Below are 57,671 nucleotides of genomic sequence, written 5' to 3'. Positions count from 1 at the left end.
TCTCGAGATCAAGATCCTGGAGCTGCGCGAGATCACCGACTGGGAAAAGCCGATCTATGTCAAGGTCGGTGGCGCTCGCCCCTATTACGATACCGCCCTTGCGGTGAAGGCCGGCGCCGACGTCGTGGTTCTTGACGGCATGCAGGGCGGCACCGCCGCCACGCAGGAAGTGTTCATCGAGCATGTCGGCCAGCCGACGCTTGCCTGCATCAGGCCGGCGGTGCAGGCGCTGCAGGATCTCGGCATGCACCGCAAGGTGCAGCTGATCGTTTCCGGCGGCATCCGCAACGGCGCCGACGTCGCCAAGGCGCTGGCGCTCGGTGTCGACGCGGTCTCGATCGGCACGGCGGCGCTGGTCGCGCTCGGCGACAACGATCCGCGCTGGGAGGCGGATTACAACGCGCTCGGCACCACCGCCGGCGCCTATGACGACTGGCATGAAGGCAAGGACCCGGCGGGCATCACCACGCAGGACCCCGAGCTGATGAAGCGGGTCGACCCGATCGTGGCCGGACGGCGGCTCGCAAACTACTTGAAGGTGATGACGCTGGAGGCGCAGACCATCGCCCGCGCCTGCGGCAAAAATCACCTGCACAATCTCGAGCCGGAAGATCTCTGTTCGCTTTCGATCGAGGCGGCAGCCATGGCCGGCGTGCCGCTCGCTGGGACGAATTGGGTACCAGGGCAGGGTGGCTTCTAAAACCAGAAGAATGGGAGCAGTAGACAATGAATAAGGCCTTTGAAGCCAAAATCGATCAGTCTGAGGGGGCTGATCTCCAAGAGTTCGCAAGGGTTCGCAACGTCAAGTATTTCATGGTCTCGTATACGGATCTGTTCGGCGGCCAGCGCGCAAAGCTGGTGCCGGCGCAGGCCATCGGGGACATGCAGAAGGAGGGCGCAGGCTTCGCCGGCTTCGCCACCTGGCTTGACCTGACGCCGGCGCACCCCGACATGCTGGCGGTGCCGGATGCTTCTTCGGTGATCCAACTGCCGTGGAAGCCGGAAGTCGCCTGGCTTGCTTCCGACTGCCTGATGGAGGGCAAGGGTGTCGGCCAGGCGCCGCGCAACACCCTGAAGCGGCTCGTTGCCGAAGCCGCCAAGGAAGGCATGCGCGTGAAGACCGGCGTCGAGCCGGAATTCTTCCTTGTCACGCCCGACGGCAAGCAGATCAGCGACGAGTACGATACGGCGTCGAAATCCTGCTACGACCAGCAGGCGGTGATGCGCCGCTACGATGTGATCGCCGAAATCTGCGATGCCATGCTCGACCTTGGCTGGCAGCCCTATCAGAATGACCATGAGGATGCGAATGGCCAGTTCGAGATGAACTGGCAATTCGACGATGTCCTGGCCACAGCCGACAAGCATTCCTTCTTCAAGTTCATGGTCAAGTCCATTGCGGAGAAACATGGTCTCCGCGCGACTTTCATGCCGAAACCCTTCCAGGGCCTCACGGGCAGTGGTTGCCATGCCCATATCTCGGTATGGGATCTCACCGGCAAGACCAATGCTTTCGCCGACAAGGAAATGGAGTTGGGTCTGTCGGAAAAGGGCAGGCACTTCCTGGGCGGCATCATGAAGCATGCCTCGGCACTGGCGGCGATCACCAACCCGACGGTCAATTCCTACAAGCGCATCAATGCGCCGCGCACCATCTCGGGCGCGACCTGGGCGCCGAACACGGTGACCTGGACCGGCAACAACCGCACCCACATGGTGCGCGTGCCTGGCCCCGGCCGCTTCGAGCTGCGTCTGCCAGATGGCGCCGCCAACCCCTACCTGATGCAGGCAGCCATCATCGCCGCCGGCCTCAGCGGCATCCGCACCAAGGCTGATCCAGGCCAACGCAGCGACATCGACATGTACAAGGACGGGCACACCGTCACGCATGGCGCCAAGCTGCCGCTCAATCTGCTCGACGCGCTTCGCGCCTATGACGATGACGCCGAGTTGAAAGCAGCGATGGGTGAGGAATTTTCCGCCGCCTACATCAAGCTCAAGACCCAGGAGTGGAACTCCTACGCTTCGCACTTCACGCAGTGGGAGCGCGACCACACGCTGGACGTCTGAGTCCGCGTAGAAAATCGCTCCGCCGCTCGCCCCTTACTCCCGGCGGAGCGATTTTCGAACGACCAGCGAGGTCGCTCCAAGACTAAACGGCGGAATTTGACGCGATGAAATACTCGATCTTCTCCCTGGCGCGTGCCGCACTGTCCGGCCACAAGGGTTGGACGCGGGCATGGCGCGATCCGGCACCCAAGAGCCGCTATGATGTCGTCATCATCGGCGGCGGCGGCCACGGACTGGCGACGGCCTATTTCCTCGCCCACGAATACGGCATCCGCAATGTCGCGGTGCTGGAGAAGGGCTGGATCGGCTCCGGCAATGCCGGCCGCAACACCACTATCATCCGCTCCAATTACGGCCTGCCCGGCAACACCGGCTTCTACGAATTGTCGATGAAGCTGTGGGAGCGCATGGAGCAGGACCTCAACTACAATACGATGGTCAGCCAGCGCGGCATCATCAACCTTTATCACTCCGACGCCCAGCGCGATGCCTTCGCCCGGCGCGGCAACACCATGCGCATCAACGGCATCGACGCCGAACTCCTCAACGCAGTGCAGATCCGCAAGGAACTGCCGTTCCTGAACTACGACAACGCCCGCTTCCCAATCATGGGTGGCCTCTTGCAGCGCCGCGCAGGCACCGCCCGCCACGATGCGGTCATCTGGGGCTATGCGCGCGCTGCCAGTGAAGGCGGCGTCGACATCATCCAGAACTGCGAGGTCACCGGCTTTGTGCGCGACGCCAACGGCAAGGTGACCGGTGTCGAGACTACCCGCGGCCGTATCGGCGCCGGCAAGGTCGGCATGGCAGTCGCCGGCTCTTCGTCGCGCGTCGCGGCGATGGCGGGACTGCGGCTGCCGATCGAAAGCCATGTGCTGCAGGCCTTCGTGTCCGAAGCGATCAAGCCCCTGATCCCGGGCGTCATCACTTTCGGCGCCGGCCACTTCTACGTCAGCCAGTCCGACAAGGGCGGGCTGGTCTTTGGCGGCGATCTCGACGGCTACAACTCCTACGCCCAGCGCGGCAACATGCCGGTCATGGAGGATGTCTGCGAGGGCGGCATGGCCATCATGCCGATGATCGGCCGCGTGCGCATGCTGCGGCAATGGGGCGGTATCATGGACATGTCGATGGACGGCTCGCCGATCATCGACAAGAGCCCGATCGACGGCCTCTACCTCAACGCCGGCTGGTGCTATGGCGGCTTCAAGGCGACGCCGGCATCGGGTCTCGTCTTCGCCCATCTGCTGGCGCGCGACGAGGCGCATCCCGAGGCCGCGCTGTTCCGGCTTGACCGGTTTCGCCGCGGCGCGATGATCGATGAAAAGGGCCAAGGTGCCCAGCCGAACCTTCACTGAAAAGCGAGACTGGCGGAATGCGAATTGCATGTCCCTTCTGCGGCGAACGCGAAAACGGCGAGTTCACCTATCTTGGCGATGCTTCGCCCGAGCGGCCCAACTTCGCCGTCGATGGCCGTGAAAGCCCCGACCGTGTCGAGGATGCGTTCTACGACTACGTCTACTTGCGCGACAACGTAGCGGGTGTGATGCGCGAATATTGGTACCACGGCGGCGGCTGCCGTTCCTGGCTGGTGGCCGAGCGCAACACCGTCACTCATGAGTTTATTTCCGTGACGGCGGCTCCGGGTGCGGGCGCTGCCTCGGCGGTGCGGGCAGGAGAATGACGATGTCGGGCTATTCGCAATCCGAACCGCTCGCCAGGACAGCGCCGATGGAAGCCAATGCCCGCGCAGGCGTCACGCCCGCCAGCCAGTCGCACCGGCTGCCTAGCGACGGCATCATCGACCGCCGGTCGCCGCTCCAGTTTTCATTCGACGGCAAGACCATGACCGGGTTTGCCGGGGACACGCTGGCTTCCGCGCTCGTCGCCAACGGCGTCAAGCTCGTGGGGCGGTCGTTCAAGTATCACCGCCCGCGCGGCATCGTCACCGCCGGCTCGGAGGAGCCGAGCGCGCTCGTCGAGATGCGCTCCGGTGCCAGGCGCGAGCCGAACACGCGCGCGACCACGCAGGAACTCTATGACGGATTGATCGCGAACAGCCAGAACCGCTGGCCGTCGCTGCGTCGCGACTTCCTGTCGGTCAACCAGTTGTTCGCCCCGATCTTCGTCGCCGGCTTCTACTACAAGACCTTCATGTGGCCGGCGAAGTTCTGGGAGTCCATCTACGAGCCGATGATCCGCCGCGCTGCAGGCCTCGGCAAGAGCGCCGAATTGCCGGACCCAGACCACTACGACAAGGCTTGGGCCCATTGTGACGTGCTCGTGGTCGGTGCCGGTCCCGCCGGCCTGTCGGCGGCGCTCGCCGCCGGCCGCGCCGGGTCGCGCGTCATTCTCGTTGAAGAAGATACCCTGATTGGCGGCCGTCTGCTTAGTGACGGCGGCGAGATCGATGGCCTGGATGCCAGGGAATGGCTGCGCGGCGCGACTCGCGAACTCGTTTCTTTGCCCAATGTCCGTGTCATGACCAGGACTGCCCTGTTCGGCGTCTATGATGGTGGCACCTACGCCGCGCTCGAGCGCGTCAGCGACAACGTCGCTATGCCGGATCGTCATCAGGTGCGGCAGCGGATTTGGCGCATCGTTGCCAAGCGGTCGGTGGTGACCGCCGGCGCGATTGAGCGGCCGATCGTTTTTTCTGGCAATGATCGGCCAGGCGTGATGATGGCATCCGCCGTCCGGACCTATGTCAATCGTTTTGCGGCTCTGCCAGGTAAGCGTGTGGCGTTGTTTACCAACAATGATGATGGCTGGCGCACGGTCGAGACCATCGAGCGGGCCGGTGCCCACGTCGTGGCGGTAATCGACCCCCGCAATGAGGTGCCGGCGCAATACCAGAGACTTGTCGATACTTACGATCTGCGCGTGCTCGCCGGGGTCGTATCCGACGTCAAGGGCGGCGTTGACGGTGTGCGCAGCATCGTCGTGACCAACGACAAGAATGGCCTAACGCAGCGTATCGATACGGACTGCCTCGCTGTTTCGGGGGGATGGAACCCAAATGTCGGTCTGTCTTGCTTCCATCGTGGCAAGCCGACCTGGCGCGAGGATATCGCGGCATTCGTGCCGGGCAACGCGCCGAAGGGGATGGCCACGGCCGGTGCCGCCAATGGCGAGCTCTCGCTCGGCGCCTGCCTTCGCGAAGGCCATCGCGCGGGAGCCGAGGCGGCCGCCGAATGCGGTGCTGCCGGCAAGCCGGGAGAGGCATCTAAGGCGGACGATGAGGTCTATGCGATCGCGCCGCTCTGGCATGTTAAAGGCAAGGGCAAGGCCTTCGTCGACTTCCAGCACGACGTTACCGCATCGGACGTGACGCTGGCGCAGCGGGAAGGCTTCGAGAGCGTCGAGCATCTGAAGCGCTACACGACACTCGGCATGGCTACCGACCAGGGCAAGACGTCCAATATCAACGGCCTCGCCATCATGGCGGAAGCAAGCGGTCGCACCATTCCCGAGACCGGCACGACGATCTACCGTCCGCCATACGCGCCCGTCGCTATTGGTGCCTTCGCCGGTCACCACCGCGGCGAGAATTTCCATGCCACCCGGCTCACGCCATCGCATCGTTGGGCCGCTAAACAGGGTGCAGTGTTTGTCGACACGGGCCTCTGGAAGCGCGCGCAATGGTATCCGCGCGCCGGCGAGAAAGACTGGTTGGAATCGGTCACCCGTGAAGTGCTGGCCGTGCGCAACGGTGTTGGCTTCTGCGACGTCTCCACGCTCGGTAAGGTTGACGTCCGCGGCGCCGACGCAGGCGTGTTCCTCGATCGCGTCTATATCAATGCCTTTTCCTCGCTCGCGGTGGGCAAGGCGCGCTATGGTCTGATGCTGCGCGAAGACGGCATCGTCATGGACGATGGGACGACGTCGCGTCTGGCCGAAGACCATTACTTTCTGACCACGACCACGGCCAAGGCCGGGCCGGTGATGCAGCATCTCGAATTCTGCCGCCAGGTGCTGTTCCCGGAGCTCGATGTGCAGCTGACCAGCGCCACCGACCAGTGGGCGCAGTTCTCTATCGCCGGTCCGAACACCCGCAAACTGCTGCAGGCTCTGGCCGATCCGTCGGAGGATCTCACCAACGAGGGCTTCCCGTTCATGGGCGCCCGGGAGGTCAAGCTGCGCGGAGGTGTGACCGCTCGCCTGTTCCGCATCTCGTTCTCAGGCGAAATGGCCTTCGAGATCTCGGTGCCGGCGCGCTACGGCGCGGCGATGGCCGAGAACCTGATGATCGCCGGCAGACCCTACGGCGTGACGCCCTACGGAACCGAAGCGCTCGGCGTCATGCGCATCGAGAAGGGGCATGTCGCCGGCCCCGAGCTCAACGGCACAACCACGGCCGATGATCTCGGCCTTGGCAAGATGATGTCCAAGAAGAAGGACTTTATCGGGCGCGTCATGGCTGGCCGCGAGGCGTTGACGGCTCCGAACCGCCAGGTTGTCGTCGGCATAAAGCCGCTCGACCGGGCACGCCGCCTGCGTTCTGGCGCACACGTCATACCCAAAGGGGCGAGCCCAGGTCCGCAAACGGACCAGGGCTACGTCACATCGGTCTGCTTCTCGCCGATGCTTGACCAATGGATCGGCCTTGGTCTGGTCGAACGCGGGCGCGAGCGAATTGGTGAGATCGTCCGCATCCATGATCCCATGCGGAGCGAGGATTACGAAGCCGAGATCTGCAGCCCCGTCTTCTACGATCCAGAAGGAGTACGTCAGCGTGGCTGAATTTTCCTGGAACACCCAATCGCCGCTGGAGAGCGCGCTCGTCCCTGGTCACCACGGCGTGACCGGTACGCAAGTGGGCGTTACGCTGGAGGAGGTGCGCGACATCAGCCTGGTTCAGGTCATGACGCGGCGTGGCAGAGCGGCCGGGACCGCGAAGGCAGCCAAGAAGGTGTTCGGCATTGAGCCTCCGACCTCTCCCAGTGCCGCAATGGGTCGGCACGCTACGCTGATCTGGTCAGGCCCGGACCAGTTCATCGCCGTTTCTGCGCAATCGGCAGAGGATCAATTTGCCAAACTGTCAGAGGCCTTCGCCGGCGCCGCGTCTCTCTCCGACCAGTCAGATGGGCGCTGCCTGATCCGGATTGGCGGGCCCCGCGTCCGTCAGGCGCTGGCGAAGTTTTGCTCGTTGGATCTGGATGACAGGGCGTTCCCTCCGGGCGCCGCGGCGACAACCTCGATCGACCACACGGCGATGAATATATGGCGCGGGGCGGATAGCACGGACGGGCACGCTATCTTCAACATGCTTGTCTTAACCAGCTTCGCCGACAGCCTTTGGCATACGATTCTGGACTCCGCCCTTGAATACGGGGTTCAGGCGTCGTTGGCTCACGCCGCATAATCCTGCCGAGCCGATCGAACCTTTACCGAGGAAAACCGTTTCGGCGTGGCGTTCGCCGTTGCGCATTGACCGCGCAGCGGCGCTGTCACTGCTTGCCTCAATGCATATCGCGCAAAACTGCGCAGCGGTTTTGCGAAAACGACAGCATAAAAACAAGCTTAAGGCGCGTCGCCTGAACCCGTTTCAGCGTGACGCGCTTTGGAGCAATTCCAGGAAAAGTGTGTAACGGTTTTCCGTCCGGAATTGCGTGAAAACAAATAGTTAGAGCAGTTCAGCGTTTCCGTGAAACGATGAACTGATCTAGACTAGCGGACATCCTGGCAAAAAAGAAAGTCTTGGCACGATGTGCCAAGACTTGAAGGGCGCTCCGTGGTCTAGCGTCTTGGGGAGTACGGATTTCAGAACAGGCCTTCGATCTGGCCCTGCTCGTTGAGGAAGATCTTTTCCGAGGACGGTGCCTTGGGCAGGCCCGGCATGGTCATGATCTCGCCGCAGATGATGACGACGAAGCCGGCGCCGGCCGAAAGCCTGACCTCGCGCACCGGCACGGTGTGGCCGGTCGGCGCGCCGCGCAGGTTCGGGTCGGTCGAAAACGAATACTGGGTCTTGGCCATGCAGACCGGTAGGTGGCCGTAGCCGGCGTGCTCCCAGGCATGTAGCTGGTCGCGGATCGACTTGTCGGCGATCGCCTCGTCGCCGCGGTAGATGCGCTTGACGATGGTGTTGACCTTCTCGAACAGCGGCATCTCGTCGGGATAGAGCGGCGAGAATTGCGAGGCACCGGATTCGGCAAGCTTGACCACCTTGCGGGCGAGGTCCTCGATGCCGGCGGAGCCTTGCGCCCAGTGCTTGCACAGGATCGCATCCGCACCCATCGAGGCGACGAAATCCTTCAGCGCCCTGATCTCGGCGTCGGTGTCGGTGGTGAAGTGATTGATCGCCACCACCGCCGGCACGCCGAACTGCTTCACGTTCTCGATGTGGCGGCCGAGGTTGAGGCAGCCCTTCCTGACCGCCTCGATGTTCTCCTTGCCGAGGTCTTCCTTCTTGACGCCGCCATTCATCTTCATGGCGCGCACGGTGGCGACGATGACGGCCGCCGCCGGGTGGAGCCCGGCCTTGCGGCACTTGATGTCGAAGAATTTCTCAGCGCCGAGGTCGGCGCCGAAGCCGGCTTCGGTGACGACGTAGTCGGCGAGCTTCAGCGCCGTCGTGGTGGCGACGACCGAGTTGCAGCCATGCGCGATGTTGGCGAACGGGCCGCCATGCACGAAGGCCGGGTTGTTCTCCAGCGTCTGCACCAGATTGGGCTGGATGGCGTCCTTCAAGAGCACGGCCATGGCGCCGTCGGCCTTGAGGTCGCGGGCATAGACCGGCGACTTGTCGCGACGGTAGGCGACGATGATGTCGCCGAGGCGCTTCTCGAGGTCCTTGAGGTCGGTGGCCAAGCACAGGATCGCCATCACTTCGGAGGCGACGGTGATGTCGAAGCCGGCCTCGCGCGGGAAGCCGTTGGCGACGCCGCCCAGCGAGCAGATGATCTCGCGCAGCGCCCGGTCGTTCATGTCCATGACGCGGCGCCAGGCCACGCGGCGGATGTCGATGCCGAGCTCGTTGCCCCAGTAGATGTGGTTGTCGATCAGCGCCGAAAGCAGATTGTGCGCCGTGGTGATGGCGTGGAAGTCGCCGGTGAAATGGAGGTTCATGTCATCCATCGGCACCACCTGGGCCAGACCGCCGCCGGCCGCACCGCCCTTCATGCCGAAATTCGGGCCGAGCGAGGCTTCGCGGATGCACACGACCGCCTTCTTGCCGATGCGGTTCAGGCCGTCGCCGAGGCCGACCGTGGTGGTCGTCTTGCCTTCACCGGCCGGCGTCGGGTTGATGGCGGTGACCAGGATGAGCTTGCCGTCCTTGTTGCCCTTCACCGACTTGATGAACTCGGCCGAGACCTTCGCCTTGTCGTGGCCGTAAGGCAAAAGGTGCTCGTACGGGATGCCGATCTTGGCGCCGATCTCCTGGATCGGTTTCTTCCTGGCGGCGCGCGCGATCTCGATGTCGGTTTTGAATTCGGCCATGGTCATTTGCCTCGAAGATTGGGTTGTCGGAAATGCATGCTGCGGTTCTAGAACTGTGGCCTCGGCAGGTTGCTGGCGAGGTAGGCTGAGGTCAGAGTATTGGCCATCAGAAGCGCGATCGTCATTGGACCGACGCCGCCGGGCACGGGTGTGATCGCGCCGGCATGGTCCGCCGCCTCGGCGTAGGCGACGTCGCCGACCAGGCGGTTCTTGCCATTGCCCTTCTCCGGCGCGGCGACGCGGTTGATACCCACATCGATCACAGTGGTGCCTGGCTTCACCCACTCACCCCTGATCATTTCCGGCCGGCCCACCGCCGCGACGAGGATGTCAGCGCCACGACAAAGCTCGGGCAGATTCTTCGTCCGGCTATGGGCAACGGTGACGGTGGCGTTCGCGGCAAGCAGAAGGGTGGCCATCGGCTTGCCAACGATATTGGAGCGGCCGACGACGACTGCATTGAGACCGGAAAGATCCTTGCCATGCACGTGCTCGATCAGCAGCATCGAGCCCGCCGGTGTGCAGGGTACGAAAGCCGTATCGAGCTCGCCGGTGCCAAGCTTGCCGACATTGACAAAGTGGAAGCCGTCGACGTCCTTCTCTGGCGCAATCGCCTGGATGACCTTGCCCGCATCGATGTGATCCGGAAGCGGCAGCTGCACCAGAATGCCATGGATCGTACGGTCATGATTCATAATGTCGATAAGGTCGATCAGGTGGGCTTCGCTGGTGTCCGTGGGCAGCGTATGTTGCAGCGAATTGAAGCCGCATTCCTTCGCTGTACGCGACTTCGCGGCCACATAGACCTGGCTTGCCGGATCCTCCCCGACGATGATGACCGCAAGACCAGGCGTTACATTCTTCGAAGCGGCCAGGACGCTGCTCGCGCTTGTGACCTTTGCGATCACATCGGCGGCAACAGCCTTGCCATCGATCACCTCAGCCATCGCCTCGCTCCTAGAGAATGAAATACGGCATCGCTTTGCCGTCGAACGTCGCAAATCAAGTTGCGAAACCTTGCAATTATTTGGGCTGAAAGTCAACTATAAGGAAAAAAAAATTCATATGAAGAAAAAGAGATTTTCGCCTAGTCTGCCTCGATCAGTTGGCGGGCGGCTACGCCGGGCCTTCCACGGATCCAAAAAGAAGTCACCGCCCGGCCTTGCAGGCGGTGACTAAGCAACCGCGGTTCAACGCGGCCGGGAGGAGGGAACGTTTCCCGGTTCGAAGATGATCGGGCTGTCGCCGATCACAGTACGAAGATCCGGTTGGCGATCAGCACCACGATAACGCCAGCCACCAGCGTCGCGTAAGGCAAGATTCCGGCCTTCTTGGCTCTGAGATCGGTGGCCTTCATGCCGAGATCGTCCAGCATGTGATCGGGGAACTTGCCGCCGTCCTGGATGTAATGCCGGAAGCAGAATACCGGGAGGATCAGTGCCGCGGTTATCAGGCCGGCCCACAGCGCCATCGGATTCCAGACCTTGGCACCGGCACCCATGAAGATGGCGTTGACATAGGCGAATATCGCCCCGATCCCCAGCAACCAGGTCGGTGCCTTCCAGGGCCGCTCGATATGGCCGTTGTCGATCCGGTGGATCCAGCCGGCGTTGAGGTTGAGGAAGTTGAAGATGATATAGCCGCAGTTCGACACCGCGAGGATGAAGAAGAAGCTGGTCGCGTCGGCCGAGGCGATTGCCAGCACGATCAGGTTGAAGATCAAGTCGGTCCACATCGCCCGTGTCGGCGCGCCGTGCTCGTTGACGTGGCTTAGATAACGCGGCAGCCAGCCGTCGACCGAGCCCTGGTAGAGCGTGCGCGAGGAGCCGGCCATCGCCGTCATGATGCAGAGCACCAGCGCCAGGATCATCAGCATGACAAGCAGGCTGTGGATCAGGTTACCGCCGCCGACCATGCCGGCCAACGCGTCGGCGACGCCCGAGCCATCCACGATTGGCGTTGCCAGCATGCCGTTGAGGCCAAGCACGCCCTGGAAGGTGAAAGGCACCAGGATGAACAGAAGCATGCAGAGCAGGCCGGAATAGAAGATCGCCTTGAAGGTGTCGGTGCCGGGGTTCTTGAACTCCGACGTGTAGCAGACGGCAGTCTCGAAGCCGTAGGTCGACCATGCCGCGATGAACATGCCGCCGAGCGCCAGCGTCCATCCGGCGATGTTCCATGAGCCTGGGTCGGGCGCGTAGGCGGCGGCCAGCGGGACCAGAGGCGAGAAATTCGCCCAGTCGATCTGGCCGGTGAAGATCGGCACGACACCGACGATCAGCATCGGGATGATGACGAGCAGGCCGATATACTTCTGCACGCTGGCGGTGCCCAGGATGCCGCGATGCTGGATGGCGAAGATGATCAGCATCAGCAGCGCGCCGATGAAGAAGGTCGCGTTCAATGAGAAACTGACAGGCCCAAGCGTGTGGCTGAAGAGCGACCAGGTGCGGATCGCAGGCGTTGCGGCAGCCGTCACTGCCGTGATGGCGTCGGCGGGCGCCGTTCCGGCATGCGCCGCGATGTAGGCGGCCACCTCCGGCGAGGTCTCGGAGAAGACCGGGATCGGCGCCAGCGCATTGAGGATGTAGGCGGCTGCGATGGAACAGCCGAGCGACAGCACCGGCGACCAGGCGAACCAGTTGCACCACACCGACAATGGCGCGATGAACTTCGAATAACGCAGCCAGGCGGTGGCGCCATAAACCGAAGCGCCGCCGGACTTGTTGGGAAACAGACCGGCGATTTCGGCGTATGTGAACGACTGCAGGAAACCCATGATCATGGACACGGTCCAGATCAGAAAGGCCAGCTTGCCAGTCGTTCCAGCGATACCGCCGATCGAGAACAGAACGAGGGCGGGGACGCCGCTTGCCACCCAGAAGGCGCCTCGCCAGTCAATACTTCTATGTAACTGTCCCGCGGCTGCCTCCGCGTAGGTGTCCGAAAAAGCGCTCATAGCTTTTCATCCCATTGTTTGAGGTTGAGTGTTCCTGCGGTCCGGCTTCGCTTTGCCGGTTATTTTCTTTCCTGTCAGTCTTGTTTTGTTCACTTCAATAAAGACTGCCGACGACCTCCATGTCGTCAAGCGCTTCCCACCCCCCATTCCCCGAGATCATTGATCAGCGTCAGTGCGACGCGGCGGAATGCCAGGCGCATCTTGTCTACATGCGGGCCTGAAAGCCGCATTTCGGTCATGGCTCGATCCATGAGAGCCAGCCAGTCTTCGGCGTCGCCCGCCGAGATCGGCACATGCGCGTGCATGAGACGAACGTCCACGTGCCCGTGCTTTTCCAGATAGTGACGACGCCCGCCGAGAAAGCCGCACAGAAAGTTGAACTGTTCCTCGCGGGCGTGGTTGACGCCGTGTCCGCGAAAATGCAGTCGCAGCAACGGCTCTCCGCGGGGATCGGTCTCGATCAGGTCGTAGAAGCAGTCGACCAGACCGCGCAAAGCCGTTTCGCCGCCGATCTGCGCAAGAAGAGTTTCCTTGGCTGCTACTGGTTCCATATGCGTCAGGACTGCGGACGGGTTTTCTTGGGATCATAGTGCGATAGCGGGACGATCGTGGCCGGCAGCCGCTTCTGGTGGCCGTCGAGCTTGCCGATCTCGACCTGCGTGCCGACATCGGCATGGGCCACGTCGATGCGCGCCAACGCAATGTTCTTGCCGAGGATTGGCGAACGCGTTGACGATGTGACCTCGCCGATCTGCGCGCGCCCAAGGTGGATGCAGTCGCCATGGCCGACCGCGACGGCCCCTTCGATGTCAAGCCCGACCATCTTGCGCGATGGATGCTCCTTGCGCCGGATCAGCGCGTCGCGCCCGATGAAATCGTCGGGCTTGGACTTGAGCGGCACGGTGAAGCCGATGCCCGCCTCGAACGGGTCGGTCTGATCAGAGAAGTCATAGCCGGCGAAGATCAATCCGGCCTCGATTCGAACCATATCGAGGGCGGCCAGGCCCATGGGCGTCAATCCGTGTGCCGGCCCCTCGGCCCAGATCGCGTCGAAGACCTCGCCCGCGTGCTTGGGATGGCACCAGACCTCGTAGCCCAGCTCGCCCGTGTAGCCGGTACGCGACAGCACGACAGGTAGGCCCTGGTCATCCCCGATGCGGCCAACGGTGAAACGGAACCAGCCGAGTTCGGCGATCGACGGCTGATGCGGCGGCGTCCAGATTATCTTCTTCAGCAACTCGCGGCTCTCCGGCCCCTGCACGGCAATGTTGTGCAATTGGTCGGTGGAACTGCGGACCAGGACGTTGAGACCGAGCTTCTCCGCCTGTTCGCGCAGCCATATGCCCGAATACTCGTCGCCGCCGACCCACCGGAAATTGTCCTGACCGAGCCGGAACAACGTGCCGTCGTCAATCATGCCGCCATGCTCGTAGCACATGGCGGTATAAACGATCTGGCCGACCGCCAGCTTCTTCACGTCACGCGTCAGCGTGTACTGAAGCAGCGCTTCCGAATCCGGTCCCGTCACCTCGAACTTGCGCAGGGCGGAAAGGTCCATCAGCACCGACTTCTGCCGGCAAGCCCAGTATTCCTCGATCGGCCCGGCTTCTGCGTAGCTGTTGGCCAGCCAGTAGCCGCGATACTCCACGAAGTTGCGGGTCAGCTTGGACAGGCGGTCGTGAAACCCTGTTTCCTTGGTCATCTTTGGCTCCGAATCGGGAGTGGGGCGGATCGCCACGGCGCGTTGGAATTTCTCGGCCCCTGAATAGGTGCGCACATGGATGTCGGTCGGATTCCAGCCATTGGCCGCCGTCGTGTCGTCAGGGCATGCGGAGTTGACGCAGACGAGGTCGGTCAGCGCCCGCAAGAGTACGTAGTCGCCTGGCCGCGACCACGGTTCGTCGGCATACATGACGCCGTGCGCGTCGACCCCGGTATTGAAGAAGAAGTTGGCCGCCATCCAGCCGCCGCGCGGACCGACGCCGTATGAGCCGAGCGCCTTGTTGAAGTTTTCCGTGCAGTTGATATGGCCTGGATAGCCGATATCGTCATAATATTTCGCATAGCATGCCAGCGAGAAGGCGTCGTGGCGACCGCAAGTGTCCTGCACGACCTCGACCAGCGGCAGGAAATCCTGATCGTAGTACTTCGAATGCAGACCGGGCAACGGATAGGCATGCCCCATCGCGCTGCGCGTGGCGGTGACGTCGAGCGCATGCTCCTTTCCCTTGTCCAATTTGCGCGCTGAGAAGCACTGGAAATCGGTGCACTGGCGTCCGTCGACATCGACGATCTGAATATAGTCCCCGGCCTTGACGAAATAGGCCTCTGCCGTCGAGGAGTGCACGCGAAGATCGAGAACCGGATCGGCAAGCGGATCGGGCAAATCCCGGGAGGTTTCACGCAAGCGCACCGTCGCGCGCCGCACGTGGACGATCAGCGGCGTCGCAGTCTCTTGGCCGTCCGGCGCCATGTCGGTTCCTGGCGCGGCGATGACGAGCCAGCCGCCGCGCTTGACAGTCAGCTCGACATTGGTCTTCGGCGGCGTTGTCGCGTCGAAGAAACGAAGCCCGCCCGCCGCGGCGAGGTCGATACCACGGATCTCCAGTGCCTTGCGCAGCCGTTGCAGGCTGCCGTCCTGACTGGTTAGCAGCGCCTTCAAACCAGCAGCATCCGAGTTCGGACCATGGCCGACGATGCCGGCGTCAATGCTGCCCGACGCGTCGGCCACGACGACCTCGCAGATTTGGCCGCCCTCATCATTCGTTACGGTGATGCTGTCGCCTGCCTCAATGTCGATCAGCATCGCTCCGGCGCCGCCAACGATGTAGCGCTCGGTGCCGGCGGGCAGGGTCAATCCCCCGCGACGGATGATGCGGCTCGCCTGCGGCGGTCCACCGCGGACGGGAGGGTAGATCGTGTTCAGCATCGTTACCTCCTCACTGAGGCTGGCCTCAGCTGCTTCGTCGGCTACGCCGTCATCGACAACCTGTGTTGGGGTACTTCGGTGCAGTCCAATCCCAGCAGCGCCGGATCCATCAGATCGACACGCCCGTCCGCACGGGCAGCCAATCGTGTCTGATGCGGAGCGCATCCGTAGGCTTCGCGATAGACTTTGGAAAAGTGCGACGGCGAGATAAAACCGCAAGCCACGGCAACCTCCACGACCGGCAAGTTTGTGCTCACAAGAAGCAACTGCGCGCGCTCTAGGCGCAGTTCCATGTAGTATCGGTTCGGAGAGCGTCCCAACTCTCTGTCGAAAAGCCTTTCCATCTGCCGTCGCGATATTCCGCTCAACGCCACAAGATCGTCGACCGGCATAGGATCATCCAAGCTTGCCTCCATCAGGCCAATGACCTTCATCACTGCCTTGTGGTTGAGCTTGACCCGAGAATGAAGGGGCAGGCGCTGTCGCTCTCCCGCCGAACGCATTCGGTAAGCGATGGCTTTTTCGCAGATGCGATTGACGATGGCTGAACCATGGTCACGTTCAACCAGGTGGAGAAACATGTCGAAAGATGCATCCCCACCCGAGCAGGTATGCAGATCTCCATCATGTTCAAAGGCCGTCTGAGTGGACTCTATGCCCGGAAACTGCTCGCAAAAGAGCGGAAGCTGTTCCCAGTGAACGGCGCACCGGCGCCCGTCCGCCAGTCCGGCCCGCGCAACGACGATGGTGCCGCTGCCGATGCAAATGAGGGGAATGCGACGCATGCGGCATTCCCTTAGCCAGGCATCGAGTTGCCTGTTTGGGCGCGGGACGGCGCTGCCGCCGCAAATCACGGCGGCTGACGTGAAGTTTGACTTTTGGGTCCTCTCGCGTTCAGTTCTCAACGAGGAGTCAATGCCGACGGTCATTCGGCAACTCGACATTGTCGGTTGCCCGTCCTCCGATATGACTTGCCAGCTGTAGACGTTCCTGCCGATCGCCTCATTGGCCAACCGCAATACTTCCACTGCGCAAGAGAAAGCTTGAAGCGAGAAGTTGGGTAAGAGGTAGAAACTAAACGACCTGTGTGCGGTCTGAGCAGTCAGCATGCCGGCTCCCTCCTCATCAGCTGCCATTCTCTTCTTGGCGAACAACGGAGCGGGTGTTCTTCTCCTCTGCCCGGAACCTCACTGAACACGGCACGGAAGTGACCGTCAGCGGGGCTCCGGACAAGTCGCTGCGCAACGTAAGTTCAGTTGCGCAGATAGCTCTGCATCGTATCGTCCAGCGCGTCTTTCCACGGCGTGTGATGCTTCGGCGCCATGGAACTGGTCATCACGGACTTGTAGCTATTGTCCCGGAACCCCATGATGTCCTTGATCTTGTGCTTCTTCCACTGGAAGAACGCCTCGTTGGCGCCGTCAACGTCAAAACTTGGATAGTCGGTCTCGGCGATCAATTCCTTGACGTAGTCGCCCTGGTAGCGGATGGCGTCATAGCTATCCTCCCCAGCGTCTTCGGCCGCGACCCGCTTTTCGACATCGGCGATCAGTTCGTTCTTCGAGGCAGGCACCTTGATCCTGCCGAGGATTGCGTCACGCACCCACCATGCCTGCGCATCGAACATATTGAAGGTGTACCACTGGTCCTGCATGCCGAGATAAAACAGCGTCGGATTGTGGACGTAGACCACGCCTTTGTAGAGGTCAGCCGTGGCCAGCCTGTTCGCAGTGCGCAGTCGCAAATCGTCGGGCATGAACGGGAAATGGTGCTTGTAGCCGGTACAGAGGATGATCGCGTTCACGGTCGCGGTCGAGCCGTCCTTGAAGGTTGCGATGTTACCCTCGACCTTGGTCAGCAGCGGCACCTCTTTCCAGTTGGGCGGCCACTTGAAGCCCATCGGCTCGGTGCGATGGCTGACCGTGACCGACTTGCAACCGTACTTCCAGCACTGCGAACCGATATCCTCGGCTGAGTAGCTGGTTCCGACAATCAGTATGTCCTGACCGATAAACTCGCGTGCGTCGCGGAAGTCGTGCGCATGGAGAATGCGACCGTTGAATGTGTCAAAGCCGGGGAATTCGGGAACGTTCGGTGTCGAAAAATGGCCCGACGCGACGACGACGTGGTCGAACTCTTCCGAGTAGGATCGATCCTTGGGAAGATCGTGCACACGCACGGTGAACTTGCGGGTCTCCGGGCTCCAGGTCACATACCTGACAACGGTGGAAAATCGGATCCACGGGCGGACACCGGCCTTCTTCACGCGCCCTTCAATGTAGTCGAACAGCACGGCCCTGGGCGGATAGGACGCGATCTGTTTGCCAAAATGCTCCTCGAAGGAGTAGTCGGCGAATTCCAGACCTTCCTTGGGGCCGTTAGTCCAGAGATAGCGATACATCGAGCCGTGAACGGGTTCGCCAAATTCGTCCAGACCCGTGCGCCAGGTGTAGTTCCACAACCCTCCCCAATCCTTCTGCTTTTCGAAGCAGACTATCTCGGGAATCTCTGCGCCTTTCTGTGCCGCGGACGCGAAGGCGCGCAGCTGAGCCAAGCCGGACGGACCAGCACCGATAACGGCAATGCGTTTCTTCATTATGATTCTCCCATTGGTCTGAACCGGTTTTTGATAGATTGGTTCTTTTGGTTCAAACCAGTTATGATCGAAACGGCTAGCTTGTCAACTAATATTCATGGAAGGAAAATCAATTTGCGCCGGGATTGGCCTCGGTTTATGGACGGACGGTCGGTAGGGAGCGCATCATGAACGCCAGCAGCCTAGTGCAACGACTTGCAGTGAACGCCCAGGTCAAACGGCTTGGCGTCAGTGCACAACGTGTGGTCAAAGTAGGCTTTCTTGGGCCGCTCAGCGGGCCTGTTCGCTCTTGGGGGCTACCAGGGTTGAACGGCTGCCGCATCTGGGTGGATTGGATTAATCGCACCGGCGGAATGCTCATCGGCGGGACGCGGCACAACGTCCAACTGTTGGCCGAGGACTGCGGCTATGTTCCCGATCGGGCGGCGGAAGGGGCTCGGCGCCTCGTGCAGGATCATGGGGTAGGGCTGCTGATGATGCACGGAGGCGACACGTTCCGTCCGATCCAGGACTATCTCATGTCGCGCAAGATTCTGACCTCGACGCTGCTGCCGAGCGATCTTTCGCCCGACACACCGTACCTGATCGCGCCCAGCGAGATCCATCCCCTCTACAACGTCACAGCCGTCGAATGGCTTGCACGTAACCGCCCCGACCTGCGCCGCGTGGCGATGTGCAGCCAGACGGATGCGCTGGGCCTGCCTTCGCTGGCTACCTATCGGGCTGCCTTTGCGGCTGAGGGGATCGCGTCGGTGGGCGAGATCCGCTACGCGCCGGAGGCTACGAACGCCGACGAAATACTGCGTGCAATGCTGGCTGGCAGTCCCGACATTTTGTGTTGGTGCACGAGCTATGAGCCAATGGTTCACGCGCTGACCGAGGCTGCTTTCCGGTCGGGATTTCGGGGGCAGATCATTTCTTGTACCGCCGACTATTATCGGCGGCTGGTCGACCGGACATCGATCGATTTCATGGAGGGCTTTTTGTTCCAGTTCCCGGACTTCGACGATCCAGAGCTCCGCGACAAGGCCTTCTTCTTCAATCGCCCAGCCGAGTTCTACGCGGAGTACAATCGGCGTTTCCCGGACAGCTGGAGCGCGGTTTCCTGGGAATACGTTGCCACGCTCGATCTCTGGCATGCAGCGGTCGAGAAAGCTGGAACGGCAGCGCCTGTCTCGGTTCTAGCAGCGATGAAGCATGGCGGGCTCGGCGAACATGCGTTCGGGATAGCGAGATGGGCGGGCTCGGATCTGTTCGGGAATGACAACGCCCTGATCGGCGACTGGCCCGTCGTACGCATTACGAATGGCCAAGCACGTATTGTAGCCTTTGGGTCGGTTCCGGCTTGGCTGCAGAGGCACGGCGCCCGGTTGCGCGACGAAATGCGCGCGCTTGGGCTGATGTGGGATCAGCGCCATTCCAGTGTCTCCGGAGAGCTCAGCATCGCCGTCGGATCGGACTGACCCCGAATCGGATTGGCCGAGGCTCAATCTTCCTGCAGAAGCAGCTTTTGTTCCTCAATCAGCAGCAGCTTGGTGAATTCAACCGCACTCTCGATATCCCGGGCGATGATCGCGTTGAGCAGCGTGTTGTAACGGCGCTGGTAGTCCTGTATCCGCCTGGGTGTCAGATGCCGCCGGTTGAGCGCGGCGCGGAAGCTCTGGCGGCGAGCCTGGATCAACAGATCGTAGCATGACGTTAGCAGCGGATTTCCCGCGCCGCGAGCTACCTGACGGTGGAATTCATCCTCGAGCCGGGCGAACTCCGCCGCGTCGGTTTGAACCCCTTCCATGGCCGACAAGGTCTCGCTCAGTCCTTCAATGGCGCGCGGCGACATGTTGATGATGGCGAGCCGCATCATGTCGGGTTCGATGATTCCGCGCATCACCAAGAGGTCGAGCGGGCTCGTCTCGGCGGCAACACCTCCTGTCGCGTCATCGAGGACTGCCTGACCCTTCACGAAGCTGCCGCTCCCGGCACGCCGGCGAATGAAGCCATGTTTCTCAAGTATGTCCAGGGCTTCGCGAACCGTGTTCCGGGCGACGCCAAGTTCACCGGCCAACGTTCGTTCCGAGGGCAGTCGTTCGTCGGTGGTGTATTGCTGAGAGGTTATTCGCGCCAACAGCGTGTCCACCACGACACGAACCGTGGCAGTGATTGAATGATCCGCAATGAGTGCCAAGGCAGCCTCGTGTTTCGATGACATCAACGACGTTCCTTTCGACATCCGAAAGTTCGCGTCCATTTGCGATGGTTCTGGTTGGCCACGCAAGCCGCTGCCGATGACCGCGGCCTTTTGGCGGTCAGCTGATCGCGATTGCCAATTTGGCGTTTTGCGCACGTGTCCTGCTGTCCATTTCTGTTGGCCTTTCGCTCTTGCCTGCCTGGGTGCTTGATCAGTCATTTTCGCCCTAAGGCAAAAAATTTTAACAGGAGTATTGATTTCAACAACCATTTCCCACAAACTGGTTCAATAATTGGTTCAATAATTGGTATAAAAAAGGGGAATGCAATGACCAATTCCTGGAGATTCTCCACGCTCGCCGATCGCCATCGCGCGCTTGGTTCGAAGCTCGAAGACTGGAGCGGCATGGGCACCGCCTGGCAGTATTCGGGCGACCCGGAGCGCGAATATCTGGCGATCCGCACCAAGGCCGGCCTCATGGACGTTTCCGGCTTGAAGAAGGTGCATTTGAACGGCCCCGCGGCCAGCCACACCATCGACCGCGCCACGACCCGCAACGCCGAGAAGATCATGCCCGGCCGCTCAGTATACGCGACCATGCTGAACGACGCCGGCAAGTTCATCGACGACTGCGTGATCTATCGCATGGGGCCGAACAGCTGGATGGTCGTGCACGGCTCGGGCGGCGCCCATGAACAGCTCACGATGGCGGCTACCGGGCGCGACGTTGCCATCCGCTTTGATGACAATCTCCACGACCTTTCGCTGCAGGGGCCGCTCGCCGTCGACTACCTGAACAAGCATGTGGAAGGTATCCGGAACCTCAACTATTTTAGCCATATGCACACCTCGCTTTTTGGTCTGCCGGTGACGATCTCGCGCACTGGCTACACCGGCGAGCGAGGCTATGAAATCTTCTGCCGCGGCCAGGATGCTCCTGCGATCTGGGACCGGATCCTGGAGGAGGGCGCGGGCATGGGCATCATCCCTTGCCGGTTCACGACGCTCGATCTGCTGAGGGCCGAAAGCTACTTGCTGTTCTTCCCTTACGACAATTCGGAGAAGTATCCGTTCGAGAACGAAGGTCCTGGCGACACGCTGTGGGAGCTCGGGCTCGACTTCACCGTCTCGCCCGGCAAGGTGGGCTTCCGCGGCGCCGAGGAGCATTATCGGCTGAAGGGCAAGGAGCGCTTCAAGATCTATGGCGTCAAGCTCGAAGGCACGACGCCGGCCGAAGAGGGCGCGCCCTTGCTCAAGGATGGCAAGAAGGTCGGCGTGGTGACGATCGGCATGTACTCCAGCCTCAACAAGCACAACATCGGCATTGCCCGCATGCCGGTCGACTGCGCGGTCGACGGCGTGAAGATGACCGTTCGGAATTCGAGCGGTGAAATCCCCTGCGTCGCCCACTCAATGCCATTCTTTGATGCGGAAAAGAAGCGCCGCACCGCCAGGGGATAGGTCGCGGTGAGATATCGCAAGCAGGGTTCAAACCTGCAAACCAACCAAAACGGAGCCGAGGGTCAAAGTCAGTGTTAGAAGGCTCGATTCCAAGCCGCCCCGTCTATGGCGAGCTGGAGATACGGCCGGGGCGGCTGCATTTGATGGTCGCCGACGCCGAAGGTGCCGAGGCGATCCTCGATTTGGCCGCCTCCGCGCCCTCCGATTTTTTCGCCAGGGCCCACATCATATACATTCCCAAAACGACGGGGGACAAGTTCGTCGCCAGGCTGGAGCAACTAGCCCCCGCCCAACTCTATGTCGGCCCCAGCTACGAGGCCGCGCTTCCCCGGCTAAGGAGGGTCCTGGCGGCGGCGCATATGGGCCTCCAAGTCTATCTGGCAGGGACCGAGGGGCTGATCGGACGAGCGATGCTCGAGGCCACGCAGGTGGGTATCCCGCATTCCGCGATCCAGACGGAGCACCGCGGCTCCACTGTGCGCCGCGTGCAGTGCGTGCATTGCAAGGGTATCACTGAGGACGTGACGCACGATCCTTTCCAATGCGCTCATTGCGGGCTGCATCTGTTCGTGCGCGATCACTACTCCCGCCGCATAGCGGCCTTCCAGGGCGTGCGCGTGGACGCGGAAGATCCCGGCAACATTCCCGAATCGGTGGAGCGGTTCAGATGAGCGCAGGAGCTGCAAAGATACCCGTCAAAGTGGCCGAGGTCACGCCGGTCAACGAGCTTGTCACACGATTCAAGTTCGTGCGCCGTGATGGCGGTCCGATGCCTACTTTCTCGGGCGGTGCGCACACGGTCGTGGAGATGAACGACCACGATCGCGTGCGTCGCAATCCCTACTCGATCATGAGCGATCCCGCCGACAGGGAGGGCTATTCGATCTCGATCCGCCGCGATGACAATGGAAGAGGCGGTTCATTGTTCATGCACCGGCAGGTGAGGCCGGGGATGGAAATGGTCATCTCCAACCCGGTCAATCTCTTCGCGCTGGATTTGCGGGCGCGAAAGCACCTGTTGCTTGCCGGAGGCATCGGCATCACGCCGTTCCTGGCGCAGATCAAGCAACTTGCCGCCATGAATGGCAACTTCGAACTGCACTACTCTATTCGGACGGCATCCCTTGGCTCCTACACCGACGAGCTTGTGGCCAACTATCGCTCGCGTGTGCACCTTTACCATGACGACAGGGGCGAACTGATCGACCTGCCGGCCTTGCTCGACGGGCAGCCCCTCGGCACCCATGTCTATGTTTGCGGGCCCAAGGGCATGATCGCCTGGGTGCGCAAGACCGCGACGGCGCTCGGGTGGCCGCGCGAGGCGGTGCATCACGAAGAATTCCTTGCTCCTGCCTCAGGCAAGCCCTTCGAGGTGGTGCTGGCGCGGTCGAACAAGATGATCCATGTCGGCGAACATCAAAGCCTGCTTGAGTCGATCGAAGCAGCCGGCGTCGAGGCGCCATATCTCTGCCGCGGCGGTGCTTGTGGCCAGTGCGAGACGGACGTTCTCGAATATGAAGGAACGTTCATCCACAAGGACCATTGGCTGACACCGGCGCAATGTGCCAGCGGCACCAAGGTCATGCCTTGTGTATCACGCTTCGAAGGCAAAGCGCTGGTGTTGGATCGATAGAGTAATTCCAGGAAAAGTGTGAAACGGTTTTCCGTCCGGAATTGCGCAAAACGATGAACCGCTCTGGCGAGGAGGACGCTGCGATGACTATTATCTTCAAGGAAGAAACGTTCTACGACGACTTCACCTTCCGCAACTCGCCGGAGGCGGTCAAGCGCTTCCCCTTCCCGTTTCCCGAGGACAGCTACATGTACTCGGTGAACCTGGAGCCGCATAAGTCATACCGTCCGGGCAGCGTTTTCGAGCGGACGTTCGACGTCGATGAGCACTACGTCTCCGAGATGCGCGATCGTGCCCGCGTCCTTGCCGAAGATCCGTTGCGTTGTCAGTCGCTGCCGCACATGACCCTGGCCGGTTGGGATCTGCTCGAGCTGATCATGACCTCGAAAGCAGAAGAGTATCCCGAGCTTTTCGAGCTGCACCGCGACGGCGCCAAATGGCACTGGATCAACCGCCCGCTGGGCATCGAGCAGAAATTCACCTTCCTCGATGAGACCACATTGCCCTATGGCCCGATGGAGTACATTACGCGGCAGACCCAGGGCGACTTTGCGGTACTTGACCAACGCGACGACAACCTGTGGATGGACGCCGGCATGGTGACCACACAGGCCGACTGGAGCCTTGATTTCGACATCGGCATGAACTTCTTCGAGTGGCACGCCCCGGTGCCGAAAGCGCACGAGATGGGTATCTTCCAGCGGGCGTTGAAGTTCCTCCTGAACGTGCAGCAGGGTTCGCCGGCGCGCCGTCTAAACTGGACGATGACAGTCAATCCTCTGCTCGACACAAGCCCCGAGAACTATCACAAATGGGGCGTGATGAAGAAAGACCTGAGGCTGGAGAACGTGGGGCAAATGATGCATTTGCGCGTCGAGCTCCAGACCTTCTTCCGTCTTCCTCGCTCGAATGCCCTGGTGTTTCCGATCCGCTGCTACCTCATCAAGCTCGACGAACTGGTGACGGTGCCGAAATGGGCGAGGCGCTTCCATCGCGTCATCCGCGACCTGCCGGCGGAACTGGCGACCTACAAGGGCTTCATCTGCAATCGGCCCAAGATCGTGGAATGGCTGTCAAAATATGATGACGGTGCCCCGACATCGCCAGGCATTTGGCCGGACTGATCCGTACGGGCTCCCGACTGCGAACGCAGGCATCGGAATGGTCGCGTTGCTACGAGATGCCGCGCGACGGGCGCTGGAGTCTGGCGTCCCGGAGCGCGCGTCACGATCGAGCCGCTGCGCGATCCGGTATGGCCATAACCGTCTTTCGAACTTAAGTAGCGCATTCGTGGCGGTCCCCGCTCCCCTGAACGGTGGCGTGTCGAGCGGGGGGCTGGGTTTCCACCTATCTCGTTACAAGATCGCGGACGACGGCAAGGCGCTTGACAGCGATGGTGGCAAGCGCCTGCGCCCTGTCCCGAGCGGCTGCGAAAGCAGGTGTTCGCCCGCGCCGATGTAGTAGTCGGCCAGCTCCTCGCAGAGCGCATCCAAGGATCGCGGTGGCGGCCGCCCGACAGGCGCGCGGCTCTAAAGAGGATCCGATGCGAGATCGAGAGAGACCTTGCGGGCTTCGAGGGCAAGATCCCGGTATGTATTCTTGTTCCCTTTCATGTCGGCATATCCCTCAAGGCGCATGCAGACCTCCATCTCCAGACTGGACAGATCGTAGGGCTTCTGGATTGCCGGCCCCAGATGCCGATCTTTGAAAAAGGCTTTCCGGCGCTCTCGCCGCAGCGTCTTTGCGTGCTCCAGTTCCGCGCGTGCCATCCGTTCGGCGGCTTCCCGGATTTCCGGCGACGCCCCGTGGGCTGCTACATAGGACCAGAATGCGAAGGCGCGCTCCTCATTGCGGACGGCGATGGCCAGGGAGCGATACGCGTCAACCAATTCGGGGGAGACGAGCCAGATGCCTTCCTCGTCGAAACCGTCCTGCGGCACGGCATCGGCCGGCCGAATTTCGGGCGGTTTATGGGTGACCTGACGCGACCAGCCGGAGACCATGTCGGTATGGCCAGTCTCCTCGCGCACAAGACGATCGAACACGTCGGCTAGTTCTCGCCGACCGGCGCCGCGCATGCGCCTGGCCAAATCCGCATATCTGTCGGCAGATTCCTTCTCCATCGCCAGCGCGACGGCGAGAAGCTCCCCATCGACCGGATGCCGTTGGTTCAGATGCCAGCCGGTACATCGGATGTTCTTCCCCCAGGTTTGGCTGTCGACCATACTGGTTCTCTCAACGCCTTGAGCTTGGCGAAGGCCATTTCGATCGGGTTGAGATCGGGGCTGTAGGGTCGCAGGAAGTGCAGCCATGCGCCTCTTGCCCGGATGGCTGCCTCGGCGGCCGGACTCTTGTGGGCTGCGACATTGTCGAGAATGACGACATCGCCCTTTGCCAGCGTCGGATTCTAGTCCCTTTCTTGATCTTTAGGTTCGCCAGACCATACGAGAGAATACGAAGGAAATGGATTGGCGAACAGCCGCTAACATATTGTTTTTGTATAGAAAATAGTGACCCTCCGGGCCTACCATTGTCGTTATTTATCAATGCTTTATAGGGTGGTTCGCCACGAGGTTCGCCAAGCATCGGCTTGCGCGTTACGACGCGTACGACTCGATCCATCCCCTGCACAGCCAGCCGAACCTGCGATGCCTCTCGCGAATAAAGCTCTGCATGATCGATATCGTCATGACCGAGCACGTCCATAAGCTGCCTAGTCGAGGCCTCGGCTTCGGCGAGATCCGTTCATGCCGCACGAATTCGAAAAGTCTGGCAGAAGAATTGACGGAGATCAAAGCGCGATGCGGGCATACAATGCAAACTTTGTCTTTTGTTAATGTCCGATGACGGAGGGAACAGCCAATGGGCAAACGCCTCCTCCAAGTGATCGCTGCCATTGCGGTCGTCTTCGTTGCGGCGCAACTCGTTCGTCCCGACCGCACGAATCCGCCGACTGACGTTAGCCGCACCATTCAGGCGCATGCCGGGATAACCAGCGAGCTCGTGGCTGTTCTGGATCGCTCGTGCGGCGATTGTCATTCAAACGCGACCGTGTGGCCGTGGTACTCGAACATCGTCCCCTTCTCCTGGCTTATGGCGTACGGCGTCAACGAAGGGCGAAAGGCGGTCAACTTCTCAGAATGGGCCGGATACTCGCCGGAGCAACAACGGAAGCTGCTGGCCGAGTCTTGCCACGATGCAACGTCGGGCAAGATGCCCGGCTCGTATACCGCACTGCGTCCCGAGACTCGGCTCTCGTATCAGGACATCGATATGATCTGTGTGGCCGCGCAGAAAGCGGAAGTGGATGCGGGCCATGTGCAGTGAAGCGATGCAATCAGCCTTTCCGCGGCTCAGCAGCGTTCGCACAGGATCGCAGCCCTGTCGGTGGGACATCTTCGCTCTGGCATGGTTCGCCTTCAATTCGACCGTTGTGAGTTGGCGACGGGACGCATCTGCTGGCGGTCGCCACCGCGTGATAGATCGCCACGTTCCCTTTCCGCGCCTATCCAGCTCGCGAAGGGCCGTAGCAATCGCGAGCACTGAGCACGCGGGAGCGCTCGGCACCTCGGGCTGTTTGTAGTTCCTTCTTGGCCGTGACACGTATGAGATGGAGGACGAGCTATGAGTTACCTTGAATTGAGCGCGCACTTCACGGTCCGCCCGGGCTGCCTCGACGGATTCAATAAGCAGGCGGCCGAGTTGATTCGGATCACACGGGAAAAGGACACAGGAACACTCCGCTACGACTGGTTCCTCAGTAGCGATGGCACCGAGTGCGAGGTTCGTGAGACGTACACCGGCCCGGAAGCCTTGATCGAGCACAACAGGCATATCCTGCAAGCTCGTACCAAGTTATTCAACGAGTATGCCGACAATCACTTCATGATTTTCTACTCAGAACCTTCGCAATCGCTGCTCGATTTGCTGAAGGCTCACCAAGTCGGATTTAAGTGGTTCTCCTTCGTTCGAGGTTTGGAGTCTACGCCGTCCCGCATTCCTGGAACGGACCACGACGTCAAGCACGCGTTGTAAGCCGGATTGGGAGGCGCCGATGACTCCAACAAATCTTGAAGCCAAGGTTTCCGACTTCCTTACGCAAAGGCGGATCGCCGTTGCAGGCGTGTCGCGCAACAACAGCCATCATCCGGCCGGCAACCTTATCTATCGGCGGTTGAAGAAGACGGGGCATGAGGTCTTCGCGGTAAACCCGAACTTGCAGACCTTCGATGGCGATCCCTGCTTCCGCGACCTGCGATCGATTCCAGGTGGGGTTGATGGAGTCGTGATCGTCACGCGACCTGAAATCACCGAGAGCATCGTGCACGACTGTTCGGTTGCCGGGATCCGCCGCGTTTGGATGCATCAATCCCTTGCGAAGGGATCGAGTGTCTCGCCGCAGGCAGTCGAATTCTGCCGTCGACACGATATCAGCGTGATCGAGGGCGCCTGTCCAATGATGTACGGCGATGGCGTCGACTTTGGGCACACGTGCATGCGGCTGCTCATGAAACTGACCGGAAGGTTACCAAAATGAACCGCCGGCAGGTCGCGTGGATTATCATCCTAGTCGTCGACGTCGCATATATCGCATGGGGCGCGGGGGCCGCAGTGTCTCCCGAACATCTTCTAGGTCTAGCTGGCAAAGGGATTCTGCCGGCGGCCTATGAGGGCTACTCCGGCGGGTCTTGGTTGGAGCTTACGGGCACTTCCCCCATGATCGCGGGCTACATAACAGTGCTGTACCGGATGTATGGCATCTATTGCGTCCTGTTCGGACTTCTGGCCAGCGCCATCGCCGTAACGGCGTTCCGCCGGGGTGAGCCTTGGGCATGGTGGGCGTTGTTCATCGGAAACACGATCGCATTTGGGTCGGCGATAACGATGGATAAGATTGTGAATGCCATCGGCCCCTTCGAGCTAACGGAATACCTCGGCCTCGCACTCGTCTGGGGAGCGCTCGCCATAACACCTCCATTTCGTGCAGCATCAGCTGGGCCCGTTTGATCGGCGAGCTAAGCCAGCTTCTGCAAGGAGATCCGGGTGCCGATGCGGTGACATTCGGGACGCGCGAGGATCCCGTTCCTGGCACATCTCGACATGGTATGTCAGGATGGAGACGGCGGCCCGTGCAGCGCGACAATCTGGGAGAGAGGCTCACCTTGATTGCCGCGCCGTAGCAATCCGGACGCAAGGGCAAGTCAACGGCGCTTTCGGGCTTCGAACCTTGCGGAGTTTGACCGGGTGTTACGTCAGGTCCGTATGATCGACGGTGTGTCGAACAGCGAGACGAGCCTGTTGCTGAGCAGCGTATGAGGGGAGCATGTGACAAGCTGGCGGAGACCGGCTTCCGGCGGTGCGTCAAGGACATGCTCAATGGCTTCCAAGCGGAAGGAAACTGCACAGCAGCGCTGATCGCGGCGACGGCGCCAGCAGCCGGCACATCCCAGACCCGAACAGTCCGGCAAGATCGGCACCGATTTTCCATGCTCACCGGTAGAAACAGCGGAAAGGTAGGTCGAGCAGCCATGTGCAAGGAGGCCAAGAAGGTTGTCGTTTTGAAATCCGCAGGATTCCCGCAACACGGTCTTCTGGCGGACGAAGGCCGCAGCCATCGGGTTCCGCGAAATGGTTCCGAACCAAACTGGAGAATGCAGCGCCCGCAACGCCTTCAACGAAGCAGGAGAGTGATTTGCGGAATGGTAGAGCGGCAGGATTTGAACCTGCGCCCCCCAGACCGAGCCGTCCTGGTATCTGCTTTCCAAGGACGACCAGCTTGTGCCGCCGGCGGTGGTCCGCATGATGGCGCAACGCGCGAAGGCCGCCACCGTCGAGGTATCGGGCAGCCACGCCACCTTCGTCGCGCGTCCAGCCGCTGCCGCGAAGATCATCGAGCAAGCCGCCGAAGCCGAGGCGAAGTGCGAAGGACGAGCTCGCTAACTCGAGTTGAGGATCTATTCTACGAAACAGCGAGAGGTGAGGCTTCTATCTTACGCTGAAGCCGCCATCGGCCATGAGGACCGCCCCATTGATGATTCCGGTCCTCCGAGGCGAGGTAACGAGCCGCAGCGGCGATTTCGGCAGGCCTGGCAAAGCGTCCGACGGGGATATCCCTTCTGGCCTTTTCTCCCTTTTCGCCTGACCAGCCGACAAGCGCCATCGGCGTCTCAACCACTGTCGGTGCGATCGCGTTGGCAGTGATGCCGAACTTGGCCCATTCAATGGCCATCACCTTTGTCAGGTTGATCAGCGCCGCCTTGCTGGCACCATAGGCGGCATGCTCCTCGATGGCGACGACGCCGGCTTGCGAGGAGATGTTGATGACGCGGTGAAGCCTTGAGATAGGGCAGGGCAGCAGCAGCGACGAGCCAAGGACCCCGAAGGTTGATCCGCATCGTCCTGTCCAAGACTTCGATATTTGGTTCCCCGGCGGGAAAACGTACCTAGCCCGGCATTGTTGACGAGAATGTCGATGCCCATCGCCGTACCAATTCGGTCGACGACAGAAGCGATGGCGCCAGTGTCTTCAAGATCGAGCACGAAGCCTTTGTGGTCACAAAGTTGATCGGCGCAAGCAAGCCGACCGCGATCCGTGCGATCGAGGCGCTGACCGAAGCCAATATTCTCGTGGAAACTACAGGAAAGAAGCGCGACCGCAGCTTCGCCTATCGCGCCTATCTTGAGTGCCTGCGAACCGGAACGGAATTGGACAGCGGCGGCTGATCGCTACCAATCGCGAAATCATGCCAAGCAAAGCCCACATCCTAGGACCTTGCATGAAGCCCCATCCCGTGCCGCGTCCTTTGCTTAGGCGCGGAACCATAGGGAGCGATACGGGAAGATTTCCTATTTTGGCCCACGAAAAAGACAATGAAATCAGAGATGTGAATATGTCCTCCGGACCCCACCATTTGGTTGTCCAGTTTCGACGTTTTCGAACTCAGTATGATCTTCGTAGTTTGGAGGTTCGTCTCGGCGTTTGGTGAACCGTCGCTGTTGGGTTCAAAGTGGCCCTCGCGACGGTGTATGGACAGCAGGCCTGCCGCGTCCCCCAACTGGGATCACCCGCGCGTTCTTGCTCTCGAGTTCATCCAGATAATCGGCCCACCATTGCATCATCTTGACGCGCTCTTCCCAGTGTTCAGCCCGGGCGTAGGCGCGACGAACGTCGTTATTCTCAATGTGGGCGAGCTGCCGCTCTATGGCGTCCGGATGCCACTTGCCACATTCGTTTAGCAGAGTTGATGCCGTTGCTCGAAAACCATGCGCGGTAGCTTCTTCCTTGCCGTAGCCCATGCGGCGCAAGCGTGTTGTCGGAGATCGGACGCGAATCCGACCGAACACTGGGAAAGAGCAGGGATCCACCGCCGGAGATTTCTCTAAGCGAGGTCAGGACACTGACGGCCTGCCTTGAAAGGGGTACGCGGTGCGGCCGTCGCATTTTCATGCGTGCTTCAGGAATGATCCACACCGCGCTTTCGAAATCGAACTCTTCCCATTCTGCCGCGCGCAGCTCGCCGGGGCGGGGAAACAGCATTGCCATCAGCTTCAGGGCGGCTCTGGTTGTTGGCTGTCCGTCGAATGCATCGACCGCCCTCAGCAAACCTCCCAAGGCCTTAGGGTCGGTAATCGCGGCACGAGGCGTGACCTTCGGACTGATGAGTGCGCCCCTCAGGGCGATCGTCGGATCTCCCTCGGCGCGTGCGGTCGCGATTGCGTATCGAAACACGGTGCCGATGGTGGAGCGCAGTCGCCTAGCCGACTCGTATCGACCGCGAACTTCGACGCGACGAAGGGCGGTAAGGATGGTGGCCGGATCGATCTCCCGAATGCACTTGTCGCCGATTGTCGGATAGGCGAAGTCGAGGAGCCATTTGACCTTGCTGATCGTCCGGTCGGCACGTCCCTCCTTCTTCAGCTTCTCAACATATTCGTCCGCAATTGAGCGAAAGGAGTCCTTTGCCGAATCGGCCTTCCGCAAGCTGCGTTCCTTTCCAGGGTCTATGCCAGCCAGCAGGAGCCGTTTAGCGTCATCGCGCGCCTGCCGTGCCTCCGCGAGGGAGATAAGGGGATAGCTGCCCAGCGCAAGCAGTTTCTGCTTGCCGTCAAAGCGGTAGGCGACCCGCCAGAGGCGAGAGCCCGTGGGCTGCACCCATAGCTGCAGCCCGCCCCCGTCAGATAATTTCACCAGTTTGGAAGCAGGGCGGGCGTTTCGGCATTTCACGTCGGAGAGGGCCATTCGTCAGGTCTCCCTTGGCTGTTTCGATACCATCAGGATGTCGAATACCAACCGAAATACCATCCCCCCACCTCGTTGGACCAAACGCGCCCGAAGCGCTCCCAGCCCTGCTCAAATACGCCATTTGACAGAAAAAAATCAACAATTTCAGCGATTTGCAGAAACTGCAGCGTAGAAGTTTCGGCGAAAGTGAATGTAGGGAAAAGAGGGGATGGTGCCCAGAGGCGGATTCGAAGCGAAGGAAATCTGGCTTTGTTTCCAAATAGTTGACGCCCACACAAGAGCAGGGATAGCCAACAAAAATACCAACAAAATATTTCTGTGGATTGGTTCGGTTCCCGGAAATCGCTCTATTCGCTCAATGCCATCGCATCCCAACCTTATCTCAGAAGCGGAGCGTTGAGCAAGTCGCAGGTCCGCTGCTGCCTCCAATTTCCCCGAGATCTGATCGCCCTTACCACTTGAAGATGGCGGCGAGAGCGTCTTTCGACTTGACGCTTACGTCCTTGAAAATATTGAACTTTTCGCGGCATTTGTTACACAGTCTGTTACACGGCTACAGCGTTAATTTAAGCTCTCGGCATCTGAGCTCGCGCGCCCGAGCATCGACCTAATCCGATACTGGCTCGGGGCATCGTTGCTCCCGGAGCTTCAGCGTAGTCTCGCAAAAATTCCCAAGCCGCTTCGGGGCTGACGAGTCTGCGAAGCCGACGAGCGATAGGCAATACCGAGACGCAGACATTACGTGACGGCACTTGATATTGCAGTGCAGCAAGCGTAGAGCACCGCCCGCTTATGGGAGTGTCGTCCATGGCCCTTACCAATGCTGGTAACGAGGCAGAACCTGTCGAACAATCGAGCCATTCTGAGGTCGAGCAGCACAGCACCAAGGTGCTGATGCTGGGCGCGTTGGGCGTGGTTTACGGCGATATCGGCACCAGCCCGATCTATGCATTCCGAGAGGCGTTGCACGCATCGGCCGGTGGCAACGTCGCCAACCGTGGCGACATCCTCGGCGTACTCTCGCTGATCATCTGGTCGCTGACGATCACCGTCACCATCAAATACATCATGTTCGTGCTCCGTGCCGACAATCGCGGCGAGGGCGGGGTGCTGTCGCTGATGGCGCTGGCGCGCAACAGTTTCCCGACGCGCTCGGCGGTGATCCTCGGCATCGGCATTGTCGGCGCGGCGCTTTTTTTCGGCGACGCAGTCATTACGCCGGCGATCTCGGTGCTGTCGGCGGTCGAAGGTATGAATGTCGTCACGCCGACCTTCCAGCCCTATGTGGTGCCGCTGACACTGGCCATTCTGGCGGTCGTGTTTGCGGTACAGCGGTTTGGCACCGGCGGCGTAGGATTGGTGTTCGGGCCCGTTACCGCGCTGTGGTTCCTGGCCATCGGCCTTTCCGGCCTCAACCACATCATGGACGACCCGGAAATCCTGCTGGCAATCAGCCCGCATTATATCGTGTCATTCCTGATCAACTCGCCCGAAGTCGCCTTCGTCACGGTTGGTGCGGTTTTTCTCGCCGTCACCGGCGCTGAGGCGCTCTATGCCGACCTCGGCCATTTCGGGCGCAAGCCGATCGTGCTTGCCTGGCTGGCCATCGTGTTTCCTTGCCTGTTGCTCAACTATGTCGGGCAAGGCGCCTTCGTGCTGGCGAATGGCGGTGTCGTCGGTCATCCCTTCTTCGAGATGAACGAAGGCCGGATGCTTATCCCGATGGTGGTGCTGGCGACGGCGGCGACCGTGATCGCCAGCCAGGCGGTGATCTCCGGCGCTTTCTCGCTGACCAGGCAAGCAGTGCAGCTCAACATGCTGCCGCGCCTGGAAATCCTGCATACGTCGGAAAGACAATCCGGCCAGATCTATATGCCGCGCGTCAACATGCTACTGGCGCTCGTGGTGATGCTGCTGGTGGTCGGCTTTGGCGAATCCAGCAAGCTTGCCTCGGCCTACGGCATTTCGGTGACAGGCAACATGCTGGTGACGAACATACTGCTTTATGTCGTCATGACGCGCATCTGGAAATGGCCGCTCGGCGTCGCGATAGCCTTAATGGCGGTGTTCGTCTTCATCGATACCGGCTTCTTTGCAGCCAACATCGTCAAGGTATTCGAAGGCGGCTGGGCCTCGCTTGCCATTGCCGCAGTGATCGTGATGACCATGTGGACTTGGATAAGAGGCACCAGGTATCTATTCGACAAGACGCGCAGGAACGAGATTCCGCTCGATTCCCTTGCAGGCAATCTGTTGAAGAGGAAACCGCAGCTGATGTCCGGTACGGCCGTGTTCCTGACCAGCGATCCCGCCAGCGCGCCGACCGCGTTGATGCACAGCCTGAAGCACTACAAGGTGCTGCACGAACAGAATGTCATCCTCTCGGTGGTGACGGCGCAACAACCCGTCGTGCCCGACAGTGACCGGGTCAAGATGGAAACGATCAACGAGCTGTTCATGCGGGTGACGCTGACCTTCGGCTATATGGAGCAGCCCAATATCCCGCGCGCGCTGGCGATCTGCCGCAAGCAGGGCTGGAAGTTCGACATCATGACGACCTCTTTCTTCCTGTCGCGGCGCTCGCTCAAGGCCTCGCCCAATTCCGGCATGCCGGTCTGGCAGGACAAGCTGTTCATCGGGCTGGCGCGCACGGCGGCCGACGCAACGGAATATTTCCAGATCCCGACCGGACGCGTCGTCGAGATCGGAACACAGGTGGCGATTTAGTGCATGCCGCAGTTCAGCAGCTGAGAAGCCACTTGAGCGTGTCCATAGAAAGCGCCTCACTGAATACCAAACATCCCCATCCTCTGTTTGGTACGTTTCCAACTCTTGATATCTTGGAATTGACCAAGGATCGCTGCTTGGGTTCTGTCTCGGGAGGCGCGACTTCGGTGAGCAGAACTCTAGCAGCCCTTTCCCAGACTCTCCGCATGAATCGGAGTAGCCTGCTTCCATCGGCGATTTACATGTGGCATCGCCGTTGAGCGACGGCCACCCTTCCGCCCTAATGGGAGGAACAGCTATGGTCAGTAACACCAGCTCAATGAGTGGCATTGCCTATCCCAGCGACCTGGCTTTGTTGAAGCAGGTCTTTGATCGTGTCTGCGCCGAGGCAGGTATCTCCGTTAGTAGCATGCAGGCGGAGCGCCTGAGCGTGAGCGTAATGGCACTGTTCTCGGACGGCGAGTTCGATGAGGCCGTTCTTTATGAACGCCTTAAGCTTGATGCCCGCTCCTTGCCCAGAACGGGCAGCGTATGACCTCCGATCATCAGGAAGTCCTCACGAGCCTTGTAGCTCGTTATGAAACCGTAGTGTCGATACAGGACCGGATCGTTGAGCACGACCGGCGTTTCGGGCCTAGCATCCGAATTGGATGAAGTCCTACTGGAGCGGCTGCTCGTCTCGTTACGGAAGGCCCGCGTCGCCCTGGAGCTGGGCGGTGATCAGGGTGGATTTGCGGCGATAGCGTTCCTCGACGATTTCGAACAGATGGAAGCGCTGTTGGTCGGTGAGGCTGTGAGTTCCGAAGTCATGAGGATGAGCAGTTGCGCGCGGGTGAGTTTGTCGATGAGGCGTGGGAAGCGGCCATCGAGACGAGCGAGCGCCAAATCCTCGAACAGGCGCGGCACGCGCACATAGAGCACGGAATGATCGAGCCGTGCCGCTTGCCGTCCGAAGGCGCAGGCCAGCCACGACTTGCCGGTTCCGGTCTGGCCGGTGACGATCAGGTTCTCACGAGTTTTCAGCCATTTGCCCTGGGCGAGCGCCATGGTGCTGCGCCGGTCGAGTCCGCGCGGCGCGGCAAAGTCGATGTCCTCGATGCAGGCTTCGGGAAAGCGCAGCCTGGCTGAGGCGAGCCGGTTCCGGACGCGCTTGTCGGCCCGCATGGCGACCTCGCGGTCGAGCATCAGGCCGAGCCACTCGTCACGGCTGAGTTCGTTGGCGTTGTTGCGTTCGGCCAGTTCGCGCCAGGCGGCAGCCATGCCGGCCAGACCGAGGGCCTGCATCTGGTCGAGGGTAGGGTTCGTCAGCATTCTTTCTTTTTCCTTCACGGTAATAGGTGGAGCCGCGGATGTTGGCGTCTGGGGTGTCGGCTTTGCCGGTTCTGCGGAGCTGGCCCGGTCGAGGCCGGCTTTGAGGATGGCGGTGACGGAGGAGTAGGCGATCGCGTTGATCAGCAGCGCCCGCTCGCAGGCGGCATCGAGACGCTCCGGCCCATAGCGCGGCGCCAGCGACAGGATGCCCATGGCCGAGCGATATCCCTGTTCCGGATGCGGCCGGTCGCGCATCATGCGCTCGACCAGGATGGCGGCGTTGGGGCCGATCCTGGCCGCCCTGCTGATCAGGCTGGCCGGCGTGGTGTTGGCGTAGCGCTGGTGCGCCTTGGGCATGTGTTCGTTGACGGTGACATGGCCGGAACGCTGTGAGCGACGGACATGGCTGGCGACACGCTGGTGATCGTGGAAGATCTCGACCACTCGATGCGTGAGCCGCACCTCGACGGTGCGCCCGATCAGCCGGTGCGGCACCGAGTAAAAGGTCTTGTCGACCTCGACATGGTAGTCAGGATGGACCTTCGCCGACTTCCACTCGGCGTATTCGAACGGTGCCGCCGGCAGCGGCTTCAAGGCAGCCGCTCGATCTCCCCGAACAGTTCGCGGCGGCTTTGGCCGACATGGCGCATCGGCCGGTTGTTCAGCTCCTCGAGCAGTTCGGCGATCGCCGCGTTGAGCTCGGCGATCGAGAAGAAGGATCGGTTCCTCAGCCGCGCCAGAATCCAGCGCTCGACAATCAGCACCGCGCCTTCGACCTTGCCCTTGTCGCGCGGCTTGCGGCTGCGGGTCGGCAGGATGGTGGTGTCGTAATGCTCGGCCATCGCGGCAAAGGTCGCGTTCAGCGTCGGCTCGAACCACAGCGTCTTGACGACACCGGCCTTCAGGTTGTCGCACACGATCGCTCTGGTGACGCCGCCGAAGAAGGCGAGCGCTCGCACCTGGCCCTCGATCCAGTCCGGCAGCTTCTGGCTGGAGCTGGCAAAGGCGAAGGTCAGATTGGAGGCGCCCAGCACCGCGACAAAAATGTGCGCCGGGTAAATGATGCCGGTCGCCGGATCGATCACCGGCACCGTCTGCCCGGCATAGTCCGTCTGCATCACCGCGCCCGCCGCATGCCGGTTGCGGAATGTCGCGCTCGTCCGGCGCTCGAAAGCGGCGAAGTGCTCGCAGAACCAGGTGTAGCCGTAGCCGTCGGGGTTGGCGGCGCGATACTCCTGCCACAACAGCGTCAGCGTCACCCCCTTGCGCTTCAACTCCCTGGCGATCAGCGCAAAGTTCGGTTCGCTTAGGTCTTGCGGCGGACGACCGGCACGGCCAAACAGCAGCCGCTCAAGTGTCGCGTCGTCGTGCGATATCGCTGGCTCGCCTCGTGACCGATCGGGATAGGAGCGATGCAGTCTTTCTGGGGCGGATGAAGGAACCTTTGACACGGTTCGGAATACACCGCGTCGTGACGCAATATGCCGCCATGGCGAGAAAAACCGTGCCGACCGTGGCCACGAAGCGCGTCAGGCCGTGGCCACGAAGCGCGTCAGCCCCATACGATTCGTCACACGACAGCCGTCCACCTCCTGCGTGCCGGCGTCGATATCGACACGATCCGCGCCTGGCTCGGCCATGTGTCGTTGGACACCACGCACATCTACGCCGAGGTTGATCTGGAAATGAAGGCAAAGGCGTTGGCCAAGGTTGAAGTCAGCGGCTTGAAAGAGCCCCCACGGCAGCGATCTCTGCCGTCATTAATGGCATTCCTGAAAGCCCTGTAGCGAACTACCATCGCCGTTCTTCTTATGTGGCGGCTTGGGCCAAGGAAATCACTGACATCCTTGGCTCATCCCCCGGAGACGCAACATAAATTTGGCCGCAACATAACAGGTGAAGTGTTATGCCGAACATATTAGCCGCTTCTGCGAACTCTTTCGCAGTTTCGAGCAGCGGCTTTCGCCGATGATGCGCCAGGAGCATGCGGCCGGCGACAAGGTCTTCGTCGACTATTCCGGCAAGAAGATCCCGATTGTTGATCGCAAGACCGGTGAGATCCGCGAGGCAGAGATCTTCGTGGCAGTGCTCGGCGCATCCAGCTTCACCTTTGCGGAGGCAACTTGGACGCAAACGCTCCCGGACTGGATCGGCTCGCATGTCCGGATGTTTCGTTTCTTCGGAGGCGTTCCCCGGCTGATCGTTCCCGACAATCTGAAGTCGGGCGTCAGCAGCGCCAGCTTCTACGACCCCGAGATCAACCGCAGCTAGGGGAGGGGATTTCGTTGACCATCGGCCGGCAGAGGAGCGGGCCGAGCGTTTCGTGACATGACCGAACGGAATTTCGTCCGGCTGCGCAAAAAGGTGCCCTGTCGAGACTTACTTGTTAGCAGGGACGAACTCGTGAAGAGTTAAACGACTGATAAGGCAACATTATCATTCGTTTTATGATGCCGACAAGCACAGCGCTTTCTGCGCAAATAGATTGCTAAAAGCGCCGTCATGACTCATCGTGCTTGCGATGATTCTGCGACCCAACCCCTCTCTGTCTCGCCGTGGCGTGCTTGGCGGCGCCTCTTCGATCGCACCGATGGCAACGGTGCCGACCTGGGTTGCGCGGGGCCGCCCTCGACACCCAAACGGTTGCGGGACAAGGCATCGAGGACATTGCAGTCACGGCCGGCGCCGCCATCGGCGCGCTCGATGCGGTGGTCCGCCGGCAGGAGCGGTGGGCCGGCGCCTGGCGGCAGCGCCTGGCGCTTTCGGCGGCTGCGGTCACGGCACGGCAGGCAGGGCGCGTCGAGGACGAAGCGGCCTTGCGCGATGCCGTATTGCTCACAAGACCGGGCGGCAATGTCGGTCCCGCCGGCCTTTTCTTTCTTGCTTGGCGGCGGCTGGCATCTCGGCCAGCGGACGATCTGCTAACGGAGAAAAATGTCGCGGCGGTGCTGGAAGATCTAGGTCTCACGCTCAACGATGAGGCGGTCAGCGATCTGACGGACGATCTGCGACAGCTTGCCGCCAACACCGGCACGGTCGAAACGCTGGTCGGGGCCTTCGCGGCCGCGGAGCGTTACGGCCTCCGGCGCGTTCTCGGAGCCTGGCTTGCCGATGTCTTGCTCGCGCAGCGGCTAGGCTGGACACATGCAATCCCTTTGTTGGGCGCCAAAGCGACCTTAGTTGTGGGTACGTGCCGGGCGCGTCGACCAGTGACTGCCGCTCTGGCTGCCGGCGCCGAAACGGAAGCCGATTGGGCCAAAAGCCTGCTGGCCGCGCAGGCGCGCGCTGCGCTGCGCGCCATTGATCTTTTCGCCGAACTTGAGCGCCGGGCGGACCGGCTGCTTGCGGTTGCGCCGAAACTCAGGGCCAAGGCGGCGGACGTCGTCGTGGAAAAAGCTGCTCTCTGACGACGCGATCGTCGCCTCAGAACAAAGCGCCGGCATGAGCGATCGCGGCCTGCGCCGCCTGTTCGACCGGCTGGTCGAGCTCGGTGCCGTGCGTGAATTGTCCGGCCGCGCTACCTTCCGCATCTACGGGCTGTGAAGACAATGGCGGAGAGTGCACGTAGGCGAGGAGGGAGCCGGCCAGATGACCGTCGATCAGCTGACCAGCTGTTTGACCGGGAACTGGATCATCTGCCGCCGGAAGCGCGTTGGCGTGAATGGATGCACCGGGTCGAAGCAACGATCTTCGCCGCTAGCGAGCCGGTCGACCGCGAAATGCTCGCCCGCATCGTCGGGAAAAGCTGCAGCATTGATCTTCTCATCGACGACATCCGCGAGGAGCTGCGCGGCCGCCCTTACGATCTGGTTTCGGTCGCCGGCGGCTGGAAACATTTGACCCGGCCTGCCTATGCAGACGCCATCCGTGCTGCTGTAGGTGGAAGTGGGAAGACGGCCGACCTTACGCAGTCGGAGGTTTTGGTGCTGATGTGCATCGGCTACTTCCAGCCGATCACCCGCGCCGAACTGTCGTCTTTCTTCGGCAACGAGATCAGTCGCGATTTTATTGGTCATCTGCGCGGTGCCGGCCTGATCGCTTCCGGTCCGCGCAGCCCAACGCCGGGCGCGCCCTACACCTATGTGACGACAAAAGAATTCCTGCTGGAGTTCGGGCTCGACACGCTGCGCGACCTGCCGGATTTCGAAGCCCTCGAGGACGCTGGACTGCTCTCGAAGGAGAAGCTACTCGCAGGTGATATCATGCCAGGATTATACAACGACGAGGAAGAGCATGCTTAGCGTCGGCACTGATGAATAATACGCTGCCTGGCCGGTGGCCGCAGTTCGCGGCGTCCTCAACAGGATCTACGACCGGGGTTCGCGAGATGACGTGAGGAGACGCTGTCGGGCGTGGGGCGTTGCCTAGAAAATGGTGGGGGGAAATATGCCTGTAGCTCGTATTGAACGTGTCATTGGCGGTTTGGTAACCGCGTGGGCCGAGCCCGGTTCTGATGGCTACTTTGCCTGCCATCACTTTGGATCTAACGTGCATCCAGCCCACCTCTCCAGTTTGGATGAGGTGGCGGATTTCCTACGTTCGCATCTCGGCAGCGGTGTTCGCATGAACCCCGGCTGGGTCAAGATTGTACGGAACATCCACATCGATGGGGTTTTGCTCCGCTGATCGGCGCGAGCCGTTCTGGAGAGCCAAAAACGCCGGTGGCGGTGAATGATGGGTCACTCGCAGGCGCGCTGCCTGGTGTGAAGTTGTATCCATCGAGAGTGCTATTTAAGCCGCCGGACGGACCCTGGATAAGCAAATCATCCCAAGAAAAATCCTAGACAAATCATGAGACGGCGCTTCTAATTGCTGAGCCGACCGAAATAGCGGGTTGCGCATGTCTCTCAGTGCTTTGGGGGTTATTGCGAGAGACAGATTGCAATTCTGAACTCTGTTATAACGGCAAGGATACCCAGGGTTTGGGGGAGGGGATTTCGTGATTATCGCGGATAATGAAACCGCCATCGACTACCTGTATTACGAGACGGTCGCTAAAACGGTCGTCAAGCTGATCAGGCAGAAGTCGAAGGAACCGTTGACGATCGGGTTGCACGGCGACTGGGGAGCGGGCAAATCCAGCACGCTGCTGATGATTGAGTCGGCATTCAAGGGACAGACAGACACCCTGTGTGTCCGGTTCAACGGCTGGCTGTTTGAGGGATACGACGACGCGAAGGCGGTGCTGATCGAGACGATCGTCGCAGCCCTCCTCAAGGAGAGGTCCGGGATCGCCAAGGTGGCGGACAAGGCCTGGGACGTCCTGAAGGCCGTCAACTGGATGAAGGCCGCCCGCACCGCAGGCAGCCTGGCGTTCACCATGGCGACCGGGATCCCCGGTCCGGACCTGATCCAGGGGATTGGTTCGATCGCGGGCAAGGTGATTAGCGATCCCAAGGCCTACCTGACCGGCGACGTGTTCAACAAGGTCATGGACGGTGCGGCGGAGCATTTTAAGGAGGCCGCACCTTCCGAGACGACGCCGCAACGGATGCACGCCTTTCGCGAAGACTTCGAGGAGCTGCTGGAGCGCGCCAAGGTCGACCGGCTGATCGTCTTGATCGACGACCTCGATCGATGCCTCCCGCAGACGGCGATCGCCACGCTGGAGGCTATCCGCCTGTTCTTGTTCGTGCCGAACGCGGCGTTCGTCATCGCCGCTGACGAGGGCATGATTGAATATGCCGTGCGCAACCACTTTCCCGATCTCCCGGCGGCGGCGGGGCCTACAAGCTACGCGCGCAACTACTTGGAAAAACTGATCCAGGTTCCGTTCCGCATGCCGGCACTTGGCGCGTCGGAGACCTTGGTCTATCTCACCTTGCTGCTCTATCTGGCCTCCGGCGTCAGCGACAGTTCGGTGGAGTTCAAGAGCCTGCTCGAGGTGGCGCGCAAGGCCTTGCAGCGGCCCTGGCTGGGCACCGGCTTCGACCGAGACAAAATCAAGGCGAGGCTGGGGTCCATACCCTCCGATCTGGATGCCGCCCTGCAGCTTGCGGCGGAGATTACGCCGATCCTAACCGAGGGCGCCCACGGCAATCCCCGGCAGATCAAACGCTTCGTCAACACCATGGCCCTGCGCGTCGAGATCGCCAGCGAGCGCGGCTTCCAGGACGATATCAAGCAATCCGTCTTGGCCAAGCTGATGTTGGCGGAGCGATTCGCCCCGGAACTGTTCAACGCGATCGCCCGCGACGCGTCCGCTGACGGCTCCAAGACCATCTCGATCCTCGAGCGGAAGGTGACCTCGAAGGGTGGCAAGGACGCCGATGATGATCCCATGGCCGACTGGCCCAACATCGAGTGGGTCAAGCGCTGGGCGGCGATCACCCCGCCGCTGAACGGCATCGACCTGCGGCCCTACGTGTTTGTCAGCCGCGACCGCAGGACGTCCGCCGGCATCGGTGTCGCCGGCGGCCCCGTGGAAGCCATGATCGAGCGGCTGGCGACGTCGACTCTCGGCGTCACGCAGGTGACGAAGGCCGAGGTGGCTGCGCTCACGCCCGAAGATGCCAACCGGGTGTTCCAGGGCCTCGTGACGAAGATTGATCAGACCGAAGATCTCGGCAAACGGCCGCCGGCGGCCGAGGGTCTGGCGCGCCTTTGCGGAGACCGGCCGGAACTGCGCGAACCGCTGGTTGCATTCCTCGGACGACTGCCGGTGAGCAAGATCGGCGGGTGGGTGGTTAGCGGCTGGGGTGTGGCGGTTGAGGGTCCGCAGGCGCAAGAGTTCGCCGAGCTCGTGGGAGAGTGGGCAACGCAGACCTCGAACAAGCCACTGAGCGTCGTCGCGTCGCTGCAGCTGAACCCGAAGTCGAAGAGAAAGTAACATGGGAACCTCCGGCACCAAGCCCAGTTCCCCCCGGGCGCTGCTCCCAACCTGGGTGGACGACGTCGCCGCGTCGACCCCGTCGGCCCCGCCCCTTCCGACACCGCTTCCCGTGCCCGCCCCGCCGGGGCAGCCCGGAGCAACTCCGGTTCCTGCCCCGTCGGGCACACCGCCGAACCCGGTTCCCGTGCCACAGCCGCTGCCCCCGCTGGCGTCACCGGCGGCGGGCAAGCCACTCGGCTCCGCTCGCTCGGATTTCTCCCGTGCGGCCCGCTCGCGCGGGGGTGGCGGCAGGGACCTGAGGCGCGCCGCCGGCAAGTACGTCAGAGCCATGGGCGGTGCACGCAACGCTGCCCGTGCCATGGCGCCGTCCCGCAGGGTGATGACTGGCCTGGGACAGCTGTTGGGTCAGGTGGCGCAGAACGGCCCGGCTGCGGCTCTGCGGTTCTTCAACCTGCAGAGCCTCGTCGGCGCCCCGATAGCCGACGTCTTCCTCGCCCTCACGGACCTCCTGTGCCCTGACGGCGGGACGATTGATGAGGCCATTGCGAGGAACGCGATGCTCGAGACCGTGGGCGAGCTCGGCGCGGCGGGAGATCTGCCTTTCGATGGCGCCACGCCCGACGTGCTGGACGCCGTGTTCACCGGTGCGCTCGCACGCTCGATCGAGACCAAGCTGTTCAACGAGATCGGGGGCAGGTCCATACGGCTCCCGACCGACGTTGCCGCGGTCGAGATCATTCAGAGGACGCTGCACGACTTCATCCAGGGCACCGTCCGCGATCGCTTCGCGGCTGCGGGCGGCACGCTGGCGTCAGTTCCCTACGCGGGCGTCGAGGCCTTCGTCCAGGCCATCTACGAGCAGTCCTTCGAACTGATCCGCATCCTGGGGGATAGCGCATGAGACGTTTCGTGTTTGTCGGCCGCCTGGGTGCGGCGGATAACGGGGCCGTGCCGGTCGTCCAGCCGGACGCGACGCCGGTGACGGTCCAGTTCGTGGCCGCGAACAAGCGGCTCGATTACGGCATCGGCAACGCGCTGCAGACGTTGGCCGACCTCGGTCTCCGGCGGACGGAAACCGCGATCGACCTCGTCATCGTCGCCGCCATGGTCAACGCGGCCGACACCCGCGTCTCGCGCTCCGCGAATGCACAGGACGGCTGGACCCGGGAGCTGGACCTAGTGGTGCCGGTGCGTGAGCCTGACTTGTGGGCGGCGCAGGGAGCGTTGCTCGCCCGCACTCTCAGGTTCTTGACGGGCGACCATTGGCGTATCGTGTTCAGGGCACGGCCCGCACCCTTTGCGACGATCGCAACGGCGCGGCCGTCGCTGGGCCTCGCCGAGCCGGACGAAGTGTGTCTGTTCTCCGGCGGTCTGGACAGTCTCGTCGGGGCGTTGGATTTCCTGGCCGGGGGCGGGAAGCCGCTTCTGGTGAGCCATTACTGGGATTCGGAGACGAGCAAGGCGCAGACGTTGCTGCTGGACTTGCTGCGCAAGAATTACAAAACAAACGAGCCGTTGTCCCTGCGGGCGCGCCTCGGCTTCGACCGCAACCATGTCGACACCGGCGAGGTGGAAAACAGCCAGAGGGGGAGATCCTTCCTGTTTTTCGCGTTGGCCATTTTGGCGGCTTCGGGGCTGACGTCTGACGCCCCGGTCCGCGTGCCCGAGAACGGCCTGATCGGCCTCAACGTACCCCTCGACCCGCTCCGCCTCGGTTCGCTCAGCACCCGCACCACTCACCCATTCTACATGGCGCGCTTCAACGAGTTGATGCGGGGGCTTGGCATCGCCCGGCGTCTGGAAAACCCCTATCGCCACGTGACCAAGGGTCAGATGGTCAGGGATTGCGAGGATCCGGCGCTGTTGCGACGGGCCATTCCCTCGTCGATGTCGTGTTCCTCGCCGGCGAAAGCCCGCTACAGAGGCCTGCCACCGCAGCACTGCGGAACGTGCGTCCCCTGTCTGATCCGCAGAGCATCCCTGGCAGCCGGCCTGGACGCGAACGAGTCGGATACGACACCCTATGTGGTGAAGGATTTGGCGGCGCGTCGTCTCGATACGCTCGAGGCCGAGGGCGAACATGTGAGGTCGTTTCAGCTGATGGCGGAGCGGTTACGGCGGAATCCGCGGGCCGCAAAGGCCCTCGCGCGCATCCCCGGTCCGCTGACCGACGAGCCGTCCGAGATTGACGACTATGTTGACGTCTTCGTGCGAGGGATGCAGGAAGTGGCCCATTTCCTCGAACCCGTCAGGGCGAAGCCTAGCTGAGCATGTCTGCACCACGCCTCGTCGATTTCCACAGTCACCTGGACCTGTATCCAGATCCGGCCGCGGCTATAAGAGCCTGCGAAGAGGCTAAGGTGGCGACGCTCGCGGTGACGACGACGCCGAAGGCGTTCAGGCAGAACATGAACCTTGCAAAGGGCGCCGAGTTTGTGCGCATTGGGCTCGGCATTCACCCGCATCTTGCCGAGCAGCGCTGGACCGAACTGCCCCTGTTCGAGGCGCTGTTGCCCGAGACGAGGTATGTCGGCGAAGTCGGTCTCGATGCGAGCCCCGCACACTACCGCTCGATCGATCGTCAAGTCGACGTCTTCAGGCGTATTCTAACCTCCTGCCAGAGGGCGGGGGACAAGATCCTCTCCGTGCATAGCGTCCGCACGGCGTCGAAGGTTCTCGACCACATCGAGGAGCTGCTTCCCAAGGGCAGTGGCAAGGTGGTGCTGCACTGGTTCAGCGGATCGGTCGCAGACGCGCGGCGGGCTGCGGCTCTCGGGTGCTATTTTTCCGTCAACCAGGCCATGTTCAGGTCCGAGCGGTCAGTGGCTCTCCTCGGGACCTTGCCGCTCGACCGGCTGCTCACGGAGACGGATGGTCCCTTCGTGGAGGTAGATGGTTCCCCCGTCACGCCGGGCGGCGTGGACGAGGCCGTTCGCATGCTTGGCGACGTTGTGGGCCTGGGCGCCGAGGAGATGCGGCGCGCCATTTTGAATAATCTAAAGGCAGTTTTGGAACGGTCCGCAAACTGACGATTCCACGCCGACCCGAGCTTATCGTGGCCAGCGACTCTGCACCATTCGCTACCGGAGCTTGAGGAGCTCGATGAGCTCGTCGGCGTTGAGCAACTGGCCGGCACGCCTGTATGCCGGCGAACCGCGGCGGGCCTCGATTTCGGCATATTTCTGCAGCATCTCGCGATAAGTCGACACCGTGTTGGCGTGAGCGTTCAGGGATCTGTCCCTGAACTCCTCAAAGCGCCCGAGCTTTTCGACCATGAATTTGGCCATCGACATGTAGCGTCCCTCTTCGTTCCCGTCGAAGCCGTCAAACTTGGGGTTTTTCCCCCAGTACTTCACCTGGTCCTCGACGCGCTGCCTGTCTTCGGGACTGAGCTTCTCATATCCCCATTCAATGGCTCGCCACATCGCCATCGTGTCGACCACGAAGTCGAGCGCCTCGGGGTCGTCGACCTCATCGTGAAAGATGCCCGACATTTCCCATTCCAGGCCCCAGAAATGGCCTCCGTAGATGGCGCTCTGAATCAACTCGACTGACTTCATGTCCTCGTAGCCTTTATGCTGGCGCAGGACTTCGGCTAGCATCCACATGATCAGTTTTTCAGAGCTGGTCGGCCGGAAGGCCTTGCGCCGACCAGCCTCAAGCCCAGTATACACCAAGGTGCGGATGGCCTCTGCCCGCGAAGGGAGGTCACGCTGCTCTCCCCGCCAAGCATCGATCCGGTCAATCGTGCTTTCATCGAGCCTGAGCTCGAATCGCTCGGTTTTCACCATTTCTACCTCCAATCAAGTCCGTACCGAATCCATATCGTACGGACATTGTACGTAAGACACGGTGAAAGGCAAGCATCGCCATCTCGCATGTCGTTACTTGGGTCAGGACGGGGGCGCGTCACACCCCCCACGGCTGGCATGCCGGCCGGTGCCTGCACCTCCGGCATGTGGCTAGGCGCTCGTCGGGACCCTCAGGGAACAGGCGAGTCGATCAGAGTGCAGGTGTCAGGATCCGGGCCGTAGTACTGCGCGAACTGTCGCTCGCCAAGGCGATCAGTGCAGCATTTTCGGATTTCCCGGTAAGCCATTTGAAATCGTAGCGGAAAGGTCCCGGCTCGAGGACCCATTGCAGGGCGAGATCGAACACGAGCATTCCGCCAAAGAAGGTGTTGACCAGTTTCTTGATGTTTTCGGGGCTCCGGCCGCGCACGGCGCGAGGAAAGATCTGCTCGGTGTCACCTCTGTCCTGGAAGAGGGACAGATGGGTGACGAACAGCGATCCGGCCTCAGGGTTGAAGTTGTCTCCCGCCATCCAGATGCCCGGCCAACAGAAAAATTCGGGACTGCGCTGCTTGTCTCGGCAAAAAGCGATGAAGTGCGAGACCAGGACCCGGACAGGCATGTTCACACCGGCATAGTTGAACGTACGATGCTCCTCCATCAGGGCATCGACAGGGCCCTTGTCGCCGAGCAGCCCGACCACGGCAGCAAGTCCCGTCCGCGGATCATCGTATCCGCATCGCTCGCTCAGTCGCGCCGCGACGTGCTCATACTCCTGAGCGGAGAAATTTTGCACCGCCTGGGCGAGCTCGGGGGTTTCGGCTGCGGCCAGGCAAAGTCTTGTGAAGCGCGCGCCAGGATCAACGTCGCGGATAAAGTCCTCGAAGAACTCGATGTCGAGCGGAAACCCCCTCGTCGGGTTGATTGCCAGATCGCAGATCAGCAGAAACAGGCCGACGATCGGGCTGTCATACCGTTCGGGCCATTCTGTCCCAGTAAGCACCAGGAACAGTTCAAACGAGTCGACATAGACGGGCGCAAAGTAGCCTTGCTCGCGATACGTCTGAAGCAGCTCGGGACCGCCTGACGATGCCAAATACTGAATTTGGCAAAAGCGGGCCTGGCCTTCGAATATCTGCTGGATGCCGATGTCGGCGTAAGGTGGGCGCGCACCGCGATGGAAGCCTTCAATCCGGCTGAGTTGAAGTTTGAGGAATTGTGCATCCCAGCGACCGGGGTCGGGAAATTGCCCTTCCGCGAAGTCACAGGACCCGTTGATCGCGTGGACGATCTCACCATAGGTTTTGAGGTAGCTGTGCCCGACGCTCTGAAAATAGGGCGTTTGCTCCAGCGAGAGGATCGACTTCGGCGACCAGGCAAGTTGCTTGTAGAACTTGATGTCGAGCGCGTTGTTGACGGCAATATTGGCGGCGGCGAGCACCGGATCAGAGTGCGTCCGACCGTCGAGCATCGCCCTGTGCGCCCAAGCCTTTACAGGTTTGGCGACGCCGGCGCCCCGCGCAAAGGTCTGAAGAGACGTCATGCTGCCATAGATTTGCGCCGGGTACGCCAGGCTGAGGATGAGTCCCGCAGTGGACCCCATGTGCTGCCACCAATGCACGGTTTCGTGCAGATAGGTCGAGTAGGCTTGGTACAGTTCGGCTGCGTCATGACCCTCGGTGTCGCGCTGGGTGAGCGCGTCGACAAGCTCATGGGCGCGGGGACTGAGGCGCAAGACGAAATGTTCCGTCGTGTAGCTCCCGTGGCCTGCCAGCGTGGCGTCGAACACCAGTGGATCGTTGGCTGGGTTGAGCAGATACGGATCGAGATGGGAGAACAGGGACATGGGAGAACTGTAGCAGAGATTGCCTACGGAAGCGGACAAACGCCGGGCTACCAGGCGATCGGCCTGACGGCACGCCACGGCGGTGCAGGTCGGCCTGGAATTCGTCAGTCCGGAGGCGCCAATCGGCGTATTCCCTTGCGCCGTACTCCTTCGCATGGACCGACCGGGCGTCTTCGTGGGCGAGACACCGAAAAAAGCGGGGCCTGACGAAAAGAATAGTTCGCTGGGGCGGCGCGCTTAAGGGTGTGGGTTGCCGAGCGGATCCATGCCGAGCGCCAGCCTGACGCTCTCTCGGATGCTTTCAGTCATCGCCAGCAGAACTTCCGGTCGGATGTCTCCGGGCTTTTCAACCACCATATAGCGCACACGCACATAATCGTTCTTGTCGGCCAGAGTTTTGGCTTGGCTGACAGTTCTGGCAGGCAGGACCAGGCCTGAACCTTGAGCGGCCACAGCCATCTCGTGCAGATTGTGCCCCAAGGCCCGCAAAGCCTCAATGTCTCGGCCCGCGCTGCGGAGGTAGCATTTCAGGAAGAGTTCGCACGCATGGTAGCAAAGCAACCTGGTCGGTCCCGACGTCAGACCGCGGCGACCGGCATCAACGGCCTTCGCGGCCTGCAAAAAGGAGTCGGCGAGCAGGAAAATACCGAACGGGGTGGCGCCTTCCGATTCTGGGATCATGCAGTCCAGTTGATTTTGGTGTTCTGGAGTCTCAAGTCGAAGTGCCCCCGACCGATATGACGCCGTTCGATTGAGATTCTCCGTGCATGGCACGACTCCCGGTGGGCCTTGGACGTGACGGCAGGACTTGAACCTGGGACCTCCTCGCCCCTAGATAGCGGTGTCACGCACCACCCAGGTCGAAAGCGAGGCGCTCTATCCTCTGAGCTACGCCACGATCTGCCTATGCATCGTTGTCCACGACCAGCTGCGGCTTCTTACGCTTCAACCGGTTCGATCTCTCCTCGGCCGCCTTCTTGATCTCGGCGGCCTTTTCCAGCGCAAACGGCTTGGCGGCCTCGATCAGGCCATCGAAATGATAGCGGTTCGTCATGCTGCCATTGGGCGTGTTGCGCCGTTCCTCCCGGCCAAGAAGTTTAAGGGCCTCGAGGGCGGCAATGCGTTTCTGAATGGTGCGGGGCGTCACCCCGATCGCCTTGGCGATGGTTTCGACCGAGGGGTGGGGAAGGTTGTCGGGCAGCCACCAGTACTGGACCAGGTGGATGATGATGTTCATGTCGAGCGCATCGAGGCCGAGAGCCTGCTGCTTCTCGATGATGATGTTGGGGAAAGCGCTCCAGCCCGTGGCCATGAGTGCCTTGGTCCACTTCTTCTCGTTGGTGCGTAGCTTGTCGACGTCTGCCTTGGCGGTTTCTGGCTGGGCCATCTGAGGCTCCCTGTGATGAACTGCGCCTAGATATGGTGGTTTCCCGTGATGACGCAAGGGCATTGGGGACGGTTCTGCATTCAGGGGGAGGGTGTTTCAAGGTTCGCCCGGCCTATGTCCCTGGATTCAGGGGCCGGGGAACCGCGCTGCACCCAAAGAAGAGGACTTGATAATATGAAGTGCCGATCAGACGAACCGTGCTATATGCAAGCGATAAGATAGGGACCCCCCGACCAGAGGTTCACCCGGGGTGTTGACAAAGAGAGCGTCAATACCCATACTTTGGGCGTGAGCATCGCTCCGGGGTTGGCGCCAGGCGCCAGCCGAACTTTTCAAAACGAAGGCCCGGCTAGTCCGGGTCTTTGTTTTTTATCCGTTCAAAGCAGCTGTATTTGATGCCGCAGGATGCCAGGTCCTCGGGCTGCAGGTGCGCGTCGATGAGACGCTTGTGGTCCATCAGGGCCCTGTAGGGCCGGTAGGACGGGTCATAGCCGCCCTTGGCCATCGGATAGAGGTAGAGATCGGCGATCTGCAACATCGGCGTGGCTTTGGTTCTGCCGCGGGGCTCCCCGCGCACGATGTCCCTGAACTCCTCGGCAGTTAACGACCCGTAGCTGGCGGAGTTGGCGCCGTCGAACGGCATCCCCTGCGTCTTCAGGATCCGCGTGTAGGCCACCAGGTCGCGGTCCTCGGCTTTGCCGGCGCGCTCGAAGAACACGCGCAGCTTGCGGTCCTGGCTGCGGGCATATTTGGCGGCGCGCTCGATCAGGATGCAGTAGGCGGTCTTGCACATGAACCAGAGCTGGTCCCGGTACCGGTCGCGGTAGCGGGCAACATAGCCCGGTCGGTCGATGACCGCGGCGATGCCGATCACGGGCAGCCCAAGCAGCATCCCCTGCAAGTCTCCCAGGAATTCAAAAGCGGACTCCGGCTTCTTCAGCCAGCCGAAGTCGCCACGGCCGCCCCGGATCGCCCAGGAGTGGAGCGGGTAGGTGATGCCGTGCTTCTGGCAGAAGGCCTTGTGGCGGGCATAGAGCTCATCGACGTCTTCCTCGTTGATGAGGATGCCGCCGAGGGCGAAATAATCCATTTCGTCCCGGCGCTTCTCTCTGGGCTCTCGGTCTGGCTCACGGCTGCCGCTGTCATCGAGGTAAAGGTGGATTTCGCGGTCGGTCACGGGCAGGCTTTCAATTTCCGCACCAGCTTGGCTCAAAAACCTGAACCTGTACAGCTTGGCGACACTCGTGCGCGCCACAGGGAACGTTGCAGCTCAGGCCGATTTCATCTGCACCATCAGCGTCTCGCAGCTGAGGGTGAGTTGGCGGGCATATGCCTTCGAGGCGTCAAGCGTGGCTCGCTTGGTGACGCAAAGATCAGGTAGCCCGCATGCACGGCGGCGAGGATGCCGAGGGCCGCAAGCTTTCCATGGGTTAGCTCGGCAAACGATCCTCGTCGACATCAACATCCGCGCCGCCGCCGACGATCCCGAGGACGACACCTACGACGTTGCCCAGGATCTCAAGAGGCGCCTCTCCCGCGACGACAAGGGCCGGCTCTACGTCGACGCCTTCCTGCTCTCGCACCCGGATTCCGACCACGTGACCGGGCTCACGACGCATTTCCACCTCGGCCCGCCCGAGGATTTCCCGGAGGGTGACGAGAACCTCATCCTGATCCGCGAAATGTGGTCGTCGCCGATCGTGTTCCGGCGCGCCAGCAAGCAGCACAAGCTCTGCGACGAGGCCAAGGCGTGGGCCACCGAAGCGCGGCGCCGGGTCGCGCTGTTCAAAGAGAAGGGCCTGACCGGCACCGGTTCAGGCGACCGCATCCTGATCCTCGGTGAGGATAAAGACGGCAAGACCGATGATCTCACGGACATCCCGGTCAAGCAGGACGGCCTGCTGACCGCAGCTGACCGCGTGAACACGGGCCAGTTCGAAGGCCGCCTGCTGGCGCCGATGTACGTCGACGAAGACGACAAGGAGCTGATCGAAGTCCTCGAGAAGAACAACTCCTCGGCGATCGTGCGGTTCTCCATCGCCGGCGACGGCGTGGCCGACCGCTGCCGCTTCCTGACCGGTGGCGACGCGGACGTCTCCATCTGGGACCGGCTGTGGCAGCGCCACAAGGACAGTAACAAGGACTGGCTCAGCTACGATGTCATGGAGACGCCGCACCACTGCTCCTGGCGCACCCTGAGCCACGACCGCTGGTCCGAGATGGGCGAGAAGGTCAAGGTGTCCGAGGACGCCAGGAACGCACTCTCCCAGACCCGTGACGGCGCCATCATCGTCGCCTCCTGCAAGCCCATCAAAAAGGACGACGACAACCCGCCTCATGAGCGGGCCAAGCGGGAATATGTCTCGATCACCTCGGCCGAACGCTTCATCTGCACGACCGAGTATGCCGATGAGCACGACGGGCCGGTCGAGTTCAACATCACCGGCGTCGGCACATCCAAGCAGCTGGCGCTGACCCCGAAAAAGGCCGCCTCGATCGCCGGCGTGACCGGAGTGACGACGACGCCCAGATCCCACGGCTGAGCCATGGCCTCGGCAGACATGAAGCGGCACGCGGAACACTTTCTGCGTGTCGCAACAGAGATTCCGCAATGCCAGCGCTGTGGCCTGATCGCCGTCGGTGACGACGTGGCGACCCTGTTCCTTGATCTGGCCGTGGAGATGCCAACGCACTGGCACGCCAAGGGCACCGCCCCTAACGGCGTCCTGCCGGTCGAACGCGTTGAGGTCCTGCTTGGCGCTGACTACCCGTGGCGGTGCCCCACCTTCACCCTGCGCAAGGGCTTTCCGCGCAACCTGCACCATCTGACGCCCGGCTCGGAAAACGTGTGTCCAACCCCCTGTCTTGTGGATGGCAACCAGGACGAATATTTCAATCAGCACGGCCTGATCGAACTCGGCATCGGGGCCATCGTCAACCAGATGGGCGTTTGGCTCGGTCGCGCAGCAATTGGCACCTTGATGGATCCGGATCATGGCTGGGAACCCGTGATGCGCCAAGGCCTGCCGGACCGGCTTATTATCGATGCGGACTTCGCCCGAAGCCAGATCACCGACAAGTCCGGCTCGGTATGGCTTGCTACCAAATTCATGAAGGGCAAGGATCTCGCTGGCAAAAGGTCCTACACCCTCTCGGCGCACAATGAATTTGCCGCTGCCGTCGGCAACATGTCTGCTTTCCCCTTTGAGGCCGAAAGCGAAGGACGCTACAGCGGCATCACCGCGACGGTGCTGATCTGGCCGCCAAATGGCGCCATCACAAGTGCGGTGCTGCCTGAGACGGTAGCGAACCTTGACGACTTGGCACAACGCGCTGAGGCCTTCGGCTGCGGCGTTGAGTTTGCGAAATTCCTCGACAGGCTCCAGCGGCGCTGGGCGGGCAAAACCGATGACGCGACCTTCCCGATCGCCGTTTTGTTTGGCGTGCGGCGACCTTTTCGGCTGATCGGGCGGGCGTCGACGATCGAGTTGCTTCTTGATTGAAATCACGGCTCCGCAGAAGCGGGCCTCGCTGTTCGAAGGGCCCAACGCGAGAGCCGCCGTTGCCATGGAGCAACTGGGTCGCACGACGCCCGCGCTTCTCCGCGCCGTGTCGGCAGCTCCCTCTTATCCGCCATTCAGCCTGGTTGGCTGCGGCAGCGTCGGATCGAAAACCGCTCTGCATCTGGCCCGTGCCGGCGCCCAGATCTTGGCCGTCTCCGACAGCAACGAGCTGCGGCCCCACAACATGGCCCGGCACGCCCTCGTGCGGCCACCCCTGCCGTGGCCGAAGGCGTTTGAACTGTCTGACGAGCTGGCCCTGCTCGGGCAGAAACCGGAAGCCCATCTGATTGACGTGGTTAGGGGCCTGAAGCGTGCGGACAATCGCCTGCTGATTTCGCCGCCCGGGACCGGCACGCTGCTCAACACGACCGCATCGAGCCTGGTGCGCGATGCCCTGTCAATGGTGAGCCCTGCCGAGCTGCCGGCACGCATGGCGGAGATCGCCCTTTTCGGGCGCGGCCGTGGCGGTTTCGTATTTCATAAGGGAAGCAACCGCAATCCGAGCCTCGCCGACCTGCAGGCGGTGCTGTCCGCGACCGTGACGCCTTATGAACGGACATTGTTGTTCGATCCCGAGTTCGGGCTGACGCAAATTCAGATCGGGGAAGGCTGCGGCTCCATGACTATGCCGATGACCGACGCGCGCCTTTCGGCGATGACCGCCATGGCCACCGAGGAACTCATGCGCCTCGCCGGCGCCAATGCCGATGGCGGAGAACTGGTCGTGGGGGTGGCAGAGCCCGATAGCCCATCGACAAGTTGGCGCCGCCTCTCCGTGTCAAAATTCCTGGAAATCCCGGTCGAGGGCAGCGAATGGACTTTGCGTCTGTCGTCGCACGTCGCCGGCATGATCCGCGAAGAGACCGCGCGGTTTCCCAATGTCGAGACGGGAGGCCTTCTGATCGGCTCCTGCAGTTCTCTCATGAAGACTGTCACGGTGGTCGACCTGATCGAGGCGCCAGAAGACAGCGTGAGGACGCCGACGCTGTTCGTGCTTGGAACGAAGGGCATGAAGAATCGATCGATGCCCGTTTCGAGGAAAGCGGCCGCTCGCTGCTTGATGTGGGTACCTGGCACAGCCACCTCGCCGAACAAGGTCCCTCGCCCACCGACCGCAAGACGGCCAAGCAGGTCGCCGTGGAGCGAGCGCCGCCGGCCATCCTTTCTCATTGCCACTCCAGCCACGTACCATGCCATCATGCATCAGGACGCGCCATGAACGATTACCTCGACGCCTACTCCATCAAGGCGCGCCTCGCGCCGGCAGCTCTGGCGATTGCCCCGGTCATTGTCCTGATTGTGCTGGCCTTCAACTGGGTTCAGCCGAGCCTCCCCGAGGCCATCATCGGTCTCGCCGTCATGGTCCTGTTCTTCGCTGCCTCGAATGTGGCCCGCCGCCTGGGCAAGAGGAAGGAGAGACAGCTGTTCGCGACGACCGGCGGGAGACCGGAAAATCGCGAACTGAACCACCTGGATAAGACACTCGACGAGCGGACCAAGGACCGCTACCGCAAATTCCTCGCCAAGCAGCTCGAGCAGCCGGCGCCGACGCGCGACATGGAAGTCGAGGACCCCGACGAAGCGGCTGCGTTCTATGTGCAGTGCTACAACTGGCTGCGCGAGAACACCCGCGACACCGAGAAATTTCGGATTCTTTTCAACGAGAACATCGCCTACGGCTATTACCGCAATCTCCTGGCGCTGAAGCCCTATGGCATCGTGCTCAATCTGCTGACCATCGCCGCCGCGGCCGCAATCATCTACTACAAGCCCGATTTCGCTTGTTGTCGAGGTTGATCAGCGCCATGTCCCCGTTGCCCACGGGGAAAAGGTCAGTTTTGCAGGCATCTGTGTCGGTTCCTATGGTTGGCCGGAACGGGCACGCAACGGATCATTTCCGTGTGCGCGCGCCGCCGGCAACTAGCCTGTGGCTTGTCAATGGAGCCTTGGGGCACTAGAACCGACTTGCAACGGTACGGACCTGTGGTCTGGGCAGTCTTACGGCGCCACGTCCGCAGGTACGCACAAACAGAAGGCAGGCGGTGGAATCACCGTCTGCCTTTTTTATGGCACAGCGTTAAAATGAAGTAAATACGTTCGTGCAGCGCGTTGCACTGAGGGTACGATTATTTGGCAAGTTGTCAACAGGCCAATCGGACCAAAACGCCGCAGGCGGCGATGCATGGCAGGTATGTCTTTTTACATATGGTAGCGGGACCCGAGAACGCAAGTCGCGCTTCACGTTGCTCGGTCGAGGGCCAGGTCGGTGAAGCTCCAGCTGCGCACAGGCCACGTTTGAGGCGCAAGCTTCACCGTCGCATGTGTGCCCTAGCATGGAAACGTCGGACGGCAGCGCCACCATTCGTGGACAAATATCAGGCTCGCGGGCCGCTCAAAACATTGCTGCCCGCCCGCGTCGCTCAGGGCACCACGTTCAAGCCGACGCATCCGGACGCGGACGATGCCTACGAATGGATGGGACTGGAGGCCCGAAAAGAGATCTTTGCGCTTTTGGATGCAGCAGTAGCCGATCCTGCCGCAACGGTCAGCATGGTCGCCTACGACATGAGCGAAAGCGAAATCATGGACCGCCTGTTCGCGCTCGGTCCGCGCCTCAGGATGATCATCGACGACAGCGATAAGCATGGGCTCAAGACAAGTGGTGAGACCCAGTCCGAGACACTGCTCAAGGCTTCCGCTGGCGAGGACAACGTCAAGCGGGAACGGATGGGAGGTCTCCAACATAATAAGATGATTATCGTGGATGCGGCCGTCCCGCGCGCCGTCTGCGGTTCGACAAACTTCAGCTGGCGCGGGCTCTATGTTCAATCGAACAACGCCTTGCTGTTAACGGGCGCTCAAGCCGTCGCCCCCCTCAAGGCTGCGTTCGAGGCCTATTGGAAAAAGGATGGGTTCGCCAACGGTCCCTCACCCGACTGGCATCCGCTCGGCTTGGCGGGCATTGATGCCAGCATCACCTTTTCTCCCCATGACACAGCCCGTGCCCGCCTTGCGGAAATCGGCCAGGATGTCGAAAAGGCCCAGGCCTGCCTCCTCTATTCCCTGGCTTTCCTGAGCATCACAGGCGGTGCTGTAACCGACGCCGTGGAAGCGGCTACCAACAGCCCGGTTTCACCTACGGCATTTCCGACAACAACACCGGTGTCACCGTTCATAAGCCCAATGGCAACACTGCACCCGTCTATTTCGCTCGCCTCAACAAACACGTGCCGACGCCGTTTAAGGTCGAACCTTACACCGGCATCGGGCCAAATCTGCACCACAAGTTTGGTAATCGATTTCAACACACCTGACGCCCGCGTGTGGACCGGTTCTTACAACTTCAGCAAGCCCGCTGACCTTCAGAACGGAGAGAACCTGCTCCTCATCCGCGACCAAAAAATTGCGACATCGTATATGGTCGAAGGGATACGCATCTTCGACGACTACCATTTCCGCGTCACCCAGGAAGACGCTGCAGAGGCCAAAAAGACATCGTCCTTGCAAAAGGCGCCTACGGCCGGTGAAGACCCATGGTGGGCTGAGGACTATACAGACCCGTTCAAGATCCGAGACCGTGAGCTGTTCGCATAGAGCTACTCTTGCGCCAGAGCCCGGTTCTCAGGGGTTGGCAGGCACATTGCGATCTTTCAGGGTCTCAATGAGCTCCCGCAGAATGGCATTCGTTTCGTCCTGCCTGCGGCGAACTTCCTCGACAATTCTTCCGGTCGCCTGATCGTCGCGCTCCTTGAGCGCCTCAATTAGTTTCTGGTTGTCAGCGCTAGCCGCCCGATCGGCAGAAACCACCTCCCGCGTGAGAGCCTCGATCGCCGGAACGGTGCGATTTGGCGAAAAGTAATCAACGACCATCGGGGCGAAGGGACTCAGCGTGGCGATCACGAGCGCAAATACGCCGACAAGAATTGCTTTTTTGGCTGAACTGTCGGTCTGGCTGGAGGCCTCTTCGAACTTTCCTATAAAGGTCGTTGCCTGGGCTTGAATATCGTTGCCGATCCGCGCGGCGTTTGTCATGACATCCAGCATGCTTTCAAACTTCCGTTCGATTTCTGCCAGCTGCGCATTCGTGTCCAGAATGGGGTTTCTGGGCATCTGGAAATCCGGCATTCTAGGGGCCGAAATAGCTCGCTCGGTCAATAGCCCCCCGGCATCCGGCTTCGAGATTGAATCGAGCAGTCGCCTTTGGCCTTCCACCTGATCCAGTATGGACCTCATTGCAGGCGACGGCTGTGTGAGCGATTCAAAGCGCTTCCGAAGCGCCTCCGCCTCCTTCGAGGGCCGGAGCAAATCACTGAACTTGTCTTGCTGTTCCTGCAGGCGGATGGCCAAGTTTTTAGCAGGATTTACGTGTGACCCAATACCTGCAAGTGTTTTTGCAATCTCGCTCAATGGCTTGGCACCACTGCCGGTGCTTACCTTAAGGTCCTCAAGCTTGATGGGCTTGGGAGAGTCGGGAGAATCGTCACTCATCAGTCATGGTCCCCATGGGATAGCGCCGGTTAGATATAGGAATCCGGAGAACACAGTGCCAGTTCGAATGGCCCATCTCGCAGGCATGCACTCCGACAACCCACCGCCATTCCGGTGGTCTAAATCGGCAGCTTCGGCGCAATGTCGGCGACGAACAAGCGAAGCGCCATGGCGATCTCGCTGAATTCCTCCGCGGTGAAAGAGACCG

At 61.2% G+C, this 57,671-nt stretch carries 49 protein-coding genes, 1 tRNA gene and 8 pseudogenes (2 of these 58 only partly in view); 35 read left to right on the top strand and 23 right to left on the bottom strand.

Features of this window, described 5'->3' with window-relative positions:
• The 6 genes from EJ070_RS02945 to EJ070_RS02920 form a co-directional block, all read left to right on the top strand.
• On the top strand, positions 1–700 hold the 3' portion of the coding sequence (locus tag EJ070_RS02945; protein ID WP_126089981.1) for an FMN-binding glutamate synthase family protein. 629 nt of this gene lie to the left of the window's left edge; 700 of the gene's 1,329 nt are visible here — the last part of the coding sequence; its start codon lies beyond the left edge, outside the window; its stop codon occupies positions 698–700.
• Between the two features lie 26 nt (positions 701–726).
• A complete protein-coding gene (gene glnT / locus EJ070_RS02940) occupies positions 727–2,070 on the top strand; it encodes a type III glutamate--ammonia ligase (protein WP_126089980.1) in 1,344 nt (447 codons plus the stop codon).
• Positions 2,071–2,174: 104 nt separating this feature from the next.
• A complete protein-coding gene (locus EJ070_RS02935) occupies positions 2,175–3,428 on the top strand; it encodes a sarcosine oxidase subunit beta family protein (RefSeq protein WP_126089979.1) in 1,254 nt (417 codons plus the stop codon).
• Positions 3,429–3,445: 17 nt separating this feature from the next.
• Entirely contained in the window at positions 3,446–3,754 is a 309-nt protein-coding gene (locus tag EJ070_RS02930; protein ID WP_126089978.1) for a sarcosine oxidase subunit delta, read from the top strand.
• 47 nt (positions 3,755–3,801) lie between these two features.
• The gene (locus EJ070_RS02925; protein WP_126095614.1) at positions 3,802–6,813 is read left to right on the top strand and encodes a sarcosine oxidase subunit alpha; all 3,012 of its coding nucleotides are present in this window, start codon (positions 3,802–3,804) and stop codon (positions 6,811–6,813) included.
• Entirely contained in the window at positions 6,806–7,435 is a 630-nt protein-coding gene (locus EJ070_RS02920; protein WP_126089977.1) for a sarcosine oxidase subunit gamma family protein, read from the top strand. Before EJ070_RS02925 ends, EJ070_RS02920 begins: the two co-directional genes overlap by 8 nt.
• Positions 7,436–7,833: 398 nt before the next feature.
• On the opposite strand, the gene EJ070_RS02915 is transcribed toward EJ070_RS02920, so the two are convergent.
• The 7 genes from EJ070_RS02915 to EJ070_RS02885 form a co-directional block, all read right to left on the bottom strand.
• Entirely contained in the window at positions 7,834–9,513 is a 1,680-nt protein-coding gene (locus EJ070_RS02915) for a formate--tetrahydrofolate ligase (RefSeq protein ID WP_126089976.1), read from the bottom strand.
• 47 nt (positions 9,514–9,560) lie between these two features.
• Positions 9,561–10,460 (bottom strand): bifunctional methylenetetrahydrofolate dehydrogenase/methenyltetrahydrofolate cyclohydrolase, encoded by a 900-nt coding sequence (locus EJ070_RS02910; protein ID WP_126089975.1) that lies wholly within the window; start codon positions 10,458–10,460, stop codon positions 9,561–9,563.
• 302 nt (positions 10,461–10,762) lie between these two features.
• Complete coding sequence (locus EJ070_RS02905) at positions 10,763–12,472, bottom strand: APC family permease (protein ID WP_126089974.1); 1,710 nt, start codon at positions 12,470–12,472, stop codon at positions 10,763–10,765.
• Between the two features lie 125 nt (positions 12,473–12,597).
• Positions 12,598–13,023 (bottom strand): group II truncated hemoglobin, encoded by a 426-nt coding sequence (locus tag EJ070_RS02900; protein ID WP_126089973.1) that lies wholly within the window; start codon positions 13,021–13,023, stop codon positions 12,598–12,600.
• 5 nt (positions 13,024–13,028) lie between these two features.
• On the bottom strand, positions 13,029–15,401 hold the full coding sequence (locus EJ070_RS02895) for an aminomethyltransferase family protein (protein ID WP_126089972.1): 2,373 nt from the start codon (positions 15,399–15,401) through the stop codon (positions 13,029–13,031).
• 41 nt (positions 15,402–15,442) lie between these two features.
• A complete protein-coding gene (locus tag EJ070_RS02890; RefSeq protein ID WP_189350337.1) occupies positions 15,443–16,510 on the bottom strand; it encodes a GlxA family transcriptional regulator in 1,068 nt (355 codons plus the stop codon).
• Between the two features lie 143 nt (positions 16,511–16,653).
• Positions 16,654–17,997 carry an NAD(P)/FAD-dependent oxidoreductase gene (locus EJ070_RS02885; protein WP_189350334.1) on the bottom strand — a complete coding sequence of 448 codons (1,344 nt, stop codon included), beginning with the start codon at positions 17,995–17,997 and terminating at the stop codon, positions 16,654–16,656.
• Between the two features lie 167 nt (positions 17,998–18,164).
• Between EJ070_RS02885 and EJ070_RS02880 the strand changes: the two genes are divergently transcribed.
• Complete coding sequence (locus EJ070_RS02880) at positions 18,165–19,460, top strand: ABC transporter substrate-binding protein (RefSeq protein ID WP_126089969.1); 1,296 nt, start codon at positions 18,165–18,167, stop codon at positions 19,458–19,460.
• A gap of 23 nt (positions 19,461–19,483) precedes the next feature.
• Here the strand turns inward: EJ070_RS02880 and EJ070_RS02875 are convergent, their stop codons facing one another.
• Complete coding sequence (locus EJ070_RS02875; RefSeq protein WP_210211969.1) at positions 19,484–20,242, bottom strand: FCD domain-containing protein; 759 nt, start codon at positions 20,240–20,242, stop codon at positions 19,484–19,486.
• A 267-nt stretch (positions 20,243–20,509) separates the two neighbouring features.
• Between EJ070_RS02875 and EJ070_RS02870 the strand changes: the two genes are divergently transcribed.
• The 4 genes from EJ070_RS02870 to EJ070_RS02855 all read left to right on the top strand — a co-directional run bounded on the left by EJ070_RS02870 (position 20,510) and on the right by EJ070_RS02855 (position 24,400).
• Positions 20,510–21,643, top strand: a complete 1,134-nt coding sequence (locus EJ070_RS02870; RefSeq protein ID WP_126089968.1) for an aminomethyltransferase family protein — start codon at positions 20,510–20,512, stop codon at positions 21,641–21,643.
• 71 nt (positions 21,644–21,714) lie between these two features.
• Positions 21,715–22,314, top strand: a complete 600-nt coding sequence (locus tag EJ070_RS02865) for a dimethylamine monooxygenase subunit DmmA family protein (RefSeq protein WP_126089967.1) — start codon at positions 21,715–21,717, stop codon at positions 22,312–22,314.
• Positions 22,311–23,276: a PDR/VanB family oxidoreductase gene (locus EJ070_RS02860; protein WP_126089966.1), complete on the top strand. Its 966-nt coding sequence runs from the start codon at positions 22,311–22,313 to the stop codon at positions 23,274–23,276. The genes EJ070_RS02865 and EJ070_RS02860 overlap by 4 nt, the downstream gene beginning before the upstream one ends.
• An 83-nt stretch (positions 23,277–23,359) precedes the next feature.
• The gene (locus EJ070_RS02855) at positions 23,360–24,400 is read left to right on the top strand and encodes a DUF3445 domain-containing protein (protein ID WP_126089965.1); all 1,041 of its coding nucleotides are present in this window, start codon (positions 23,360–23,362) and stop codon (positions 24,398–24,400) included.
• Positions 24,401–24,805: 405 nt separating this feature from the next.
• On the opposite strand, the gene EJ070_RS02850 is transcribed toward EJ070_RS02855, so the two are convergent.
• The 3 genes and pseudogenes from EJ070_RS02850 to EJ070_RS02840 all read right to left on the bottom strand — a co-directional run.
• The gene (locus EJ070_RS02850; RefSeq protein ID WP_189350332.1) at positions 24,806–25,501 is read right to left on the bottom strand and encodes a ferritin family protein; all 696 of its coding nucleotides are present in this window, start codon (positions 25,499–25,501) and stop codon (positions 24,806–24,808) included.
• Positions 25,447–25,680: pseudogene (locus tag EJ070_RS02845) on the bottom strand (transposase); the annotation flags it as partial. The gene EJ070_RS02850 and the pseudogene EJ070_RS02845, both read right to left, overlap by 55 nt.
• 197 nt (positions 25,681–25,877) lie before the next feature.
• A pseudogene (locus EJ070_RS02840) lies at positions 25,878–26,015 on the bottom strand (integrase); the annotation flags it as partial.
• A gap of 123 nt (positions 26,016–26,138) precedes the next feature.
• Between EJ070_RS02840 and EJ070_RS02835 the strand changes: the two are divergent.
• The 6 genes and pseudogenes from EJ070_RS02835 to EJ070_RS02810 all read left to right on the top strand — a co-directional run bounded on the left by EJ070_RS02835 (position 26,139) and on the right by EJ070_RS02810 (position 29,216).
• Positions 26,139–26,603, top strand: a complete 465-nt coding sequence (locus EJ070_RS02835) for a heme-binding domain-containing protein (RefSeq protein ID WP_126089963.1) — start codon at positions 26,139–26,141, stop codon at positions 26,601–26,603.
• Positions 26,604–26,900: 297 nt separating this feature from the next.
• On the top strand, positions 26,901–27,311 hold the full coding sequence (locus EJ070_RS02830) for an antibiotic biosynthesis monooxygenase (RefSeq protein ID WP_126089962.1): 411 nt from the start codon (positions 26,901–26,903) through the stop codon (positions 27,309–27,311).
• Between the two features lie 19 nt (positions 27,312–27,330).
• Positions 27,331–27,813, top strand: a complete 483-nt coding sequence (locus tag EJ070_RS02825; RefSeq protein WP_126089961.1) for a CoA-binding protein — start codon at positions 27,331–27,333, stop codon at positions 27,811–27,813.
• Positions 27,810–28,283, top strand: coding sequence for a hypothetical protein (locus EJ070_RS02820; RefSeq protein WP_126089960.1), 474 nt, complete (start codon positions 27,810–27,812; stop codon positions 28,281–28,283). Before EJ070_RS02825 ends, EJ070_RS02820 begins: the two co-directional genes overlap by 4 nt.
• A 207-nt stretch (positions 28,284–28,490) precedes the next feature.
• A pseudogene (locus EJ070_RS02815) lies at positions 28,491–28,592 on the top strand (Lrp/AsnC family transcriptional regulator); the annotation flags it as partial.
• Positions 28,593–29,075: 483 nt separating this feature from the next.
• The gene (locus tag EJ070_RS02810; protein ID WP_189350330.1) at positions 29,076–29,216 is read left to right on the top strand and encodes a hypothetical protein; all 141 of its coding nucleotides are present in this window, start codon (positions 29,076–29,078) and stop codon (positions 29,214–29,216) included.
• Positions 29,217–29,235: 19 nt separating this feature from the next.
• On the opposite strand, the gene EJ070_RS02805 is transcribed toward EJ070_RS02810, so the two are convergent.
• Positions 29,236–29,565 (bottom strand): SDR family oxidoreductase, encoded by a 330-nt coding sequence (locus EJ070_RS02805; RefSeq protein ID WP_245464912.1) that lies wholly within the window; start codon positions 29,563–29,565, stop codon positions 29,236–29,238.
• A 272-nt stretch (positions 29,566–29,837) separates the two neighbouring features.
• Between EJ070_RS02805 and EJ070_RS02800 the strand changes: the two genes are divergently transcribed.
• Positions 29,838–29,999, top strand: coding sequence for a hypothetical protein (locus tag EJ070_RS02800; protein WP_189434390.1), 162 nt, complete (start codon positions 29,838–29,840; stop codon positions 29,997–29,999).
• A gap of 279 nt (positions 30,000–30,278) precedes the next feature.
• Here EJ070_RS02800 and EJ070_RS02795 read toward each other — a convergent pair.
• Positions 30,279–31,515 (bottom strand): annotated as a pseudogene (locus tag EJ070_RS02795) (integrase arm-type DNA-binding domain-containing protein).
• 810 nt (positions 31,516–32,325) lie between these two features.
• On the opposite strand from EJ070_RS02795, the gene EJ070_RS02790 reads away from it, so the two are divergent.
• Both EJ070_RS02790 and EJ070_RS02785 read left to right on the top strand, forming a co-directional pair.
• Positions 32,326–34,245: a potassium transporter Kup gene (locus EJ070_RS02790; RefSeq protein WP_091600265.1), complete on the top strand. Its 1,920-nt coding sequence runs from the start codon at positions 32,326–32,328 to the stop codon at positions 34,243–34,245.
• Positions 34,246–34,543: 298 nt separating this feature from the next.
• Positions 34,544–34,780 (top strand): hypothetical protein, encoded by a 237-nt coding sequence (locus EJ070_RS02785; protein ID WP_091600251.1) that lies wholly within the window; start codon positions 34,544–34,546, stop codon positions 34,778–34,780.
• Between the two features lie 174 nt (positions 34,781–34,954).
• On the opposite strand, the pseudogene EJ070_RS02780 reads toward EJ070_RS02785, so the two are convergent.
• A pseudogene (locus tag EJ070_RS02780) lies at positions 34,955–35,556 on the bottom strand (ATP-binding protein); the annotation flags it as partial.
• Positions 35,557–35,572: 16 nt separating this feature from the next.
• Positions 35,573–36,974: pseudogene (gene istA / locus EJ070_RS02775) on the bottom strand (IS21 family transposase); the annotation flags it as partial.
• A gap of 63 nt (positions 36,975–37,037) precedes the next feature.
• Between istA and EJ070_RS36925 the strand changes: the two are divergent.
• The 10 genes and pseudogenes from EJ070_RS36925 to qatD form a co-directional block, all read left to right on the top strand.
• Positions 37,038–37,175: pseudogene (locus tag EJ070_RS36925) on the top strand (hypothetical protein); the annotation flags it as partial.
• Positions 37,176–37,202: 27 nt separating this feature from the next.
• A complete protein-coding gene (locus EJ070_RS36920; protein ID WP_236473399.1) occupies positions 37,203–37,343 on the top strand; it encodes a hypothetical protein in 141 nt (46 codons plus the stop codon).
• Between the two features lie 133 nt (positions 37,344–37,476).
• Positions 37,477–37,824, top strand: a pseudogene (locus tag EJ070_RS02765) (IS21 family transposase); the annotation flags it as partial.
• A 287-nt stretch (positions 37,825–38,111) separates the two neighbouring features.
• Positions 38,112–38,963: a DUF1403 family protein gene (locus tag EJ070_RS02760; protein ID WP_348639584.1), complete on the top strand. Its 852-nt coding sequence runs from the start codon at positions 38,112–38,114 to the stop codon at positions 38,961–38,963.
• 34 nt (positions 38,964–38,997) lie between these two features.
• Entirely contained in the window at positions 38,998–39,099 is a 102-nt protein-coding gene (locus EJ070_RS37600; protein WP_329608780.1) for a DUF1403 family protein, read from the top strand.
• A 5-nt stretch (positions 39,100–39,104) separates the two neighbouring features.
• Positions 39,105–39,797 (top strand): SMC-Scp complex subunit ScpB, encoded by a 693-nt coding sequence (locus tag EJ070_RS02755; RefSeq protein ID WP_091600266.1) that lies wholly within the window; start codon positions 39,105–39,107, stop codon positions 39,795–39,797.
• A 698-nt stretch (positions 39,798–40,495) separates the two neighbouring features.
• The gene (gene qatA / locus EJ070_RS02750; protein WP_091600253.1) at positions 40,496–42,385 is read left to right on the top strand and encodes a Qat anti-phage system ATPase QatA; all 1,890 of its coding nucleotides are present in this window, start codon (positions 40,496–40,498) and stop codon (positions 42,383–42,385) included.
• A gap of 1 nt (position 42,386) precedes the next feature.
• Positions 42,387–43,289 carry a Qat anti-phage system associated protein QatB gene (gene qatB / locus EJ070_RS37595; protein ID WP_348639583.1) on the top strand — a complete coding sequence of 301 codons (903 nt, stop codon included), beginning with the start codon at positions 42,387–42,389 and terminating at the stop codon, positions 43,287–43,289.
• Positions 43,286–44,656, top strand: a complete 1,371-nt coding sequence (gene qatC, locus EJ070_RS02740; RefSeq protein WP_091600255.1) for a Qat anti-phage system QueC-like protein QatC — start codon at positions 43,286–43,288, stop codon at positions 44,654–44,656. Before qatB ends, qatC begins: the two co-directional genes overlap by 4 nt.
• Positions 44,657–44,658: 2 nt before the next feature.
• Entirely contained in the window at positions 44,659–45,417 is a 759-nt protein-coding gene (qatD, locus tag EJ070_RS02735) for a Qat anti-phage system TatD family nuclease QatD (protein WP_126089957.1), read from the top strand.
• Positions 45,418–45,468: 51 nt separating this feature from the next.
• On the opposite strand, the gene EJ070_RS02730 is transcribed toward qatD, so the two are convergent.
• The 6 genes from EJ070_RS02730 to EJ070_RS02705 form a co-directional block, all read right to left on the bottom strand.
• Positions 45,469–46,179, bottom strand: coding sequence for a YfbU family protein (locus tag EJ070_RS02730; protein ID WP_091600257.1), 711 nt, complete (start codon positions 46,177–46,179; stop codon positions 45,469–45,471).
• A 211-nt stretch (positions 46,180–46,390) separates the two neighbouring features.
• Positions 46,391–48,025 (bottom strand): hypothetical protein, encoded by a 1,635-nt coding sequence (locus EJ070_RS02725; protein ID WP_091600258.1) that lies wholly within the window; start codon positions 48,023–48,025, stop codon positions 46,391–46,393.
• A gap of 237 nt (positions 48,026–48,262) precedes the next feature.
• Positions 48,263–48,706, bottom strand: a complete 444-nt coding sequence (locus tag EJ070_RS02720; RefSeq protein ID WP_091600259.1) for a hypothetical protein — start codon at positions 48,704–48,706, stop codon at positions 48,263–48,265.
• A gap of 109 nt (positions 48,707–48,815) precedes the next feature.
• Positions 48,816–48,923 (bottom strand) — tRNA-OTHER (locus EJ070_RS02715).
• Between the two features lie 6 nt (positions 48,924–48,929).
• Entirely contained in the window at positions 48,930–49,412 is a 483-nt protein-coding gene (locus EJ070_RS02710; RefSeq protein ID WP_126037961.1) for a helix-turn-helix domain-containing protein, read from the bottom strand.
• Between the two features lie 349 nt (positions 49,413–49,761).
• Positions 49,762–50,589, bottom strand: a complete 828-nt coding sequence (locus EJ070_RS02705) for a DUF3800 domain-containing protein (protein ID WP_091600501.1) — start codon at positions 50,587–50,589, stop codon at positions 49,762–49,764.
• Positions 50,590–50,644: 55 nt separating this feature from the next.
• Here EJ070_RS02705 and EJ070_RS02700 point away from each other — a divergent pair, with 55 nt between their 5' ends.
• From EJ070_RS02700 to EJ070_RS02680, 5 genes are all read left to right on the top strand, one after another.
• On the top strand, positions 50,645–51,955 hold the full coding sequence (locus tag EJ070_RS02700; RefSeq protein ID WP_189350328.1) for a hypothetical protein: 1,311 nt from the start codon (positions 50,645–50,647) through the stop codon (positions 51,953–51,955).
• Positions 51,956–51,958: 3 nt separating this feature from the next.
• Entirely contained in the window at positions 51,959–52,915 is a 957-nt protein-coding gene (locus EJ070_RS02695; protein ID WP_091600498.1) for a hypothetical protein, read from the top strand.
• Positions 52,908–54,194 carry a hypothetical protein gene (locus EJ070_RS02690; RefSeq protein ID WP_126089956.1) on the top strand — a complete coding sequence of 429 codons (1,287 nt, stop codon included), beginning with the start codon at positions 52,908–52,910 and terminating at the stop codon, positions 54,192–54,194. The genes EJ070_RS02695 and EJ070_RS02690 overlap by 8 nt, the downstream gene beginning before the upstream one ends.
• A complete protein-coding gene (locus tag EJ070_RS02685) occupies positions 54,191–54,772 on the top strand; it encodes a hypothetical protein (RefSeq protein ID WP_126089955.1) in 582 nt (193 codons plus the stop codon). The genes EJ070_RS02690 and EJ070_RS02685 overlap by 4 nt, the downstream gene beginning before the upstream one ends.
• Positions 54,773–55,339: 567 nt before the next feature.
• Positions 55,340–56,569: a phospholipase D-like domain-containing protein gene (locus EJ070_RS02680; protein ID WP_189350325.1), complete on the top strand. Its 1,230-nt coding sequence runs from the start codon at positions 55,340–55,342 to the stop codon at positions 56,567–56,569.
• A gap of 27 nt (positions 56,570–56,596) precedes the next feature.
• On the opposite strand, the gene EJ070_RS02675 is transcribed toward EJ070_RS02680, so the two are convergent.
• A complete protein-coding gene (locus EJ070_RS02675) occupies positions 56,597–57,463 on the bottom strand; it encodes a hypothetical protein (protein ID WP_091600494.1) in 867 nt (288 codons plus the stop codon).
• 119 nt (positions 57,464–57,582) lie between these two features.
• Positions 57,583–57,671, bottom strand: the 3' portion of a protein-coding gene (locus EJ070_RS02670) for a hypothetical protein (protein ID WP_091600493.1). It continues 679 nt past the right edge of the window; 89 of the gene's 768 nt are visible here — the last part of the coding sequence; its start codon lies beyond the right edge, outside the window; its stop codon occupies positions 57,583–57,585.

Origin of the sequence: Mesorhizobium sp. M1E.F.Ca.ET.045.02.1.1, from assembly GCF_003952485.1 — a bacterium.
Taxonomy (GTDB): domain Bacteria; phylum Pseudomonadota; class Alphaproteobacteria; order Rhizobiales; family Rhizobiaceae; genus Mesorhizobium.
The sequence above is the reverse complement of the archived record's forward strand: the minus strand, read 5'-3'. Positions and strand labels throughout refer to the sequence as shown.

Coding starts and splice junctions, on each gene's coding strand:
- EJ070_RS02835 (WP_126089963.1), top strand. CDS start 26,139: ATGGGCAAACGCCTCCTCCAAGTGATCGCTGCCATTGCGGTCGTCTTC.
- qatB (WP_348639583.1), top strand. CDS start 42,387: ATGGGAACCTCCGGCACCAAGCCCAGTTCCCCCCGGGCGCTGCTCCCA.
- EJ070_RS02935 (WP_126089979.1), top strand. CDS start 2,175: ATGAAATACTCGATCTTCTCCCTGGCGCGTGCCGCACTGTCCGGCCAC.
- EJ070_RS02855 (WP_126089965.1), top strand. CDS start 23,360: ATGACTATTATCTTCAAGGAAGAAACGTTCTACGACGACTTCACCTTC.
- EJ070_RS02905 (WP_126089974.1), bottom strand. CDS start 12,472: ATGAGCGCTTTTTCGGACACCTACGCGGAGGCAGCCGCGGGACAGTTA.
- EJ070_RS02875 (WP_210211969.1), bottom strand. CDS start 20,242: ATGGACGCGAACTTTCGGATGTCGAAAGGAACGTCGTTGATGTCATCG.
- EJ070_RS02895 (WP_126089972.1), bottom strand. CDS start 15,401: ATGCTGAACACGATCTACCCTCCCGTCCGCGGTGGACCGCCGCAGGCG.
- EJ070_RS02695 (WP_091600498.1), top strand. CDS start 51,959: ATGGCCTCGGCAGACATGAAGCGGCACGCGGAACACTTTCTGCGTGTC.
- qatC (WP_091600255.1), top strand. CDS start 43,286: ATGAGACGTTTCGTGTTTGTCGGCCGCCTGGGTGCGGCGGATAACGGG.
- EJ070_RS02880 (WP_126089969.1), top strand. CDS start 18,165: ATGAACGCCAGCAGCCTAGTGCAACGACTTGCAGTGAACGCCCAGGTC.
- EJ070_RS02785 (WP_091600251.1), top strand. CDS start 34,544: ATGGTCAGTAACACCAGCTCAATGAGTGGCATTGCCTATCCCAGCGAC.
- EJ070_RS02810 (WP_189350330.1), top strand. CDS start 29,076: ATGATGGCGCAACGCGCGAAGGCCGCCACCGTCGAGGTATCGGGCAGC.
- EJ070_RS02885 (WP_189350334.1), bottom strand. CDS start 17,997: ATGAAGAAACGCATTGCCGTTATCGGTGCTGGTCCGTCCGGCTTGGCT.
- EJ070_RS02850 (WP_189350332.1), bottom strand. CDS start 25,501: ATGGTCGACAGCCAAACCTGGGGGAAGAACATCCGATGTACCGGCTGG.
- EJ070_RS02710 (WP_126037961.1), bottom strand. CDS start 49,412: ATGGCCCAGCCAGAAACCGCCAAGGCAGACGTCGACAAGCTACGCACC.
- EJ070_RS02900 (WP_126089973.1), bottom strand. CDS start 13,023: ATGGAACCAGTAGCAGCCAAGGAAACTCTTCTTGCGCAGATCGGCGGC.
- glnT (WP_126089980.1), top strand. CDS start 727: ATGAATAAGGCCTTTGAAGCCAAAATCGATCAGTCTGAGGGGGCTGAT.
- EJ070_RS02870 (WP_126089968.1), top strand. CDS start 20,510: ATGACCAATTCCTGGAGATTCTCCACGCTCGCCGATCGCCATCGCGCG.
- EJ070_RS02725 (WP_091600258.1), bottom strand. CDS start 48,025: ATGTCCCTGTTCTCCCATCTCGATCCGTATCTGCTCAACCCAGCCAAC.
- EJ070_RS02685 (WP_126089955.1), top strand. CDS start 54,191: ATGAACGATTACCTCGACGCCTACTCCATCAAGGCGCGCCTCGCGCCG.
- EJ070_RS37600 (WP_329608780.1), top strand. CDS start 38,998: ATGAGCGATCGCGGCCTGCGCCGCCTGTTCGACCGGCTGGTCGAGCTC.
- EJ070_RS02675 (WP_091600494.1), bottom strand. CDS start 57,463: ATGAGTGACGATTCTCCCGACTCTCCCAAGCCCATCAAGCTTGAGGAC.
- EJ070_RS02825 (WP_126089961.1), top strand. CDS start 27,331: ATGACTCCAACAAATCTTGAAGCCAAGGTTTCCGACTTCCTTACGCAA.
- EJ070_RS02910 (WP_126089975.1), bottom strand. CDS start 10,460: ATGGCTGAGGTGATCGATGGCAAGGCTGTTGCCGCCGATGTGATCGCA.
- EJ070_RS02720 (WP_091600259.1), bottom strand. CDS start 48,706: ATGATCCCAGAATCGGAAGGCGCCACCCCGTTCGGTATTTTCCTGCTC.
- EJ070_RS02930 (WP_126089978.1), top strand. CDS start 3,446: ATGCGAATTGCATGTCCCTTCTGCGGCGAACGCGAAAACGGCGAGTTC.
- EJ070_RS02915 (WP_126089976.1), bottom strand. CDS start 9,513: ATGGCCGAATTCAAAACCGACATCGAGATCGCGCGCGCCGCCAGGAAG.
- EJ070_RS02820 (WP_126089960.1), top strand. CDS start 27,810: ATGAACCGCCGGCAGGTCGCGTGGATTATCATCCTAGTCGTCGACGTC.
- EJ070_RS02890 (WP_189350337.1), bottom strand. CDS start 16,510: ATGCTGACTGCTCAGACCGCACACAGGTCGTTTAGTTTCTACCTCTTA.
- EJ070_RS02925 (WP_126095614.1), top strand. CDS start 3,802: ATGGAAGCCAATGCCCGCGCAGGCGTCACGCCCGCCAGCCAGTCGCAC.
- EJ070_RS02730 (WP_091600257.1), bottom strand. CDS start 46,179: ATGGTGAAAACCGAGCGATTCGAGCTCAGGCTCGATGAAAGCACGATT.
- EJ070_RS02755 (WP_091600266.1), top strand. CDS start 39,105: ATGGCGGAGAGTGCACGTAGGCGAGGAGGGAGCCGGCCAGATGACCGT.
- EJ070_RS02790 (WP_091600265.1), top strand. CDS start 32,326: ATGGCCCTTACCAATGCTGGTAACGAGGCAGAACCTGTCGAACAATCG.
- qatD (WP_126089957.1), top strand. CDS start 44,659: ATGTCTGCACCACGCCTCGTCGATTTCCACAGTCACCTGGACCTGTAT.
- EJ070_RS02860 (WP_126089966.1), top strand. CDS start 22,311: ATGAGCGCAGGAGCTGCAAAGATACCCGTCAAAGTGGCCGAGGTCACG.
- EJ070_RS02830 (WP_126089962.1), top strand. CDS start 26,901: ATGAGTTACCTTGAATTGAGCGCGCACTTCACGGTCCGCCCGGGCTGC.